The organism is Micromonospora gifhornensis, from assembly GCF_016863515.1.
Taxonomy (GTDB): domain Bacteria; phylum Actinomycetota; class Actinomycetes; order Mycobacteriales; family Micromonosporaceae; genus Micromonospora; species Micromonospora gifhornensis.
In genome coordinates this window covers 57,672-107,470 of record NZ_BOPA01000035.1, presented here as the reverse complement: position 1 = coordinate 107,470, position 49,799 = coordinate 57,672, and the positions used below count along the sequence as shown (strand labels likewise).

37 protein-coding genes and 3 pseudogenes (1 of these 40 only partly in view) are annotated in these 49,799 nt (G+C 69.6%); 15 read left to right on the top strand and 25 right to left on the bottom strand.

Annotated features, from left to right (window positions below):
- Positions 1-3,885, top strand: a 3,885-nt coding sequence (locus tag Vgi01_RS23655) for an FtsK/SpoIIIE domain-containing protein (RefSeq protein ID WP_204292423.1), incomplete at its 5' end; no start/stop codon positions are given.
- Positions 3,886-3,979: 94 nt separating this feature from the next.
- On the opposite strand, the pseudogene Vgi01_RS31625 reads toward Vgi01_RS23655, so the two are convergent.
- From Vgi01_RS31625 to Vgi01_RS23645, 3 genes and pseudogenes are all read right to left on the bottom strand, one after another.
- Positions 3,980-4,185, bottom strand: a pseudogene (locus Vgi01_RS31625) (IS982 family transposase); the annotation flags it as partial.
- Between the two features lie 54 nt (positions 4,186-4,239).
- A complete protein-coding gene (locus Vgi01_RS23650; protein WP_102658387.1) occupies positions 4,240-4,911 on the bottom strand; it encodes a hypothetical protein in 672 nt (223 codons plus the stop codon).
- A complete protein-coding gene (locus tag Vgi01_RS23645) occupies positions 4,908-5,207 on the bottom strand; it encodes a hypothetical protein (protein ID WP_088988841.1) in 300 nt (99 codons plus the stop codon). Before Vgi01_RS23645 ends, Vgi01_RS23650 begins: the two co-directional genes overlap by 4 nt.
- Before the next feature lie 201 nt (positions 5,208-5,408).
- On the opposite strand from Vgi01_RS23645, the gene Vgi01_RS23640 reads away from it, so the two are divergent.
- The 6 genes and pseudogenes from Vgi01_RS23640 to Vgi01_RS31475 all read left to right on the top strand — a co-directional run bounded on the left by Vgi01_RS23640 (position 5,409) and on the right by Vgi01_RS31475 (position 10,110).
- A complete protein-coding gene (locus tag Vgi01_RS23640) occupies positions 5,409-7,268 on the top strand; it encodes a hypothetical protein (RefSeq protein WP_102658388.1) in 1,860 nt (619 codons plus the stop codon).
- On the top strand, positions 7,268-7,798 hold the full coding sequence (locus tag Vgi01_RS23635; RefSeq protein ID WP_102658389.1) for a type VII secretion system-associated protein: 531 nt from the start codon (positions 7,268-7,270) through the stop codon (positions 7,796-7,798). Before Vgi01_RS23640 ends, Vgi01_RS23635 begins: the two co-directional genes overlap by 1 nt.
- A gap of 1 nt (position 7,799) precedes the next feature.
- Complete coding sequence (locus Vgi01_RS23630) at positions 7,800-9,116, top strand: LysM peptidoglycan-binding domain-containing protein (RefSeq protein WP_204292422.1); 1,317 nt, start codon at positions 7,800-7,802, stop codon at positions 9,114-9,116.
- A gap of 31 nt (positions 9,117-9,147) precedes the next feature.
- A pseudogene (locus tag Vgi01_RS31485) lies at positions 9,148-9,500 on the top strand (IS110 family transposase); the annotation flags it as partial.
- Positions 9,501-9,587: 87 nt separating this feature from the next.
- On the top strand, positions 9,588-9,803 hold the full coding sequence (locus tag Vgi01_RS31480; RefSeq protein ID WP_373307024.1) for a hypothetical protein: 216 nt from the start codon (positions 9,588-9,590) through the stop codon (positions 9,801-9,803).
- 94 nt (positions 9,804-9,897) lie between these two features.
- Complete coding sequence (locus Vgi01_RS31475; protein WP_373307023.1) at positions 9,898-10,110, top strand: transposase; 213 nt, start codon at positions 9,898-9,900, stop codon at positions 10,108-10,110.
- 159 nt (positions 10,111-10,269) lie between these two features.
- On the opposite strand, the gene Vgi01_RS23620 is transcribed toward Vgi01_RS31475, so the two are convergent.
- The 8 genes and pseudogenes from Vgi01_RS23620 to Vgi01_RS23590 form a co-directional block, all read right to left on the bottom strand.
- Positions 10,270-11,703, bottom strand: coding sequence for an MFS transporter (locus Vgi01_RS23620; RefSeq protein WP_102658391.1), 1,434 nt, complete (start codon positions 11,701-11,703; stop codon positions 10,270-10,272).
- Positions 11,704-11,795: 92 nt separating this feature from the next.
- Positions 11,796-12,113 carry a hypothetical protein gene (locus Vgi01_RS31185; protein WP_102658392.1) on the bottom strand — a complete coding sequence of 106 codons (318 nt, stop codon included), beginning with the start codon at positions 12,111-12,113 and terminating at the stop codon, positions 11,796-11,798.
- 34 nt (positions 12,114-12,147) lie between these two features.
- Positions 12,148-13,377 carry a glycosyltransferase gene (locus Vgi01_RS23610; RefSeq protein ID WP_102658393.1) on the bottom strand — a complete coding sequence of 410 codons (1,230 nt, stop codon included), beginning with the start codon at positions 13,375-13,377 and terminating at the stop codon, positions 12,148-12,150.
- A 685-nt stretch (positions 13,378-14,062) separates the two neighbouring features.
- Positions 14,063-15,214, bottom strand: coding sequence for an epoxide hydrolase family protein (locus Vgi01_RS23605; protein WP_102658394.1), 1,152 nt, complete (start codon positions 15,212-15,214; stop codon positions 14,063-14,065).
- Positions 15,211-16,572: an FAD-dependent oxidoreductase gene (locus Vgi01_RS31265; protein WP_102658436.1), complete on the bottom strand. Its 1,362-nt coding sequence runs from the start codon at positions 16,570-16,572 to the stop codon at positions 15,211-15,213. Before Vgi01_RS31265 ends, Vgi01_RS23605 begins: the two co-directional genes overlap by 4 nt.
- 357 nt (positions 16,573-16,929) lie before the next feature.
- Positions 16,930-17,958: pseudogene (locus Vgi01_RS31260) on the bottom strand (FAD-dependent oxidoreductase); the annotation flags it as partial.
- Positions 17,955-19,547, bottom strand: coding sequence for a GMC family oxidoreductase (locus tag Vgi01_RS23595; protein WP_204292421.1), 1,593 nt, complete (start codon positions 19,545-19,547; stop codon positions 17,955-17,957). The pseudogene Vgi01_RS31260 and the gene Vgi01_RS23595, both read right to left, overlap by 4 nt.
- The gene (locus Vgi01_RS23590; protein WP_102658396.1) at positions 19,547-20,911 is read right to left on the bottom strand and encodes an aminotransferase family protein; all 1,365 of its coding nucleotides are present in this window, start codon (positions 20,909-20,911) and stop codon (positions 19,547-19,549) included. Before Vgi01_RS23590 ends, Vgi01_RS23595 begins: the two co-directional genes overlap by 1 nt.
- A gap of 307 nt (positions 20,912-21,218) precedes the next feature.
- Here Vgi01_RS23590 and Vgi01_RS23585 point away from each other — a divergent pair, with 307 nt between their 5' ends.
- From Vgi01_RS23585 to Vgi01_RS23575, 3 genes are all read left to right on the top strand, one after another.
- On the top strand, positions 21,219-22,475 hold the full coding sequence (locus tag Vgi01_RS23585) for a glycosyltransferase family 2 protein (RefSeq protein ID WP_204292420.1): 1,257 nt from the start codon (positions 21,219-21,221) through the stop codon (positions 22,473-22,475).
- Positions 22,476-22,517: 42 nt separating this feature from the next.
- Positions 22,518-23,258, top strand: a complete 741-nt coding sequence (locus Vgi01_RS23580; protein WP_204292419.1) for a VOC family protein — start codon at positions 22,518-22,520, stop codon at positions 23,256-23,258.
- 179 nt (positions 23,259-23,437) lie between these two features.
- The gene (locus tag Vgi01_RS23575; RefSeq protein ID WP_204292417.1) at positions 23,438-24,610 is read left to right on the top strand and encodes an acyl-CoA dehydrogenase family protein; all 1,173 of its coding nucleotides are present in this window, start codon (positions 23,438-23,440) and stop codon (positions 24,608-24,610) included.
- 124 nt (positions 24,611-24,734) lie between these two features.
- Here the strand turns inward: Vgi01_RS23575 and Vgi01_RS23570 are convergent, their stop codons facing one another.
- Together Vgi01_RS23570 and Vgi01_RS23565 are read right to left on the bottom strand one after the other, a co-directional pair.
- Positions 24,735-25,673, bottom strand: coding sequence for a cyclase family protein (locus tag Vgi01_RS23570; protein ID WP_102658400.1), 939 nt, complete (start codon positions 25,671-25,673; stop codon positions 24,735-24,737).
- Position 25,674: 1 nt separating this feature from the next.
- Positions 25,675-26,832, bottom strand: coding sequence for an epoxide hydrolase family protein (locus Vgi01_RS23565; protein ID WP_102658401.1), 1,158 nt, complete (start codon positions 26,830-26,832; stop codon positions 25,675-25,677).
- Positions 26,833-27,023: 191 nt separating this feature from the next.
- Here Vgi01_RS23565 and Vgi01_RS23560 point away from each other — a divergent pair, with 191 nt between their 5' ends.
- A complete protein-coding gene (locus Vgi01_RS23560) occupies positions 27,024-27,359 on the top strand; it encodes a YciI family protein (RefSeq protein ID WP_102658402.1) in 336 nt (111 codons plus the stop codon).
- 105 nt (positions 27,360-27,464) lie between these two features.
- Here Vgi01_RS23560 and Vgi01_RS23555 read toward each other — a convergent pair whose 3' ends face one another.
- From Vgi01_RS23555 to Vgi01_RS23540, 4 genes are all read right to left on the bottom strand, one after another.
- The gene (locus Vgi01_RS23555; protein ID WP_102658403.1) at positions 27,465-29,249 is read right to left on the bottom strand and encodes an ABC transporter ATP-binding protein; all 1,785 of its coding nucleotides are present in this window, start codon (positions 29,247-29,249) and stop codon (positions 27,465-27,467) included.
- Positions 29,246-31,123 (bottom strand): ABC transporter ATP-binding protein, encoded by a 1,878-nt coding sequence (locus Vgi01_RS23550; RefSeq protein WP_204292416.1) that lies wholly within the window; start codon positions 31,121-31,123, stop codon positions 29,246-29,248. Before Vgi01_RS23550 ends, Vgi01_RS23555 begins: the two co-directional genes overlap by 4 nt.
- A gap of 509 nt (positions 31,124-31,632) precedes the next feature.
- Positions 31,633-32,922: an RNA polymerase sigma factor gene (locus Vgi01_RS23545; protein ID WP_204292414.1), complete on the bottom strand. Its 1,290-nt coding sequence runs from the start codon at positions 32,920-32,922 to the stop codon at positions 31,633-31,635.
- Between the two features lie 533 nt (positions 32,923-33,455).
- The gene (locus Vgi01_RS23540; RefSeq protein WP_204292412.1) at positions 33,456-34,259 is read right to left on the bottom strand and encodes a metallophosphoesterase; all 804 of its coding nucleotides are present in this window, start codon (positions 34,257-34,259) and stop codon (positions 33,456-33,458) included.
- Positions 34,260-34,740: 481 nt separating this feature from the next.
- Here Vgi01_RS23540 and Vgi01_RS23535 point away from each other — a divergent pair, with 481 nt between their 5' ends.
- Positions 34,741-36,396, top strand: coding sequence for a glycoside hydrolase family 43 protein (locus Vgi01_RS23535; RefSeq protein WP_204292410.1), 1,656 nt, complete (start codon positions 34,741-34,743; stop codon positions 36,394-36,396).
- Positions 36,397-36,579: 183 nt separating this feature from the next.
- Positions 36,580-37,920 (top strand): cytochrome P450, encoded by a 1,341-nt coding sequence (locus Vgi01_RS23530; protein WP_204292409.1) that lies wholly within the window; start codon positions 36,580-36,582, stop codon positions 37,918-37,920.
- 19 nt (positions 37,921-37,939) lie between these two features.
- Here the strand turns inward: Vgi01_RS23530 and Vgi01_RS23525 are convergent, their stop codons facing one another.
- The 7 genes from Vgi01_RS23525 to Vgi01_RS23495 are packed head-to-tail and all read right to left on the bottom strand — an operon-like array spanning position 37,940 to position 45,574.
- Positions 37,940-39,136: an acyltransferase family protein gene (locus Vgi01_RS23525; RefSeq protein WP_204292408.1), complete on the bottom strand. Its 1,197-nt coding sequence runs from the start codon at positions 39,134-39,136 to the stop codon at positions 37,940-37,942.
- Positions 39,133-40,449: a glycosyltransferase gene (locus Vgi01_RS23520; protein ID WP_199180210.1), complete on the bottom strand. Its 1,317-nt coding sequence runs from the start codon at positions 40,447-40,449 to the stop codon at positions 39,133-39,135. The genes Vgi01_RS23525 and Vgi01_RS23520 overlap by 4 nt, the downstream gene beginning before the upstream one ends.
- A gap of 19 nt (positions 40,450-40,468) precedes the next feature.
- Positions 40,469-41,386, bottom strand: coding sequence for a diacylglycerol/lipid kinase family protein (locus Vgi01_RS23515; protein ID WP_204292405.1), 918 nt, complete (start codon positions 41,384-41,386; stop codon positions 40,469-40,471).
- Positions 41,376-42,365 carry an NAD-dependent epimerase/dehydratase family protein gene (locus Vgi01_RS23510; RefSeq protein ID WP_204292403.1) on the bottom strand — a complete coding sequence of 330 codons (990 nt, stop codon included), beginning with the start codon at positions 42,363-42,365 and terminating at the stop codon, positions 41,376-41,378. The genes Vgi01_RS23515 and Vgi01_RS23510 overlap by 11 nt, the downstream gene beginning before the upstream one ends.
- A complete protein-coding gene (locus Vgi01_RS23505; protein ID WP_204292402.1) occupies positions 42,365-43,414 on the bottom strand; it encodes a thiamine-phosphate kinase in 1,050 nt (349 codons plus the stop codon). Before Vgi01_RS23505 ends, Vgi01_RS23510 begins: the two co-directional genes overlap by 1 nt.
- 1 nt (position 43,415) lies before the next feature.
- Entirely contained in the window at positions 43,416-44,402 is a 987-nt protein-coding gene (locus Vgi01_RS23500; protein WP_204292400.1) for a UbiA prenyltransferase family protein, read from the bottom strand.
- A complete protein-coding gene (locus Vgi01_RS23495; protein ID WP_204292399.1) occupies positions 44,399-45,574 on the bottom strand; it encodes an aminotransferase class I/II-fold pyridoxal phosphate-dependent enzyme in 1,176 nt (391 codons plus the stop codon). Before Vgi01_RS23495 ends, Vgi01_RS23500 begins: the two co-directional genes overlap by 4 nt.
- Positions 45,575-46,567: 993 nt before the next feature.
- Between Vgi01_RS23495 and Vgi01_RS23490 the strand changes: the two genes are divergently transcribed.
- Together Vgi01_RS23490 and Vgi01_RS23485 are read left to right on the top strand one after the other, a co-directional pair.
- The gene (locus Vgi01_RS23490; RefSeq protein ID WP_102658416.1) at positions 46,568-46,951 is read left to right on the top strand and encodes a VOC family protein; all 384 of its coding nucleotides are present in this window, start codon (positions 46,568-46,570) and stop codon (positions 46,949-46,951) included.
- Between the two features lie 146 nt (positions 46,952-47,097).
- A complete protein-coding gene (locus Vgi01_RS23485) occupies positions 47,098-48,750 on the top strand; it encodes a DUF6345 domain-containing protein (protein WP_204292398.1) in 1,653 nt (550 codons plus the stop codon).
- 51 nt (positions 48,751-48,801) lie between these two features.
- Here the strand turns inward: Vgi01_RS23485 and Vgi01_RS23480 are convergent, their stop codons facing one another.
- Positions 48,802-49,799 carry the 3' portion of a CHAT domain-containing protein gene (locus Vgi01_RS23480; protein ID WP_239089125.1) on the bottom strand. 1,675 nt of this gene lie beyond the right edge of the window, so the window shows 998 of its 2,673 coding nt (coding positions 1,676-2,673); the start codon falls outside the window, past its right edge; the stop codon is at positions 48,802-48,804.

Sequence of the window (49,799 nt, the reverse complement as noted above, 5' to 3'; positions counted from 1 at the left end):
CCCCCCGGCGGACAACTCGCCGTCGGCTCGTCCCTGCTGGAACTCCGCGTTCCGGTCCGGGCCGAGGCCGCGCTGCAGATCTCCGAGGACCGCACCGGCCTGGACTACAACCGCCCGCCCCGGTTGCTGCCGGAGGCCCGCACCACCCAGTTCACACTGCCGTCGCCGCCGTCGCCACCGGAACGGCGACCGCTCGTGCTGATCACCGTGCTGGCCCCGCTGGTGGTCTCCGGAGCCGCGTACCTCATCACCGGCAACCCGCTGACCCTGCTCTTCGCCATCCTGTCGCCGGTGGCGTTGATCGCCGGTCAGATCAGCTCCCGACGCCTGGGCAAGGCCAGCCACCGCACCCGGCTCGCCGAGTACGAGGCTAAACGGACGCGGATCAGCGCCGAGGCGCAGGCGGCGCTGACCGCCGAGCGGCTGGCCCGACGGGACAACTTCCCCGACCCCGCCGCCGTACGGCTGATCGCCGTCGGGCCGCAGCGTCGCCTGTGGGAACGACGCCGTACCGACCCCGACTTCCTCGAACTGCGGGCTGGCAGCGCCGATCTGCCGTCGGAGGTGGTGCTGCGGGATCCGAGCCAGGACGAGCACCGGCGGGAGGTCCGGTGGAGCGCGCTCGATGTGCCGGCGACCGTTTCGGTGCGCAAGCACGGTGTGGTCGGCATCGCCGGTAGCGGTGCCGCCCGGGTGACGGCCCGGTGGATGGTCGCGCAGGCGGCCACCCTGCACAGCCCGGAAGACCTGCAGATCTACCTGCTGGCCGGGGCGGGAGACGAGGAGGGCTGGTCCTGGGTCGGTTGGCTGCCGCATGTGCTGCCGCGTGACGGCCAGGACACCGTCGCCACCGTCGGTACCGACACCCAGACCGTGGCCCGGCGGGTGGCCGAACTGAGTGCCGTGATCGCGGCTCGCGCCGCCGAGCGGACCGACGGGTCGTTCCGCGACGTCCTCGTGGTGCTCGACGGGGCACGCCGGCTGCGTTCCCTGCCCGGGGTGACGCAGATCCTGCGGGAAGGACCTGCGGTCGGGGTGTACGCGATCTGCGTCGACGCCGAGGAGAAGCTGCTGCCGGAGGAGTGTCAGGCCGTCGTCGCCGAGCAGGCCGACGGGTCGCTGCTGGTGACCCGGACGCTCGCCGCCCCGATCCCCGGGGTGCACCCGGACCTGCTCTCGATGCAGTGGCTGCGGACGGTGGCCCGCGCGCTCGCGCCGCTGCGCGACACCGGCGGTGCGGACGACGGCGCGGCCCTGCCGGACGCGAGTCGGCTGCTCGACGTCCTCGGCATGGAACCGCCGGAGCCGGACGCGGTCGCGGCCAGATGGGCCACCGGGGGTCGCACGACCGAGGCGGTTCTCGGGGTCTCGTTGGACGGGCCGTTCGCGCTGGACCTCAAGCGGGACGGTCCGCACGCGCTGGTGGCCGGCACCACCGGTTCCGGCAAGTCGGAGCTGTTGCAGACCCTGGTCGCCTCGCTCGCCGTCGCCAACCGGCCGGATGCGATGACGTTCGTGTTGGTGGACTACAAGGGTGGCAGCGCGTTCAAGGACTGTGTCCGGCTGCCGCACACCGTCGGCATGGTCACCGACCTCGACACCCACCTGGTGGGCCGGGCGTTGACCTCGCTCACGGCCGAGCTGAAGCGGCGGGAGCACATCCTCGCCGAGGCGGGCGCGAAGGACATCGACGACTACGTCGACCTGCTGCGCCGCGAGCCGACCCGCACCTCGATGCCCCGACTGTTGATCGTGATCGACGAGTTCGCGTCGATGATCCGTGACCTGCCGGACTTCGTGACCGGTCTGGTGAACATCGCGCAGCGGGGCCGGTCACTCGGTATCCATCTGGTGCTGGCCACCCAACGACCGGGCGGGGTGGTGTCACCGGAGATCCGGGCGAACACCAACCTGCGGATCGCGCTGCGGGTGACCGACACCAGCGAGAGCCAGGACGTGCTGAACGCCCCCGACGCCGCCTCGATCCTGAAGTCGACGCCGGGGCGGGCCTTTGTACGCCTCGCCCAGTCGTCGCTGGTGCCGTTCCAGGCCGGGCGGGTCGGCGGCTTCCGCCCGGGAACGCGCACCGAGGCACGGCAGGAGCCCTGGCTCACGCGGGTCTCCTGGAAGGACCTGGGTCGGCCCAGGCCCAGCCGTCCGGGTGTGAAGGCCGCGCCATCGGCCGAACTCACCGACCTCGCCGTGTTGGTGGAGGCCGTCCGGGGTGCCAGTGAGCAACTCGCCATCGAGCCGCCGCACAGCCCGTGGCTGCCAGCGCTACCGGACACGCTGACCGTCGAGGCTCTTCCCGCGCCGCGCGGCAGCGGCTACCACCTGCCCCCGGTGGCGTACGGCCTGGTCGACCTGCCGGCGCAGCAGGAGCAGGTGCCGTTGGAGCTGGACCTGGGGACGCTGGGGCATCTGCACGTCATCGGCTCGTCGCGCAGCGGCCGGTCGCAGGCGTTGCGGACGATCGCCGGCACCGTGGCCCGCGCCCACTCGACCGCCGACGTGCACCTCTACGGTGTCGACTGCGGCAACGGGGCCCTGCTCGCCCTCACCGAGCTGCCGCACTGCGGCGCGGTGGTGCAGCGCACCGAGGCCGAACGCCTCGGTCGCCTCTTCACCCGCCTCGTCGCGGAGCTGGGACGCCGTCAGCAGTTGCTCGCCGCCACCGGCTCCGCCGGGCTTGTCGAGTACCGGGCCGGCGTTGCCGCAGCCGACCGTCCGCCGCACATCCTGGTGCTGCTCGACCGGTTCGAGGTCTTCGACAAGACGTTCGCCGACTACGACAACGGCACCGTCATGGCGGCTCTGCTGACCCTGTTGCGCGAAGGCGCCGGGGCCGGAATCCATGTGGTGATGGCCGGTGACCGGAGCATGTTCACCACTCGGATCTCGTCGACGACGGACGACAAACTGGTGCTGCGACTGGCCGAACGCAGCGACTACAGCATGGTCGGCATCAACTACCGGCAGCTGCCGGACGAGATCGGCACGGGCCGGGCGATCCGGGCGGTCGACAGTGCGGAGGCACAGATCGCGCTGCTCACCCGGGACAGCTCCGGCCAGGGGCAGGCCCGCGCGCTCGCCGCGATCGCCGAGGCCGCGCGGCTGCGCGACGCCGAGATCGGCGACGCTGCCCGCCCGTTCCGGATCGACGTGCTGCCCGACGAGCTGACCCTGGCGCAGGCGAGCGTCCTGCCACGGCCCGACGGCCCGCTCTGGACGATGGTGGGGGTCGGCGGGGACGAGCTGTCGGCCATCGGCCCGGACCTCGAGACCAACCCCTCGTTCATCCTGGCCGGGCCGCCCCGATCCGGGCGGAGCACGGCCCTGCTGACGATGGTCGCCGGTCTGCTGGAGAAGGGGACCCCCGTGGTGATCGCGGCACCCCGCCGGTCGCCGCTGCGGGAACTGGCCGGGGTGCCCGGGGTGCTCGACCTGGTGACGAGCGAGAACTTCACCTCCGCCGGGCTCGCGGCGGCCCTCGACGGACGTACCGGACCCGCCGTGGTCGTGCTGGACGACGCCGAGCAGCTGCTCAAGTGCGACGCCGGCAGTGACCTCGGGGACATCGCCCGGGTCGGCACGGAGAAGGGACTCGCTCTGATCATGGCGGGCTCGATCGACGGCCTCTCCAGCGGCTTCGGCGGCTGGCACGTCGACGCCCGCCGCAACCGGCAGGGCGCGCTGCTCAGCCCGCAGGGCCTCGGCGACGGCGAGCTGATCGGCGTGAAGCTGTCCCGCAGCCAGCTCGGCGGCGGGCGGCCGGGCCGGGTGCACGCCCACTTCGGCGACGGCAAGCTGCACCTGCTGCAGGTGCCCCGCACCGAACCGGACGTGCTGCGGAAGCTGCTGACCGGGACCGGCGACGCCCGCTAGGCACCACCGCGACGACGGAGTCCGGCTCCCCTTCGGGGCCGGACTCGACAGCGCTCAGACCCCACCGGGTACGAAACGACGTTGGGGGACACCCCCATGGAAACGCCCCGGATAGGTGTCGGGGCACGAACCGCAGCCAGCGGGCCTCGGACCGTACCCCCAGCAACACCTGCGCCACGCCCCAGCGTCAACAGCTCGGCATCGGTCAACTTCGGCGGCCGTCCGACGCGGGCAGGCCGCCCGAGCCAGTCATCGATCTTCACGTACAGTGCGGTGAAGGGTGTTGAGGTCTGTCGTCACAAACGAATCATCAACACCCTTCACTGCACCCGCAGCCCCGCCCTGAGTTAGGACTTACTCGTCTAGCTGCCGACCTCCCCCGGGGGAGGCCGCCGGCGGCGTGAGCGCGGAAGCCTCCCCCTCATACGAGAAGGTCAATGTCGCGGTGATCGTGGCGAAGAGCTCGAAGATCTCCTCCGCCTCCGCGAGATTCGGGCTCGAACCGGTGACCACCAGCGCGTTCGTTGCCCCCGGCAGCGGTACGACCGTGTGCATCACGGCGCAGCGCATGGTGACGCCGTCCTGGCTGACGTTCTGGATGCCGTGCACCCGACCGACGGTGCCGATCGCGGGGATCTGGGCGGTGCTCACCCGACGCCAGGTGCCGTCGGCGTGGGCGGGCTGCGCCACCGCGGTCAACGCCCCGATGATGTCCCCGGTCGCGGGCGGGGTGACCACGGAGACGAGCACCGTGGCGATGAGCGCGCCGTCCTCGTACACCTGGAACGTGCCGGCGGCGTGCACCGCGCCGGCGTTGCGGGCCTGCCGCACCGACCGGCGCAGCTGCTCGGCGTACTGTCCCGCCTGCTCCTCGGTGAACCCACCATCGCGGGCCCGGGTCCACACGTCGTCGGCGACGCGGTTCTCGCTCGCCTCGTCGGCGACCGAGAAGTCGACCCAGTCGTGCGGCGTACGCAGCTCGAATCCGGTCGGGACAGCTACCGCCGTGCCTCCTGCGCTGGTCAACTCGTCGCTCCGTCCGACTCGAGTGAGGCCGCCGTCTGGTCGTCGGTCTCCCGGAACGCGTCGGCCACCGCCTTCGCGGCGTCGCGGACCCCTTCGAGGTCCTTGGCCACGACGTACCGGCCGTCGCCCCAGCGCTTCTCGAACTCGCGGGCGGCCCCTTCCAACTCACGCTGCCCCAGCGTGTCGACGACCGGCCCCATCGACCTGATCGGTGAGCTGTCCATCAGCTCCTTGGTGCGCTGCAACAGGTCGTGCACCCGCATCAGCTCCGTGCCGGGTACGTCGATCACGCTCATCGCGCCACCCCGGCGTCGAGCCTGCTCTGCTTGCCCATCCCCGCTCTCCTCCCCGATCCGGTCAATGACTCCGCGCCGTACACGGACGACCGGTCGGATCGGTTCAGTCCGGCTGAACCGTTTCCACGATCGCTACGTGTGCGAGTCGGCTCACGGCATTGGCCGGAGCGGGGTGCGGTCGGTGCGATGGGGAGGTTGGTCATGACGCGTCCGGGAGACGCCGAGTGGTCGGTGTTGCAGGTGGACTCCGACCCGGTACCCGGTGATCCGGAGTCCTTCGACGAGATCACGCGGGCCTACCAGGAGCTGTCCACCACCACGCGGGAGGCGCACGACCTGCTCGCCTCCGGTGGCCAGGTCCAGCTTGGTCAGGGCAAGGCGATGGAGGCGTTCCGTGACCTGATCGGCAAGCTGCCCGGGCGGCTGGATCGGATGGCGAACTCCTACGCCGCGGCGGCCGACGCGTACGTGCGGTACCTGCCGTCGCTGGAGGAGGCGCAGGCGATGTCGCTGCGGGCCCTCGATCAGGCCCGACAAGCGTCCGGCGACCAGGCCGCCGCGCAGGCAGCGGTCGTCTCGGCTCAGGCGGCGATCACCGCGTTGGGCGGCGATCCGGCGGCGGACCAGGCCGCCAAGGACAAGGCCAGTGACGACGACGCCGCCGCACAGAACCGCGCGGCCGACGCCCAGCAGGCGCTCGACCAGGCGAAGGCGCTGCTGGGCCAGGCGACGGCGTTACGTGATCAGGCTGCCCGGACGGCGGCGCAGACGTTGCGGGGGTTGGCGAAGGACGCGCCGCAGCGCTCGCTCTGGGAGAAGATCGTCGAGGCGTTCCAGGCGTTCATCGACTTCCTCCGCAGCACCGTCATCCAGTGGATCACCTTGATCCTGGACGCGCTGTCGGTGATCGCCTCGTTCATCTTCCCACCGCTGGGCCAGGCGATCGGCTTCCTCTCCGGTGCGATCGACCTCGCGGCGGCGGCGCTCACCGGTGATCCCGCCGCGATCGGGTTGGCCGCCGGAGGTCTGCTGCTCGGTCTGGTGCCGGGCGGGCGGCTCGTCAGTCGCATCGTCAAGATCGCTGGCAGTGCTGGCAACAAGCTGCCGGGCAGCGTCTCGGAGGGGATCAAGAACAGCATCAAGGGGCTCGGCGGCACGCCGGGCAGTACCCGGAGCGTGGGCAAGGCTCCCACGCCGGGGGCGGGGATCGACACCGCCGTCACCAGTGTCGGCCTCGGCAAGACCATCAAGGGCGTGTTCACGTCGATCGGCAACAAGATCAATGACATGCGCTTCGCGCACGACCTCAGGATCTCCAAGGAGAGGCGCGCCGCCGACCCCAGCCTCCTGGCCGGGATGACCGACAAGGGCCGCCTGAAGACGTTCCGTCCCGCGGACGTCCAGTCCGTGCCCCTGCGCGACAGCGAGGGCAAGCAGATCGGCGTCATCTTCCCCAGCAGGTCGACCGACGCCGAGAACTTCACCGACTGGGGAGCGCAGAAGGCCAACCTCGCCACCGGTAAGAACCTGGGCGGTTCGATGGACATCGGGGGTGCGAAGGCCATCCGACAGCTGCCCGGCAGTGAGCCCACCCTCGCCGGCAACCAGTTCCTGCCGGCTCCGTGGAGCAACCTGAGGAGCGACCCGATGTTCATCTTCGCCCACGGCAGCCCGGACACCGCCGCGGTGACCCTGTCCAGCGGCAAGGTGGTGCACGTCACCGGCGCCAGCATGGCCAAGATCCTCAGCAACGACCCGAACTTCAGGGCGCTCGCCGAGGCCAACCCGAAGGCCGCGATCGCCATGATCTCCTGCAACTTCGCCAACATCAAGGGTGAAGCCGGGCAGCAGTTCGCGGACGTCATGCGCGACCTCGGTAACCGGCGGCAGATCTTCGCAGCGAACAACACCGTGCACGTGACCCGGGGCATTGATGAAATCGGCCTGCTCACCAATCCCGGCGAGACCATCGCGACCCTGGCCGTGGAGAGCACGGACGACCCGAAGGACGGCAAGGGCGAATTCCGAAAGATCACACCGACGCCGAGGGGAAGGTCCTGATGAACGAGCACGACGAGACCGACGTGCAGCGCAACTGGATGCTGCTGCTGGACAGCGACGACGAGCAGCCGACCGAGGCTCCTCCGGTGGAGACGATCGTCGGCGGCTGGCTGGTCGAGGACGACGGGACCATCGGACGGTTCGAGGCGAACCCGCTGTACCAGCCGCGCAACGCCGACTCACCCACCAGCGCCGTGGACGCGGCGGCGAAGCTGGTCGCCACCGACCGGGCCGACGTCGGCCTGGTGCTGCGGACGCTGCGGGACAGCCTGGTGGCGGTGGCGCTCGACGAGGCGGGCGAGGCGGCCGTGACGTCCGCCCCGGACGGGGTGGCCTGCGTGGTGGTCGCCTCCGGCGCCCTCGACCAGGCGCGCGTCGACGCGCCACAGTGGCGGCAGGTCGGTCTGACCGAGCTGCTGGGGCTGCTTCCGGACGGGCTCGACGTGCTGGTCAACCCGGGCGGGCCACGGGCCATGCGCCTGCAGGCGAGCGCCCTGCGCGACTCGGTCGACGCCGACGGAGCCGAGTGAGATGTCCCTGACCAGGGCGTACGCCGGACTGGTGCTGGCGGTGGTGACCGCGTTCCTGCTGGCGACCCCGACCGGGGCGGACGCCGTAGAACCGTCGGTGCCGTACTGGGTGGTACCCGGGCAACCGGGCGCGGAGAGCGAGTTGACGCTGCCCGGGGTCGCCGACCGGGTGCTCGGCGACAGCCGGCGCTGGCCGGAGATCTTCGAGCTGAACCAGGGGCGTACCCAGCCGGACGGCGGCACACTGACGGATCCGGCGCAGCCGATCCGCGCCGGCTGGGTCTTCGTCCTCCCCGAGGGCGCGACCTCCGGTGAGATCCGCGTCGGTCCGCCGCCGTCGGCCACGCCGGACCTGGGCCAGCAACCGGAAGCTCCGCCGGTCGACCAACCGGAGCAAGGACCGGCAGCGGCGCCCCCGGCTCCTCCGGACGGCGGCGGTGGAACCTTCGGGCTCCGACCGGTCGCGGTGACGCTGCTGGGCATCGGCGCGGTGGTGCTGGCGGTCGTCGTACCGGTGCTGATTCGGTTGGTTCGACGCCGCCGCGCGGCCGAGCCGCCGCGACCCGCGCCGGGCTCACGGCAGGCGTTGGACCGCGCCCTGCGGCAGATCGCCGCACCGGCGTCCCAGCCCCCGGTGTACGCGGCGATGGTCGGTGCGGACCGGGTGTCGCTCCGGCTGGCGCCGGCGTTGCCGGACCCGCCGCCCCCGTGGCGGGCACGGCAGCAGGGTGCGATCTGGGAAGCGCCGAGTTGGGACCTCGACCAGCAGGTGACCGCTGATGGCGGCGGGCTGCCGATGCTCGCCACCGTCGGCACCGTCGGCGGTGAGCTGACAGTCGTCAACCTGGGACGAGCGCCCGGAATCGTCGCGCTCACCGGGGAGCCGACAGCCGCGTACCGCCTGGCGGGCGCGTTCCTCGACGAGATCAGCCGCTACGCCGCGACGTCGGTGACGATCAGCGTCGTCGGCCCACCACCTCCGCCCTGGCCGGTCCCGGAACGGGTTCGGGTCGTCGTCGACCTGCGTTCCGTCCTGATGTTGCCCGGCGACGACGCCCAGGACGCACACGGGTCCTCGGCGCTTCGCGACCACCTGGTGGTGGTCACCGCCCCGCTTCCGCCCGAGGAGTTGGAACGCCTCGGCGCGCTGGCGGCGGCCTCCGACGGCACGGCGGCCGTGGTGGTCGTCGGCGACGCGCCGAACACCGTCTGGCGGTTCGACATCGACGCCAACGGGGCCCTCGACGTCGGGGTGCTCGGCCTGCACCTCGACCGTCCCAAGCCGCACGGTCGGCTCATCCCGGTCCTCGGCCGCTGATCCTCCTGCCCGAACCTCGCAAACGATTGGTGTGCCGAGACGGCTGCACGACGCGGCGTTGCCGAACACTGAGGTCAGGCTGCGGCAACTGTTCGACAAGCTCGGCCGCCATGGCCGGATCCTGGTGGTGGTCGACCAGCCCGCCTCGATCGGCGCCCTGCCGATCGCGGTCGCCCGAGCGGCCGGGCATCAGGTTGCCTACCTGCCCGGACTTGCCATGCGCCGCATCGCCGACCTGCACCCCGGCACGGCGAAGACCGACGCCCGCGACGCCTACGTCATCGCTGACGCCGCCCGACCCTGCCCCACACGCTGCGGCGCGTCGACGTCAGGGACGAAACCTTCGCAGAGCTGGAAGTCCTGGTTGGCTTCGATGACGACCTCGCCGGCGAAGCCACCCGCATCTCGAACCAGATCCGTGGGCCGCTCACCCAGATCCACCCCGCCCTCGAACGGGTCCTTGGCCCGAAGATGCAGCACAAGGCCGTCCTGGAACTGCTGTCCCGCTGCGGCGGACCAGCAGGGCTACGCAAGGCCGGCCACCGCAAGCTGCTGTCCATCGCCGGCCCTCACGCCCCTCGCCTGGGCGAACGACTCATCGCCCAGATCATGACCGCCCTCGACGAGCAGACCGTCACCCTCCCCGGCGGCCACCGCCGCGGAGACGATCCTGCCCCGCCTTGTTGACAGCCTCCGCGACGTCCTGCGACAACGCGACCACGTCGCCGGCGAGGTCGAGAGGATCCTCGATGCACACCCTCTCGCCGAGGTCCTGACCTCGATGCCCGGCATCGACGTCAGGACCGCCGCCCGGATCCTGCTCGAAGTCGGCGACGGCACCGCCTTTCCCACCCCCGGACACCTCGCCGCCTACGCCGGCCTCGCACCCGTCACCCGACGATCCGGCACCAGCATCCGCGGTGAACACCCACCCGAGGCGGCAACAAGCAGCTCAAACGGGCATTCTTCCTCGCCGCGTTCGCCGCTCCCGTAGCCGCCGCCTGCGAGCAGGCGGAATTGGAGCACCCCGGAGGGTTCACCTCGGCGTTCGAGTTCCGCGGTGGTGGGCTTCTCTGCCTAAACCTGGATGGTCGATCGCTGGACGAGTCTCGGGCCGGTCTTGCGTGGGGCCGGCCTTGAGCCGGCCCCACGGTCAGCCGGCCTGCGCGACCGCCTTGCGCGGCAGCGTCAGGGCGATGACGAGGCCAACGATCGCGGCGCACACCAGGGCGATGAACGCGGCTTGGAAACCTTTGGTCAGATCGGGCAGCGCGGTTGATCCGCGCGAGACGGTCACCGACACGGTCGTGACGAGCGCGACGCCGATGGCGCCGCCGACCTGGAAGCTCGCGGTGCTCAGCCCGGAGGCGAGGCCCGACTCCGGCTCGGGGACCGCCGTGAGTGCGACGATCGAGGCGGTGGTGTGCGCGACGCCCAGGGAGAGACCGAACAGTCCGAGCGCGACGAACAGATCGCGGAAGTACTGTCCTTCAACGGGTATCCGGGACAGCAGCAGGCAGCACACGCCGAACCCGAGCAGTCCGATCCCGGCGACCACGCGGAATCCGCGCTTGGTGATGAAGGCCTGCCCGATGTAGGCGCCGAATACGGCTGCCACGGGCATGACCGAGGTGGCAAAGCCCGACATGACGGCCGAGTAGCCGAGCACCTGCTGGGTGTAGAGCGAGAAGAGCACGCTCGCGCCCCACACGATCATCGCCACGACGACCATGAGCAAGTTGCCGCTCTTGACCGTGTGCAGCCGCAGGAACCGAAGCGGCACAAGGGGTGCAGCGGATCGGGCCTCGATCACGACGAACGCCCCGAGGAGCAGGATCGCCGCGGCGAACAGGGCGATGATCGGTGCGCTGCCCCAGCCGAGCGCGGGCCCGTTGCTGATCGCATACACCAGGGCGGTTGCGGCGACGGTGATGGTGACGGCGCCGGCGATGTCGAAGTTGCGCACGCGGTTGCGGTCCCAGCTCTCGTCGAGCACGAACGGGCTGATCAGCATGACGAGCGCCACGACCGGCACGTTGACCAGGAAGACCCACTGCCAGCCGAGCCCGGTCGTGATCGTGCCGCCGAGCAGCAGCCCGGCGGTGGCGCCGACGCCGCCGACCGCTGACCACGAGGCGATGGCCCGGTTGCGTTCCTTACCCTCCCGGAAGGTGTTCATCAGGATGGACAGCGCGCTGGGCACGAGCATGGCCGACGACACGCCGTGCAGCGCGCGGGCCACGATGATGACCTCGCCGCTCCAGGCGATGCCGGAGACCAGCGAGGTGATCAGGAACAGGGCCATGCCCCACATGAACACGCGGCGCCGGCCGAGCAGGTCGGCCGCGCGCCCGCCGAGCAGGAGCAGGCCGCCGAAGGTGATGGCGTTGGCCGTGAGGATCCATTGCGCCGCCGAGGGGTCCAGCCCGAGGTCGTTCTGGATGGACGGCAGGGCCAGAATCACGATCTCCGAGTCGAGGATCATCATGAAGCTGGCGAAGCACAGCAGGACCAGCGCCGCGAAGCGACGGCGCGTGCTGGATGTGGTGCCCGTGAGGGGTGTGGCGTCGGAGAGCGTAGGCCGCATCCGGTTGCTCCTCTTGATTTTTCGGGCAGGCCACGGCAGCCCACCCACCGGACGGCGATGATCGGCGGGCAGGCTTTCCGGGGTGTGCCGAGTCAGAGGTACATGGGGTTGGGCGGCAGGCCGCAGAGCATCCGGCCGTACCGCTCCAGGTTGGCGTTGAGGTGCATCAGGGCGTGCAGGTTGAGTGCCTGGATGTCCCGTTCGATGCGCTGAATCGGCACATCCCCGTAGAGTGACGAGCCGCTGCTGGCGGTGTTGAGCATGTCGACCGCCTCCTTGATGGCGTCAGAAGCGTAGGGAGCACCTTGCCTCGATCGGCCCGTCGAGCTGGGCCTGGGCGGCCGTGACGAGGTTCTCCAGACCGTCGATGATGGTCTCGTGACCGCCACAAGGCCGCCTCCAGCTGCCATCCGCCGGCGCAGTGGTAGTAAGGGGAGTGCGGGTCTACGGCACGAGGCAGCGCACGTCGCGTCCGATGCGGCGTGCCTCGATCATGAACTGGTCCTCCCAGCGGCGCCAGAACTTCGCGAGCCGGGACGTGAGGATGACGACGTCGGCGGACTGGTCGGCCAGCGGCGTGCGTAGGCCCAGGCTGTGATGGGTGACGTGCCGCCCGGTGGCTGCCACGCGTTCGATCAGCTCCCGGTCGAAGTCCATCACGGTGGCCGCGTGCATCGACTCGGGCAACGCGCCACCAGCGCCGATCACGACCACGCGGTCGGTCGCGGAGACGCCCCGCAACGCCAGCTCGACCTCTGCCGAAACGTCCAGATCGCGCACCTCGTCGGTGTACCGGATAAGGTCGTTGTTGTCCTCCTCCCACGCCCAGAACATGTTCTCGTGGACCACCCCCGTCCAGCCGATCTCGTTGACCGGCTCCGGATTGTTGGTCACGAAGCGCAGCATGTTGGCCTGGAACTCCTCGTACTGCTCATCGAACACCCGGTCCTGGTGCTCCTCGATCACCCACGCCGCGCGGCTGAAGTGCAGCGGTAGGCCACTACGGTGCAGGCGGTATCCGAGATCGAGGTCCTCCACGGCCCAGCCGCGGTGCCCCTCGTCGAAGCCGCCCACCGCCCAGAAGTCGTCGGTGTGCACGGAGCAGTTGATGGTCCAGAAGACGAGCCACGGCACGCTACGTTTGGTCAGGTCGTCGTTGCACCTGAGCAGCGCCAACTCGCGACTGTCGAGGAACTCGTGGGCCCGGCCGTAGACCTCCACCATCTCCTCGGGTGTGAACCGCTTGAGGAGATCGGGCACCTGCAGCATCGGGTCCCCTGGGTTGTAGCCGTAGGCGTATCCGGCCAGGGCATGCCGCGGCGAACCATTGCTGTGGGCCAGATAGTGCTGTAGCACGAAGTCGGGCCCGGCGATCGCGCCGGTGTCCAAGAAGACCAGGATCGGTGCGGTGGCCAGCCTCGCACCGTTGTTGCGCGCGAGCGCGACGCGGTTGCCGAGATCCTCCTGGTAGGTGTATTTCAGGTTCAGTCGATCGGAGAACGACTTGGCGACGGTCGCCGAGTCGTCGGACGAGCCGTCGTCGGACACCACGACCTCAAACTCCGGCGTGCCGGGCACCTGCCGGGTGAGATGGTGCAAGGTGTTGTGCAGCCTGTCGCGACGGTTGTATGTCGGGATCACTATCGAAATTTTTGGGTTACCGGTTGCCGACATGGGAGCCTCCGATTATCGGTATTGGGCGCATCGATCCCGTGACGGTGTTGTTCGTGCGCGCGAATAGTGCAAAGGCTGGCGGGATCAGCTGGCGGAGGCCGTGATGAAGCTTCCGCGCAGGGACGCTCTCGCCGTCGCGGACCAGCGGTGGAACATTGGTTCGCGCTCGGGTGCCCATCGGTGTCCTTCCTTTGATGACCAGGCACCGTCCATAGCGTCATGGACCCGTTGCGGGAGCTGCCAGCGGGAGCGTCGATCTACTTTAGAAGCATATTCATGTGCTTCAACGGGTCTACTCCGATAATGCGCTCTGTTCATCCTGCTGCGCTTCTCTGGGTTGTTCTGCGTGCCTTGCCGTCGCCGCTCTGGTGCTACGGCTTGCGGCATCGTGAAGGGACAATCATGCGCAAACAGTGGGACCTGCCTGCTGCCGGCTCGGCCGCGATCGCCGTCATCACACTGGACGTCCGCATTGGGCTGATTGCACCGCACGCGGACGACATCGCAGCCTGGATCGCCGACGTCGAGGGGTGCTGCGCCGAATGCTGCCGAGCGGCGATCGGGTTTGCCAGCTCGACATCGGGCCGCCGGTCGCCCGTTCCCGTTGCGCCACATCGGATGTGGGCGTGGCCGCGGCTACCACAGGGTGGGCGGCCCAGTCAGGGCCGCCCGACTTCCGTTGCCGTCACCGCACGATACGGCCGAAGGCTCGCACGTCGTCGACGAACAGGTCCGGCTCCTCCATCGCGGCGAAGTGACCACCCCGATCGGGCTCGCTCCACCGCACGATGTCGGCCAGATAGTGGTGCGCCAGCCCGCGCAACGGCTGGAAGGGATCGTGCGGGTACACCGTGACGCCGGCCGGGACCCGTATCGGTTCCGGCCGCCAGCCGGAGGCCATCGCGCGCATGCCCTCCGCCCCCTCGTAGTAGAGCGCGGCCGACGTGCCAGCGGTGGCAGTGAACCAGTAGATACTCACGATGGTCAGCAACCGGTCCCTCGACACGGCGTCGTCGGGCACCTTCGCCGCGTCGGTCCACTCCCGGAACCGCTCCACGATCCAGGCCAACTGGCCCACCGGCGAGTCCGTCAACGCGTACGCCAAGGTCTGCGGCCGGGTCGACTGGAGCTTCATGTATCCGGACAGCTCCGCGTCGAAGCGACCCATGAGTGCCAGACGCGCCTGGTCGAGCTCGCTGAGCCCGGCCAGCTCCTCCGGGTCGCCGGACGGAAAGGTCATCAGCATGTTGACGTGCAACCCGATGACATGATCTGGTGCCACGGCGGCGACCTGCTGCGAGATGACCGCGCCGGCGTCGCCGCCCTGGACCACGTACCGGTCGTAGCCCAGCTGGTTCATCAGCTCGGCCCAGACCGGCGCGATGGTGCCCGCGTGCCACCCCGGGCGGGCCGGGCCGGAGAAGCCGAACCCTGGCGGACTGGCAATGACGAGGTGGAACGCGTCGGCCCGGTCGCCGCCGTGCGCGGCAGGGTCGGTCAGCGGACCGATGACGTCGAGGAACTCGGCCACCGAGCCCGGCCAGCCGTGGGTGATCAGCATCGGCACCGCGTCCGGCTCCGGGGAACGTACGTGCAGGAAGTGAACGGTGACACCGTTGATCTCGGCGAGGAACTGGGGGTACTGGTTCAGCTCGGCCTCGGCGGCCCGCCAGTCGTACTGGGTACGCCAGTACTCAACGAGCTCACGCAGGTACCACACCGGTACGCCGCGGCTCCAGTCATCGTCTCCCAGTGGTGCGGGCCAGCGGACGTCGGCCAGCCGACGATGGAGATCGTCGATGGCGGCCTGCGGAATCTCGATGCGGAACGGTTTCATGACGCGGCCCTCTCTACCTCGTTGGTGGGATCGAATGCGGTGAGAGACCCGGCCGCCGGCCCGGTTGTGCGGTCGCGTGACAGCCGCAGCACGCGCCGGACGAGGCCGGGGCGCATCAGCGAACTCAGCGGGTCGATCAGGCCGGCCACACGCATGAACGCCGCGGTGATCGACGGGTCCTTGGTTGCCGCGTACTGCACCCGCGCCATGTACGCGTTGCCTATGCGCACCATCGCCGACCGTTTGCCGGGTACACCTGGGAAGTCGAGGTCGCCGCTTGTGGAGATCTGCCACGGCGTGTCCACGACGCGACCGATGTCGCGCAGGAACCCGCGCGGCTCGGGCGGCGCGCCGCGGAGCAGCCACTTGCGCAGCGTCATCGCCTCGATGGCGGCGACCGTCATGCCCTGGCCGTAGACCGGGTTGAAGCTGCAAACCGCGTCGCCGAGCACGAGTAGGCGCTCCGGGAAGCGGGACAGCCGCTCGTACCGGCGCCGCAGGCTCGCCGGGAAGGTGAACGTCACGGGTTCGGTCAGCGGCTCGGCGTCGCGTAGCCCGTCGTACACGTCCGGCACCGGCAGCGAACGGGCGAAGGCCAGGAAGCCGTCGGGGTCCGACGGCGGGTGGTCGCCAAGAATCCCGGTCAGCGACACGATGCACTCATGCTCGCCGACCTGCCCGAAGAACGCCCCGCGCGGGTGCGCTGGCGACGCGACCGGGTTGATGGACTGGGTCCCGTCGAACATCTCCGGTCGCTTGCGGTACAGCCGGGTGGTGTACGCCAAGCCGATCTTCATACGTTCCTCGACCGGCCGTTGGTAGCCCAACTGCTCCAGCCACACCGGCAGGCGGGAGCCGCGCCCGGTGGCATCGATGACGAGGTCCGCGTCGAGAACGCTCTCCGTCCCCGTCACCACGTCGCGCAGCGCCACCGCGGTGACGCGCCGGTTGTCGGCGGTGGCCCGCAGGCCGGTCAACTCGGTGCCCTGCCGGTACGTCACGTTGGGCAGCGCAGCGACCCGGGAACGCAGATACTCCTCGAGAACCGGCCGCTGAGCGGTGATCGACAGCAGGCCGCTACGGGCCGGTTGAACGCGCCGACCGTCGAAGAACCAGCGCATCTCACCGAGATCACCCACCGGCACGCCACGGCTCTGCAGGTCGGTCCGCAGGCCCGGGAAGAGCTCGGTCAGGATCAGGTATCCGCGTCCGTGCAGTCCGTGCGCGTGGGCGGTGTGCGGTGTGCCGCGCCGGGGAACGTCGATGCCGAGCACCTCGTCGCGATCGACGACGACCACCTCGCGATAGTGGTCGGACAGAACACGCGCCGCGAGGGTCCCGGCCACGCTGCCGCCCACGACGACAGCGCGTTGCCCGACGACGACATCCGGCCTCCCCGCCGGTACCGTCTCGGCGTCGACCTTGCGGGCGGAGCGCAGAACGCGGGCGATGAAGCCGGGCTTCATCAGCGCGCTCGGCGGGTCGACCAGGCCGGCCACCCGGAAGAACGCGCGGGTGAAGGCGCCGTCGCGCTGGGCCGCGGTGTGCAGCCGGGCGAGGAACGCGCCGCCCACCTTGACCTTGGCCGTACGCTTCCCCTCGATCGCGGGCAATGCCAGGTCACCGCCGACGGAGGTCTCCCACGGCACGTCAACGATGCGACCCACGGCCCGGAAGAACTCCCGCGGACGGGCGGGACCGCGGCTCAGGTGCTTGGCCAGCGCGTCCGCCTCCATCGCGGCCACCGTCATCCCCTGGCCGTACACCGGGTTGAACGCGCACACGCCGTCGCCGACGACCAGCAGACCGTCCGGGAAGCGGGTCAGCTTCTCGTACCGGCGTCGGACGCTGGCCGGCACGCGGAACATCGCGGGCTCGGTGAGCGGCTCCGCGGTGCGAATCGCCTCGTAGATCTCCGGTGCGTCAAGCGATCGGGCGAACTCCAGGAACCCCTCGCGGTCCATCGGCGGGTGGTCGCCGAGCAGCCCGGTAAGGGACAGCAGGGCCACGTTGTCGGGGAACTTGCCGAAAAAGGCTCCACGCATGTTGCCCGGGTGCGGCACCGAGTTGATCGCCAGATCGGTGCCGAACGGGTCTGTGCGCAACCGGAAGTACTGCGACACATAGGCCAGGTCGATTCGCACCTTGTCCTCTGCCGGCCGCTGGTAGCCGAACTGCTCCAGCCACGCCGGGGTGCGGCTGCCGCGGCCGGTCGCGTCGACCACCAGGTCGGCATCGATCGTCTCGGGCGTCGCCCCTGGTTCGTCTCCGACGACCCGCACGCCGATGACCCGGCTGTGGTCGGCCGTCGTCGCCAGACCTTGCACAACGGTGCGCTCCCGCATGACCACTTCAGGCATGTCGACCACCCGCCGGCGCACATAGGCCTCCAGCGTCGGCCGGTTGGCCGAGACGCTACTCAGGCCCGAGTGCGACTGTTGCAGCGCGCGACCGCGGAAGTACCAGCGCAGATCCCCCGACAGGTCGCCGCTGAGCACGCCGTCGGCGGTCAGGTCGGCCTGCATACCGGGGAAGAGCCGCTCCATCACCTCCTGTCCTCGGGCCAGCAGAGCGTGCGCGTGGTGCCCTTGCGGCACACCCGCACGCGGGCCGGTCACGCCGACGACGGTGTTGCGCTCGACGACCACGACCTGGGCATACCGGTCCGCCAGCACCCGGGCCGTCACAAGGCCCGCCATTCCGGCACCGAGCACGACCGCCCGGCTGCCGAGTCTCTCACTCATCGATGCACCTCCATCAAGCCTTCGCGGGTGTGGGCCGCCTCGGTGCGGCCACGGATCAGGTCCGCCGCCCGCTCCGCGACCGCTACGGTCGGGGCGTTGGTGTTGCCCCTCGGCACAAGCGGCAGCACGGACGCGTCCACCACGCGCAGGCCGTCCACCCCGTGCACCCTCAGATCCGGGTCCAGCACGGGACCGATCGCGCAGGTGCCGGCCGGGTGGAAGACCGACTGGGTGTGTGCCCGCAGGAATGCATGCAGGTCCGCCTCGTCGGTCGAAGCCGGATATGCGTACGGGCGCACGGTGTACGGCGCCAGCGATGGCTGCCCGGCCAGCTCCATGGCGATTCGCAGGCCGGCTGTCATCGTCCGCAGGTCCGCAGGGTCCTCGTAGTACTGGTGCCGGATGCGCGGCTTGGCTGTCGGGTCGTCGGAGGCGAGGCTGACCTCGCCGCGGCTGGCCGGCCGCAACACGCAGGGCCCGAAGGAAATGCCGTGCTCGGCCGACTCGCCGAGGGCGCACTCGACAAACATCACCGGCAGCACGTGGTACTGCACGTCGGGGGCCGCCAGGTCGCTCTGGGTACGCACGAAGCCACCGGCTTCCGGCACGTTGGACGACAGCGGTCCGCTGCCGTCAGCCTCGAACTGGCGAACGTTCCTTTCCTCACCGGCGGACAGCAGGCTGACCGGCTCGTCGTGTGTGAAGACCAGGTATACGGCGGGATGGTCCTGCAGGTTGCGGCCGACCTCGGGCAGGTCGACGAGGACCGGCACGCCCACCGCCGCGAGGCGTTCGGCCGGACCGATTCCGGACAGCATGAGCAGCTGCGGGGAGTTGTACGCCCCGGCGGCCACGATGATCTCGCGCTGCGCCCGGATGTCGACCACCTCGTCGTACCGCTGGACCCGTACCCCGCAAGCCCGCCCGCCCTCGACGAGAACGCGGTGTGCGTGGGTGCGGGTGCGCACGGTCAGGTTGGGTCGAGCAGCCGACGGATGCAGGTATGCCGCCGCGGCGCTGCACCGCCGCCCGTTGCGCTGGTTCACCTGATAGAAGCCGAAACCGTCCTGGCTCGGGCCGTTGAAGTCGTCGTTGGCCGGAAACCCGGCCTCCACCGCGGCACGCACGAACGCGGCCGCCATCGGGTTGCGCGAACGGCTCTCGGCGACCGGCAGCGGGCCGCCGGTCCCGTGGTAAGCCGAGGCGCCTCGCTCGTTGTCCTCGCAGCCGACGAAGTACGGCAGCATGGTCTCGTAGGTCCAGCCGGGCTGACCCCACTCGTCGAAGTCGCGGGCGTTGCCCCGGATGTGCACCATGCCGTTCAGCGCGCTGGTACCGCCGAGCACACGTCCCCGCGGCAGATAGAGCCGGCGCCCGCCCAGCCGTGGCTCCTCGTTGCTGTTGTAGTCCCAGTCGTACTGTGAGCGCAGCAGCTTGCCGCCCGCCGCCGGGATGCGGATGTTGTCCGAGTCGTCAGCAGGTCCGGCCTCGAGCAGGCACACCGTCACGTCAGGGTCCTCGCTCAGCCGCGCCGCGAGCACGCAGCCGGCGGTGCCGGCGCCGACAATGACGTAGTCGTAGGACTCCATCACGAGTGACTGGCGGGTCGGCGGCGCAGCACGTCGGCCAGCGCCTGCGCGGCGCGGTCGACCTCGGGCCGGGAGATGACCAGCGGCGGGGCCATGACGAGGGTGTTGCCGTACTCCCGGGCCGCCACGCGGTGCTCGTCGCGCAGGGCGACGGTGACCCAGTCGGCCATCAACGGCTCCCGCGTGTCCCGGTCGGCCACCAGTTCCACGCCGGCGGTGGCGCCGGCTACCCGCACCTCGCCGACGTTGGGCAGGTCGGCAAGGGGGGCCAATGCCTCGCGCAGCCACGTGCCGACCGTGCGGGACCGATCCACCAGGCCCTCCTGCTCAAGCAGATCGAGGTTGGCGTGCGCGACCGCGCAGGCGGCGGCGTGGCCGGAGTAGGTGTGACCGTGGAACAGATACGTGTCGCCGCCGGCGATCGTCTCGGCGATCGCGTCGCTCATGAGCACCGCCCCCAGCGGGGCGTAGCCGCTGGTGAGGCCCTTCGCCACGGTCACCAGGTCGGCCTGCATGCCGCGCTCGGCCGAGTCGTACCAGGCGCCGGTCCGGCCGAAACCGGTGACGATCTCGTCGGCGATGAGCAGGATCCCGTGGCGCGACAGCAGCTCGCGGACCCGCGGCCAGTAGTCCGCGGGCGGTATGAGAACCCCCGCGCCGCCCATGACCGGCTCGCCGATCATCGCCGCCACGTTGCTGGGGCCGATCCGCTCGATGGTGGTAGCCAACTCCTCGATGAGGAAGTCGGTGAGGTCCCGGCCGGGACACGTGTCCGGCGCGCGGTAGCTGTGCGGGGGCGAGACCCGCGCCACGTTCGGGAACTCCGGCCCGATGCCCTCGTGAATGCCGGGGAACCCGGTCGCGGCGCCGCTGGCATAGGTGCAGCCGTGATAGGCGAAGTTCCGCGAGATGAACCAGACGCGCTCTGGCTCGCCGCGGTGGTGGTGATAGAGCCGGGCGAACTTGAAGGCCGTCTCCACGCTCTCAGAGCCGCCGTTGGTGAAGAACACCCGGTCCAGCCCGTCGGGGGCCAGGTCGACCAGCCGCTGCGCGAGCGTGATGGACTGGTCGTTGGCGAAGATGTCGAACCCGGTGTAGTACGCCAGCTTGCGCATCTGACGGGCCGCCGCGTCAGCCAGTTCCGGCCGACCGTGCCCGACCTGCGCGACCCAGTTGCCGGCACCCATGACGTCCAGCAGTTCCACACCGGACGCGTCCCACACCGTGCACCCGTCACCGCGGACGATCGTGATGCGCTTCGACCGGCCGCCGTGGTGGTGCGGATGCACCAGCACCCGCCGATCGATCTCGGCGAGCTGCGCCGCGGTCAGCATCGTGCGCGGCATCTCGTTGACGACAGACATGGCACTCTTCCCCTTACCGATATGTGCTGGCTTGCAGTGCGACAGGCGGCCCCGTGGGCGGGTCATCAGGCCGACTCGGGGCGTCCGGTTGTCGTGTCCAGACCGAGCCACAATCACGTCGTTGATGTGGAAGGGTTGATCGTCCGAAGCGTCATCAGCAACGGGATGACAGCGATTTCTCCCTGTCCGGAGTCGGGCGACGCCTTGCAAGCGTCACCCAGCCGTCATCGGTGGGCATCCTCGTGAATGCGTCGCGAGCGGCACTCTGGGAGATGAACACGGACGTTCTCGTCGGCACACTGGCAGAGTGGACGCTACTAGGACAGCAGGCTCGGTTCCCCGGGTGACGGTGGTCATCCCGACCTACAACCGGCGCGACTTGTTGCGTGAAACGCTGCGAAACCTCACCCGGCAGCGAATGCCGGCCGACGAATTCGAAGTCATCGTCGCTGACGACGGTTCGTCGGACGGTAGCCGCGCGGTGGTCGAAGAGGCGTCGCAGCAGCTGCGAATCAAATACCACTTCCAGCCCGACGAGGGCAACCGGGTGTGCCTGGCCCGCAACGCCGGCGCCCGGCTGGCCGCCGCGCCGCTGCTGGTTTTCCTCGACAGCGGTGTATACGTCGGGCCGGACTTCCTGACCGAGCACGTCGCGGCCCACGCCAAAGGCGAACGGCTGGTCGTGGTGGGCTATACCTGGGGCTACGACTTTGAAAAGGAACCTCCCCCCGGTCTGGCCGAGGCAGTGACCGAGTCGCTGCCAGAGGACGTCGTCGCTCGGTTCCACAACTCGCCGGCCTTCTTCGATGCCCGGCACGCGGCGTTCGTCAAGACCGACTTCGACCTCAGTCGGATGGTCGCACCGTGGGTCCTGCTCTGGGGGCTCAACTTCTCCATATCCGCCGAGGACTACTGGCGGGTGGACGGCTTCGACGAGGGCATCGTCCTCTGGGGTCTGGATGACCTGGAACTGGGCTTCCGATTGTTCAAGGCCGGCCTCGAATTCCGGCTCAGCCGCACCGCCTGGGCGGTGCACGCACCGCACGATCGGGCACCCCTGGCCGATGCGCTGGCCGGCACCATGGTGAACATGCGCCGGATGATGTCCAGGTTCCCGGAGCCGATGACCGAGCTGGCCTGGAACCTGCTGAACAACGACGATGACCTGCTGGAGGTGGATGAGAACTACCGGTTCCTGATCGGCTGTATCGATCAGGCCCGGTCCGTCGACGTGGCGGCGGAGGTCGCCGACCTGCTGCCGCAGCTACCACCCGGCCGTCTCGCGGTGTTTGGCGCGGGCCGCCGCCTGCCGGCGGAACTGGCCGGCGCGGTGACCCTGGACTTCGACGCCGACGCCGTGGCCGAGCTCGGTGCCACGTACCACGCCATCGGCATCCGCACTCCGCTGCCCGACCACGCCGTGGATGTCGTGGTCCTGACGTCGCGCCTGGCCGGACTCTGGCCGCGCTGGTCGACCGAGATCCTGGCGGAGGCTGCCCGGGTCGGCGGATCGGTACAACTTACGCCCGCGTTGATCCAAAAGACGGCCGCCATTTCTCGATAGGTTGAAGACTAGAAGTCATCGATCGATACGTGGAGGTCCTGAATGTCAACGCCACGACTCGGCAGCATTCTGCTCGGCTCGGCCGACCCGGAACGGCTGCGCACCTGGTACATCGAGGCGTTCGAAGCGCTTCAGCAACCGTCCGGCTTCCTCGACTTCGACGGGTTCGACGTGCTCGTGGACAGTCGCGACGACGTCGCGACGACGACGGTGGAACCCGGGCGCGTCATCCTCAACTTCGAGGTCACGGATGCCCGCAAGGTGGCCGCACACCTCGACGCTATGGGCGTGTCCTGGGTCGCGCCGCTGGAGGAGCGTAAGGACGGCCTGTTCGGCACACTGCTGGACCCGGACGGCAACTACGTGCAGATCATCGAGCTCAACGCGGAGTACCTCGCCGCCGCCCGCGGTGGCTCCGGGATGCTCGCGGGTGCGGTGGCGTTCAACGGGTTCTCGGTGGACGACATCCCCCGCGCGCAGGAGTTCTACCGCGACACGCTCGGGATCCCGGTGACCGAGCAGCACGGCATGCTGCACCTGCATGTCGGCGGCAACCGGGAAATCCTGGTATACCCCAAGCCGAACCACGAGCCAGCCACGTACACGATGCTCAACTTCCCGGTCGATGACATCGACGCGGCGGTGGCGTGGCTGCGCGAGCGCGGCGTGGAGATGGAGAAGTTCGACGGCGTGGACGACGACGGTGTGTTCCGCAAGGGCGGGCCGCTGATCGCCTGGTTCCGTGACCCGGCCGGCAACATCATGTCGGTCATCAAAGAGTGAAACCCGCCCGTGGGTGAGTGACGCAGCAAGGTGCGGCTGAGCCGCGCGGAGGAAGGTGAAGCAGCGCTCCGGCCGGCGCGAGAATTCGGATACCGGCCGGTTCGCGTCTCCGGACGGCGTACTCCCCGAAAGGGACTCTTACACGACATTCCCTCAACCGAGGCCTCGAGGAGGACGCGATGGAGACCACCGAGCTACCGACGCAGATCGAACTGGTTCATCGGGCGTCGCAACTGGCGCCTGTAATGACCGAGCACGCCGGCTGGAACGAGGAGAATCGCCGGGTCCATGACACGGTCGTCGAGGCGCTGACCGACGCCGGGATGTTCCGGCTCCGGGTGCCGGCGGCCAACGGCGGCTACGAGAGTGACGCGACCACCATGGTCGCGGTGGCCACCGAGCTGGCGAAGGCCGACGCCTCCGCGGCCTGGACCGTCGCGGTCAACTGGATCACCACGTGGATGGCCGCGCTGTTCCCGCCGGAGGTGCGCGACGAGGTCTTTGCCGACGCGAGCCTGCGCATGTGCGGCACCCTGAGCCCGTCGGCGACGGCCGCACCCGTCGACGGCGGTTTCCTCGTGAACGGGAAGTGGGGCTTCGTCAGCGGCGCCCCGCACAGCCAGTGGCAGGTCCTGGTGGCCATGGCCCCGGGCCCTGGGGGCGACCCGTGGCCGGTGATGGCCCTCGCCCCGCTGTCGGACCTGCTGGTCGTGGATGACTGGCACACCTCGGGCCTGCGCGGATCGGGCAGCGTCACCACGGTGGCGGACAACGTGTTCGTCCCGGCCGCGAGGGTTGTGCCGCTGGTATCCGCGCTTCCCGACGGCTACGCGTCAGGCCGCACCGGCATCTACGGCGCTCCGCTCGTGGCGACCGCGGCTGCCTCAGTGACCGGCCTCGCCGTCGGAATGGCCCGGGCGGCCATCGACCAGTTCCGCCAGCGGATGCAGGAGCGGGGCATCACGTACACCTCGTACGCCTCCCAGGCGGCCGCGCCGGTGACCCACCTCAAGCTCGCCGACGCCGTGGTGCGTGCCGACGAGGCCGAGTTCCACGCGCAGCGGCTGGCCCGGCAAACGGACACCAAGAACGCCGCTGCGGACCCCTGGACGATCGAGGACCGTGCCCGTGCCCGGGTCGACATGGGACGTGCCTGCCGCCTGGCCCAAGAGTCCGTGAACATCCTGCGCCGAGCCAGCGGCGGCTCCTCCATCTATACGAACGTGCCGATCCAGCAGATCGCCCGTGACATCGATGCGATGAACATGCACGCCCTGATGCAGCCCGAGACCAACCTCGAGCTGTACGGCCGCGTGCTGAGCGGGCTCGAACCGGACACCCTGTATCTGTAGGCGGAATGGGATTCGGGCTCCTCGGCTGACGGTCGAGGAGCCCGAATCTATGCACCCGAGGCGGCACTGGGGACAGCATTGAGCCGCTCCGCGGAGAAACACACGGAGCGGCCCGATCGAGCGGTTACTTGATCGCCAGCGGGTTGATCGGCGACGCCACCGCCCGGCTCACCTTCAGCGGAGGTGCCGCGAAGAAAAACTCCCAGACACCGTCGTCCTCGCAGTCGGCCGCGAGTTCCTCGAAGTCCAAGATCTCCCCGAGCGTCATGCCCATGTCCCGGATGAGAACCATGTGGACGGTCAACAGCGCGTCAGGGTTCTCGCCCGGAAGCACCTCGATGGCCCAGTTGTCCGAGCAGACCGCGGCGACGTCGCGGTCGCGCAGCCAGGCGCAGCACGCCTGGCCGAGGCCGGGCTCACCGGCCATGAACGCGTTCCGGTCGCCGTCGCGCAGGAACTTGCGGCGCCAGCCGGTGCGGAACAACAGGATGTCGCCCGGGCCGACCTCGACACCGCCCTGCCGCGCGGCCGCCTCGTCGAGATCCTCGGGAGTGATGACGGTGCCGCTTTCCAGCCAGTCGACGCCCTTCAGCGCCGCGATGTCCAGCAGCACGCCACGGCCGGCAATTCCCGCGCTCTGCTGGTCGATTGCGCAGTGCGCGGCGCCTCTGACTGTCACACCGCCGGCCGGGAAGCCGTTGTACATCCGGTCGTCGTAATACACGTGCGACAGCGCGTCCCACTGCGATGAACCCTGCAACGCCATGAAGATGTAGTCGTCGGCGAACCGGAACCCGCCCGGGAACACCTGCTCGGCGCCGGTCTCCGACATCAGGTGGACGGGATTGATCCGTCCTCCACCCGGCTGCGGGCCGTTCCCGTCGAGCGGGATGCCAAGGTCGAACACCTTGCCCCGCCGGATTAGGCCGGCCGCTGCCACCAGCCGCTCCGGCGTGATCAGGTTGGTGGTGCCGCGCTGGTCGTCCGGGCCCCAGCGGCCCCAGTTGCTCAGCCGCGCGCCGAGCGCCCGGAAGTCCTCTACCGCAGCCGGCTGCTGGCTCATGTCATTCCTTGATCAGTCGGCGGAACGCCCGGACGTCCTCGATGAACAGGTCCGGCTCCTCCAGCGCGGCGAAGTTGCCGCCCCGGTCGAACTCGTTCCAGTGCACGATCGACGGGAAGTCCCGATCGGCGAAGCGCCGGATCGGCACGAACGGTGCGTGCGGGAACACCGCCACACCGAGCGGTGCCTTGATCGCCGGGTACCGGCCCGTGGACACGTTGATCGGCAGGTTCTCGGCGATCTCGTAGTAGAACTGGGCGGAGGAGCCAGCCGTACCGGTGAACCAGTAGATGCTTGCGATGGCCAGGAGGCGGTCGCGGTTCACCGCGTCCTCGGGAACGCTCGCCGAGTCCGTCCAGTCCTTGTACTTTTCCACGATCCAGGCAAGCTGCCCGACCGGCGAGTCGGCCAGCGCGTACGCCACCGTGTGCGGCCGGGTCGCCTGGAGCTTCATCGATCCGGCGAGCTCCCGGACGAACCGGGCCGACCGCGCCAGCCGGGCCCGGTCCTCGTCGTCGAGGGTGTCGAGCTCTCCCGGATCGCCGCTGGGCGGGGTAGGCAGCGTGTTGAGGTGCACCCCGGCCACGTGCTCCTCGTCCACGCCGGCGAGAGTGAGCGACACACCGGTGCCGAAGTCGGCGGCCTGAGCCAGGTAGCGGTCGTATCCGAGCCGGCGCATCAGCTCCGCCCACGCCTGGGCTGTGCGCAGGTTGTTCCAGCCGACGTTCGGGTTGGGCCCGGAGAAGCCGAACCCAGGCAACGAGGGAATCACGAGGTGGAACGCGTCCGCCGGGTCGCCGCCGTGGGCCCGGGGATCGGTCAGCGGTCCGATGACGTCCAGGAACTCCACGACCGAGCCGGGCCAACCGTGCGTCATGATCATCGGCATCGCGCCCGGCTCAGGCGAACGCACGTGCATGAAGTAGATGGTCGTACCGTCGAAGTCAGCGGTGTACTGGGGGTACCCGTTCAAGGAGGCCTCGACGGCACGCCAGTCGAAGTCGGTGCGCCAGTAATCGACCAGGTTCTTGAGGTAGCTCGTCGGCACGCCACGCTCCCAGCCGACGTCTGGCAGCTTCTCCGGCCAACGGGCCTCAGCCAACCGGCGACTGAGATCGTTCAGCTGCACCTCGGGTATCTGTACGCGAAATGGCTGCATACAGTAATGATCGGCGCGCCACCCAGCAAGGTGCATCTCTTCCCTTGCCGTTGCCCGCGTCGGCGCACCGACCCAGCTCAGCGCGAGCGGACATTCCCTTGACCAACTCACGACGAAAACTCGCCGCTGCTGTCCATCGGCGACCTCGCCGGCCGTCGTACCGTAAGAGATGGATGCCGGGAGGAGAACCGATGAAATATCTCATGCTGGTCTGTGTCGACGAGTCGCTGGTCCTGCCGCCGGATGATGCGGCGGTATTCGATTGTCCCGGCGAGTGGGCGGAGGAGGCCGGACGCAACGTCTGGCTGTCCGGCAGTCAGTTGCAGGGGGTCAGCGATGCCACCACGGTACGGGTCCGCGACAGCGAGGTGCTGATAGCGGACGGCCCGTTCACCGAGACCAAGGAGCAGATCGCCGGCTTCGACATCATCGAGTGTGCCGACCTCGACGAGGCGATCGAGGTGGCGTCCAAGCACCCGGTCGCCCGGCACGGCGTGCTGGAGCTGCGGCCCTTCCGGCAGGGGTGAGCGGGGCCCTCAACCGCGCCGCGGTTGAGGGCCCCGCTCAGGCAGCGCCCCAACTCGTCACGGGTCGGTTGCGCTCATGCTCGACACGTCCCCGCCTTCCCGCGCCTACCGGTAGGCCTGGGCCTGAAGGCTGAACAGATCGGCGTAAAGCTCGCCGCGTCGCATCAGCTCATCGTGACTGCCGGCCTCGACCACCCGGCCGTCGCGCAACACGATGATCAGATCCGCCATGCGCACCGTCGAGAAACGGTGCGAAACGAACAGGGTGATGGCCCCGGTACTGGCCCGCAGCTGCGCGGCCTGCCGGGCGTACGACTCGAACAACCGATCCTCGGCCAGCGGATCCAGGGCCGACGTGGGCTCGTCGAGCACCAGCAACAACGGCTCCTCGCGCATAAGCGCCCGGCCCAGCGCGAGCTTCTGCCACTGACCACCGGAGAGCTCGGCACCCTCGGTGTAGCTCTTGCCAAGCTGGGTGCGCAGTCCGTGCTCCAGCCGCTCCAGGACGTCGCTGCCCTGCGCCCGATCCAACGCGTCGATGACCGCGCCGTCGTCTCCCATCCGGCTCACGTCGCCGAGACCGACCACCTGGCCCGCGAGCAGTTCGAAGCGGACGAAGTCCTGGAAGGCCGCCGACAGATACCTGCGCCATGACTCGGCCGGAATCCGACGCAGGTCCGTGCCATCGACCAGAATCTGCCCGCTGGTCGGCCGGTACAGGCCGCAGAGCAGCTTGACCAGGGTGGTCTTGCCGGCGCCGTTCTCGCCGACGATGGCCACGCTGGCCCCGGCCGGCAGGCTCAACGACACGCCGCTCAGCACCGCTTCGCTGGTGCCCGGATAGGTGAAGTCCACGTCCCGGAGCTCGATCCCGGTGGTCAGCCGAGCCGGCGGCTCCTGGTCGACCGGCACCGGGTGGTCGACCGCGACCAGCTTCCGCACGGAATCCAGGCGGCGCAGCATGCTGCCCATCCGTTGAAGGTTGGCGAGCAGCGTGACCGCCACGGTGACCTGCTGGTTGACCTGGGTGGCGAGGACAATGACGAGAACCACGTCGCCGATCGTGCTGCGGCCGGTGATGGCCTCCCGCACGACCAGCAACACCGCGCCGACATAGGCCAGGCCGAACATCACCTGCCCGAGGGTCCGGACCGCGGAGGCCGCCCCGTACGAACGGACCAGCCCTCGGCTCGCCCGCTCCCATTCCCGCTGGTGCCGCCGGCGCAGCTCGTCGCGGAGCCGGAAGACCCGCAACTCGCCGGCGAACCGGGCCGAGGTGGACAGCCGGAACAGGTTGAGGGCGATCCGAGTCGGCTCGGCGGTTTCGGTCTTGGCCCGGTCGATCCGCGACTCGGCCCAACGCCCGCAGATCAGCGGCGGCACCGCCGCGAGCGGAAGTAGCAGCAGAATCGGGTTCAGGCCGGCCAGCAGGATCGCGGTGAATATCATCGCCAGGCTCAGGCCCAGCATCCCGAACAGCGACTCCAGTGCACCGATCAGCCCACGGCTCTCCCGGTGCAGCACCGTCAGTTCGTCGGCGTACTCGGCGCGTTCCTGGTGTTCGATCCCCTCGGAGCCGTTGGTGAGCAGGATCAGATCCCGCACCACTTCGAGCTCGGCCAGTTCGGCCAGTTCCTGGTAGAAGATGTACGAGAAGTGCGCAAAGGTAAGGCTCACGATGGCCAGGACCGCCACCGCGACGCCGTACCAGACGGCCGCGCCGGCCTGTCCGGAGATGACCGCGTCGGTCATCATTCCCAGCACCAGAGCCAGCAGCGGGCCGCTCACGGTACCGGCCACCATCAGGCCCGTCGCCGCGATGGTCTTGCGGCGGTCCGCCCGCCAGGCCATCGCCAGCAGCCGCCAGAACCCGCTCAACGTCGTTCTCATGCCACCCTCGTCGTCTCGTCGGTGAACCGGTCGGCCTGCAACCGGAACAGTCGTGCGTACTCGCCGTCCTGGGCCATCAGCTCGTCGTGGCTGCCCTGCTCAGCCACTCGGCCGCCGTCGAGCACCACGATTCGATCGGCCTGCCGCACGGTGGAGAACCGGTGCGAGATCAACAACGTTGTGGCACCCTCCGTGAGCTGGGTGAACTCCCGGAAGAAGCCGGCCTCGGCGCGGACGTCCAGGCTGGCTGTGGGCTCGTCGAGTACCAGGATCGAGGCGCCGTGGCGCAGGCCGAACAGCGCCCGAGCCAACGCGATCCGCTGCCACTGCCCCCCAGACAGGTCGGCGCCGTCCACGAGGTGCCGGGCCAACAAGGTCTCCATGCCGCGCGGCAGCGTGTCGAGCATCTCGTGTAGGTTCACCGCCTCGACCGCGGACCGGATCCCGGCCCGGTCGTCCAGGTGCTCCACCGCACCGAAGCCGACGTTGTCGGCGGCCGACACCTCGAACCGGGCGAACTCCTGGAAGGTGACCCCGAGCCGGGCCCGCCACTCGTGCAGCTCGTATGAGCGGATGTCGACGCCGTCCAGCCGGATCGTGCCCGAGGTCGGCTCGTACAACCGGGCGAGCAGCTTGACCAGGGTGGTCTTGCCGGCGCCGTTCACACCGACCAGGGCCGTGCACTGACCGATCGGGATGGTGAGGTCCAGGTCCTCAAAAATCATCCGGTCGTCGCCCGGATAGTGGAAGCTCACCCGGTCGAAGTGGATCGTCCCGGTCGGCGGGGCGGGCGGCGCTGCGACGTCCCCCACAGCCTGCCCGGCGTACCGGGCGACTCCTTCGCGGAAGAGCTTGACCTTCTGGTAGGCGTGCATGCCGAGAGCGGTCTGAAGGTCCGACTCCGGCCAGTACTCGCCCAGCCGCAGCGCGCCGAGTGCCGCCTGCATGACCATCGCGAACCCGGTCAGGGTCAGCCCGGCCGTCACATCCGTCCCGGCCCGGCCCGCGAAGGCGAACACCGCGCCGGCAATGACCAGGCCAACAATCGTGACCCGGACGAACTGCCACAGATAGATCCGTCGGCGCGCCTCCCACACCAGCGCCAGCCATTCGAGGAAGCTGTGGCGCCAGAAATCCACGAAGAAGTTGTGCAGCCCGAAGACGCGCATCTCCTTGGCCGAACCCGCCGCCGTGGCCACCTCACGCAGGTAGTCGTTCCTCAGCTCCTGCGGGTCGAGCAGGAACCGCTCCTCGGCAAACTTCCGCAGGCCACCGCGCTGTCCGTAACGCTGTAGCACCACGGCAGCGGCCAGCGCCGCCGCAGCGGGCCACGACAGCACCACGCCGACCACCACGGCATACCCGACCAACTGTGTGTAGCGCCCGATCAGGGCGAGCAGGCCGGCCACGGCCTCGCCAGGGCTGAACAGCCAGTTCTCCAGCTCCCGGGCGGCCACCCGAAGGTGCTCCACCAGGCTCGGGTCCTCCAAAGGGCCGACCCCCGCAGTCCTGGTCGCGATCGACATCAGCTCGCCGCTGACCAAGCCGTCGATGCGCCGCGCCACGAGCTTGCCGAGCAGTTCCTGCACCGGCGCAACGATCTGCTGTCCGACGAACGCCGCCGCGGCCAGTAGGAAGGCGGTCACCAGGTCGTCCCACTCCGGCGATCCCAGGCCGGCGATGACCGCGGCCGGCACCTTGCCGAGCAGGATCGAGGAGGCCACCACGAACGCAGGCGGCAACAGCCCAACGACCAGGTTGACCAGCACCATGGTCACGATCATCGGGGCGCCGGCGCGACCGGCCAGCCGGGCGATCTCCAGCCGGTCCCGGGTCAGCCGGACCAGGGTTTGCAGGCGGGTCTCCGGCGTCATCGCACCCCTCCTGCGACGAGGGCGCAGCTGAGCAGGGTCCTGCGGTCGCAGTTCGCAATGATGATGCTGCACGTGTGTATGTGATGACCTGTCACCGGTCCTCCAGTTCGGAGATCGTGGGTATTCAGGAGAACGACGAACACGGAGCCCGCAAATGGACAACTGCATCCGCCCATCCCGGAGCGGACTCCGAGGCGGGCCTCCCCGTCGAAGCGCGGGAACAGGTCCGGATGGTCGAAGGGGTGGAGGCCGAGCAGGCTCAGCCGGTCGCTGATCACGGAAACGATGTTCTTCCCGATAGCGCGAACGGCGGGAACGGGGCGCATCCACGCCGAGCGCGGTATGCCCGTGACACGTCGCTGCCTCATCATGTGCCGGGCCGTACCGACGGTCCATCGTCAAACTGCGCAGACGGCGGCTGCCTCCTCACCCGCCAACGCCATCAACCATGGGGCGCGATGCGCGCCACCCGGTGCCGAACGGCGGGGCCATCGGCGGCATGCCGGCGCTCAGGGGCCCGGCGTCCACGCCCCCGTCCCGGCGCCGGTCATCTCGTCCATCCGACGGCTCAGGTAACGGCGCTCAGCCACATTGCCGGTGAGCCCGAGCGCACGCTGGTAGCTCGCGGCGGCGTCTCCCCGGCGGCCGAGGCGGCGCAGTAGGTCGGCGCGCAGCGCCGGCAACAAGTGATAGTCGCGCAGCTGGCCGGAGGCGTCCAGGTCATCGACCAGCCGCAGGGCCGCCTCCGGGCCATCGACCATGGCGACCGCGACCGCCCGGTTCAGCTCCACCACCGGTGAGGGGGTCAGCTCTGCGAGGCGTCCGTACAGGGCGACTATCCGCGCCCAGTCGGTGTCCGCGGCACAGGACGCCTCGGCGTGACAGGCCGCGATGGCGGCCTGGACCTGGTATGGGCCGATCCGCTGGCTGCCCAGCCCATCTAGTAGGCCGATCGCCTCGTCGATCTCCACCCGGTCCCAGAGCGAACGGTCCTGGTCCTCCAGGGTGATCAGGTCACCGTTGGCGTCAACCCGCGCCCGGCGCCGGGAGTGCTGCAAGAGCATGAGCGCGAGCAGCCCGGCCGCCTCGGGCTCGCCGGGCAACAACCCCACCAGCGCCCGGGTCAGCCGGATCGCGTCCATGCACAACCCGTCACGGGCCAGCTCCGCGCCGCCGGACGACGCGTAACCCTCGTTGAACAACAGGTAGAGCACCGCCAGCACCCCGGACGTACGCTCCGGCAGCAGGTTCGGCGGTGGCACCCGGAAGGGTATCGCCGCGTTGGCAATCTTCCGCTTCGCACGGACTAGGCGCTTGGCCATGGTCGGCACGGGCAGCAGGAACGCGCGGGCGATCTCCGCGGTCGTCAGGCCCGCCAAAGTACGCAGGGTGAGCGCCACCCTGGCCTCCAGTGGCAGCGCCGGATGGCAGCAGGTGAACATGAGGCGAAGACGGTCGTCCTGGATCTCTGCCCCCGCGTCGTCGGGGTCGTCTGAGTCGGTGTCAACGGCCAGGGCGGCGAGCTCCCGCAGTTTGCTGCTCTCCGTGGTGGCGCGCCGCAGTCGGTCGTAGGCCCGGTTGCGGGCCACCGTCATGAGCCAGGCGCCAGGACGGCGCGGCACCCCGGACTCGGGCCAGGTACGCAACGCCTCCACAAAGGCGTCCTGGGTGCAGTCCTCAGCCAGGTCCCAGTCACCGGTCAGCCGGATCAGCGCCGCGACGACTCGTCCCGACTCCTCCCGGAACGCACGGACGATTACCTCCTGGTCCTGCGGGCCCAAGTCGGTCGGCCGCCCCATGAAGTTCCTTCCTCCCGAACTCCCGCCATAATCATAACCGGCACGGATCCGGACAAGGCCGGTACTCCGCACCGCAGGCACCACCGGCGGGCGGGTTACCGGGAGGCCGTGGACCCGTTGTCGGTCCGCGCGGGCGAGGTCACCGAGAGCGTCGAGGGCGGGCGGATCTGGCCGATGGTGAGGACCTGATGGTCGTCGAGGAGCTGAAGCAGGAGACGGTCCCGGTTGGTGATCTGGGGATAGATGGCCAGGAGGCGATCGCGGCATGAATGGCTCACCCCCGTGGAGAGAGAGTCCCGTAGGGAGTCTGGATAGGCCGATCTCGCGCATGACCTTGTCGTGGGGCCGGTTTGGGCAGGCCAGGAACCTGACAGGCCAGGTGCAGGGGACTCGTCTGGGTCCTCGCGTCGTGGACACCCCCCAACGAGCCCCCGATGCCGCACCCAACCGAGGCTCCCAACGCACAGCGTTGATGGTCGATGCGGGCGTCAGCCATCGCGGTGATGGCAGGCGACCATGCCCCCGCGTGGCGTTCAGCGCAGCCGGGTGACGATGATGCGGCCGCCCTCGTAGACGCCGCCGTCGACGGCCGACACCCGGCCGTCGGCGTATCGCAGTGGCCCCGTGATGTCCTCGGGAGCTATCCCGAAGTGCTTCGTCAGGGTGCTGTGGCCGTGCACAATCTCCGTGCCGCCCAGGCGGTCGAGCATGGTGAACACCGCAGCCTCGACCTCCGCCGGGTTGGCGCCGCGGAACGCGCCCCGATCACTCATCTGAAACGCAAGCTCCAGCCACACGTTGGTGTCTCGCGTCTGCAGGGCGGTTCGCACGCTGGTATTGACAGCCGCCACATCGGATCCGCGCTCCAGGTAGCGCACGGAATCGGAGTGCACGAGCAGGATGCCGTCGACGACCGCGACGGCCGGCAGAGCGGACATCCAGGCGAGGTGCTCGTCTGTCAACCGGCGCAGATCCTCGCCGCAGCCGCCGAACCTGGCCCAGCCACTGCGAAAACCGCCCGGCTCGTCCAGCCCGACGACCAGCGTGGTGCCGAAGTGATGGGCGGCGAGCAGCTGCACCTCGTGGTTGCCCAGCAGACAACGTACCTCGCCGCCCGCGGCGGCTGCTTCCGCAGCAAGGGTCCAGATGTCCTCGATGACACCGATCCCATCGGGGCCGCGGTCGACGTAATCACCGAGCAGCCACAGCCGAGCGCGACCACCACACCAACCGCCGGTCGAATCGACAAGGCCTGCCTCGACGAGGGCGCGACCAAACTCCGTCCGGTGGCCATGAATGTCCGCAGCGGCGTAGAGCGGCGCGGTAGGGTCCGTCACCGCGCCGACTCTACCGTGGCCGGTACCGCAGCGAATGCGGCGATCGAGCCCGAGCGCTTCACCAGACCGAGCAGGGCGGTTGCGGTCCGGGTCGACGGAGGCGAATGTCGTATTCGCTGAGCCCGTCGAGCTTCCACAGCGGCGCGTCACGACCTAACTGCGCAGGTACGCCTTCACGGCGGGCCGGTCGGATGTCGGCGCTCTGCGCACGATGCAAGGAGCTCATGCTCGACAGGACCCGCCCTGACCGGCTTCGTGCTTAGATCCGGTCAGTGCCCAGCATCGACCGCTTCACCAGGCCAGTAGGAAGGTGAATGCGGGCAAACTACCGGAACAACTTCCGGAAGCGCGGTGTCAGGAAAACGCATTCAGTACGGACGGTCGACATTGTCACCGCGGCGTTCTCGTGGCTATTCTGTGCCGACACGGCGATCGATATCCGCCGAAAGTTCCGATGAAGCTACCGCTACGGAGAAGCGACATGACGACCGCAACAACGAGCCCGGCGTCGGCCGGGCCCCACGGCGGCGAGGTGCTCGGCCGGCTAATCCGCAACCCGGTTCTACCCGGCTTCCATCCCGACCCGTCGATCTTGCGCGTCGGCACCGATTACTACATCGCCACGTCGACCTTCGAGTGGTACCCCGGGGTGCGGCTGCATCACTCGACCGACCTGGTGCACTGGCGCCCACTCGGCGGCATCCTCACCGAACGGCGGCTTCTCGACCTCACCGGAACCGGCGACTCCAACGGCATATGGGCACCCGACCTTTCCTACGTCGATGGCGAGTTCTATCTCGTCTACGCCGACGTGGCGAGCTTCGCCAGCGGATACTGGGACCCGCAGAACTATCTGGTGACCGCGCGTGACCTGGACGGGCCATGGTCGGACCCGGTGGTACTGCACGGGCGCGGGTTCGACGCCTCGCTGTTCCACGACGAGGACGGCACGACCTGGATGCTGTCGATGACCGCCGACTGGCGGCCGGGCCGTGATCGGTTCGCGGGCATTCAGATCCAACAGTACGACCGTGCGGCCCGTCGCCTCGTCGGCACCGAGCGGATCATTTTCCCCGGCACCGCCGTCGGCGTCACCGAGGCGCCGCACGTGTACCAGAAGGACGGCTGGTACTACCTGGTGACCGCGGAGGGCGGCACGTCGTGGACGCACCAGGTGACGATGGCCCGCTCCCGCAACCTGTTCGGGCCGTACGAGGTCGATCCGGCCGGCCCGATGCTCACGTCGCACGGCCGCCCGGAGTTGGAACTCCAGAAGGCCGGCCACGGCAGCCTGGTGTCCACCCCGGATGGACGCTGGTACATGGCGCACCTGGCGGCCCGGCCGTACACCCCACTCGGTCGGTGCGTGCTCGGCCGGGAGACCGCGATCCAGGCGGTGCACTGGCCGGAGGGGGAGTGGCCGCGCATCGAGGGCGGCATACCGGCGATGGTCGTGCCGGTGCCGGGCGAAGCCGAGCCGCAGGAGGCCCCGACGGAGGAGTGGGACGACTTCACCGAGCCGGCACTCGGCCCGGAATGGTCGACACTGCGTCGTCCCGCCACCCCGGACTGGGTGGATCTCACCTCGCGACCCTCGTTCCTGCGCGTATTCGGGGGACAGTCGCCGGTCAGTCGGCGGCGTCCGAGCCTGGTCGCGCGCCGGGTGACCGCCATGCAGTGCGAGCTGACCGCACACATGCACTTCACGCCCGCCAACTACCGCCAGCTCGCCGGCGTCACCGCCTACTACAACACCCGCAACTGGCACTACGCCTACGTGACCGCCGACGACGACGGGCAACCGGTGCTTGAGGTGCTGTCGTGCGACAGCGGCCGACGTGTCACGCACGACGCCTGCCGCGTCGAACTACCGGAGACCGGCGAAATCACGCTACGGGTCACCTTCGACGGTCCGCGGGTCACATTCGCCTACCAGTTCGCCGGGACGGAGCGCTGGGTCGACCTGCCGGCAGAGTTGGACGCCACCATCCTGTCCGACGAATACGCGGCGACCATCGTGGACGGCGAGCCCGAGGGTTGGGGCTTCACCGGCGCATTCGTCGGCCTGTGGGTTCAGGACCTGGGTGCTGAGGGCGGGTACGCGGACTTCGACTGGGCGTCGTACCGCCCCGGGTGAGAGGCGACACACGCGGGAGGCAGTGCGCGCCTTCTCGCGCGGCCGAGCGTGCGCGCCGTCCCGGCGCCACGCCCGGCCGCGCCATGCGGTGCGTCCCGCCGCGTGCCCACAGGGGCTTATGCGGTGGCCCGGCGCGTGGAAAGCTAGTCGACGTACGTCGATTCGCTGAACGGGGGGATCACCGTGACGACGCAGGTATCCAAGGCCGCCACCGTACCGGGTCCGACCGGCCATCCGCTCCTCGGCATGTTGCCGGCGCTCCGCGACGACCTGTTGGGATCGATACTGAACGGCTTCCACGAGCACGGCGACGTGGTGGCCTACCACGTGGGACTGCCACGGGGCCCTCGCGCGGTGAGCGCGGACGTGGTCAACGTGCACCATCCCGACGGCATCCACCAGGTGCTGACCACCCCGCAGGTCTTCAGTCGCCGCGCGAGCGCGTACGAGATCCTTCGGGAATTCATCGGTGAGGGCCTGCTGACCAGCGAGGGAGACCGGTGGCTGCGGCAGCGGCGGACGTTGCAACCGCTGTTCACGCCGCACCGGGTGGGCCGCTACGTCGAGCTGATGGCCGACGAGGCGGCGCGGGTCGTCGACGACATGGCCCTCACCACGGGATCCGTCGTCGACCTGTACCAGCTCACGCAGCGCTACGCCATGCGGGTGGTCGGCCGGGCGCTGTTCGGTGACGACATCGACGACGTCGTTCCCCGTCTGCAGGAGCTCATGCCGATCCTGGGCGACCTCGCTCTCGCGCGCGCCCTGCAGGTGGTCAAGCTGCCGCTGAGCTGGCCCACGCCGCGGTCACGCCGGATCGCGGGGGTCCGCGCCACCCAGTACGAGATCGTCGACCGCATCATCGCCGAGCGCCAGAGCCGAACGGGCGGCGACGAGCACGAGGACATGCTCGGCCGGCTTTTCGCCGCCCGCGATCCGGAGACCGGGCAGGCGCTGTCCGTGGCGGACATCCGGGATCAGGTCCTGGTGTTCCTGCTCGCCGGGCACGAGACCACCTCGGCCGGGCTGGCCTTCACCATGCATCTGCTGGGCCGCCATCCTGAGGTGCAGGAACGGGTCGCGGCCGAGAGCGGCACCGGCAACAGCGAGTTGGTGCGCGCCGCGGTCATGGAAGGCATGCGGCTGTACCCGCCCGTCTACAGCATGGAGCGGATGTCCGAGTCCGATATCACCATCTCGGGCTACCGAATCCCGGCCAACACCAAGGTGATCGTCGCTCCGTGGGTCACGCACCGGCATCCGCAGTTCTGGCCCGACCCGGAGCGCTTCGACCCTGGCCGGTTTCTCGGTCGCCAGGAGCGCCCGCGTTACGCGTACTTTCCCTTCGGTGGCGGGCCGCGTAGCTGCATCGGGGAACACTTCGCGCTGCTGGAGATGACCGTACTGCTGAGCGCGTTGCTCGCCCGCTACCGCATCGACACCCGCACCGAGCGGCTGGCCGTCGTACCGAGGGTCACCTTGCGGCCGGCCGGCGAGGTTCGGGCCACGCTGACCGTCCGGTGAGCTGGGCCGCCGTCGGCCGCTAGGTGGTGTGGCCCCGATCGTCCGTCGTGACCGGCAGCGGCTCGACGGCAGCCGGAACGGCAACCGCTGGAGCGGAGTGCGGGCCGGCGGCGCGCCGTCGGGATCTGGACCCGGCGAACCGGCGCATCATCGGCCGTTCCACGCCGGAGTGCAGCACCCATGCCAGGCCGATCGTGACCAGGTAGGCACCGACCATGACGGCCAGCGCCGCGGTGACGCCGAAGCCGTCCGGGGAGATGTTGCTGGCGCCGTACAACACCAGGATGTGAATGAGGTAGAAGGCGAAGGACGTGTCGCCCAGCCAGCCGGCGACCCGCCCGCGCAGCGGTGAGCGGTGCCCCTCGACGTCCGCCCGCGCCGCGGCGGCCACCAGCAACGACAGCGGGATGACCATCGCCGCGACCACCGAGTAGAGCAGCGGTACGACCTGGGAGATGCCGTAGAAGGCCAGCGTGATCAGGGCGGCGGCGGGCAGGCCCAGCGTGAACCACCTGCCCCGCATGACGAGCAGGGCGATGACGATCCCGAGGACGAAGTCCAGCATCCGGATCAACGGGAACTGCTGTACGAACCAGAACTGCGGAAACGCGGCGTCCGCGTAGGTGTACGTCGGCTCGGCCGGAAGGAACGCCGTGGAGAAGGCGGGTGCGGCCAGCATCGCGGCGACGATGCCACCGGCGATCGACCAGAGCCAGGCAGCGGAGAGCCGCCGGAACCCTGCGAGCAGCCACGGGAACGACGCGTAGAAGAAGATCTCGCAGCTCAGCGACCAGCTCGGTGGATTGATTCCGTTGAAGATGAACTCGTTCGGGACCCAGCTCTGCACCAGCGTGAGATTCGCCAGCGTCGGCCACAGCGGCGCGCCCCCGCGGGCCAGGATCATGAGCACGATGACCGCGGCGCAGACGACCAGGTGGTTCGGCAGGATCCGGGCGGCCCGGCGACGCCAGAACCGGCGTTTCGGCTCGTGGTCGGCGGCCGACCAGGTCAGCACGAAACCGCTGAGGATGAAGAAGAAGCCGAGGGCCGCAGATCCGGTACGGCTGACGGCGGCGTACCACCAGTCGTCGATCCGCTCGTCGGCGAAGAAGCCGAACAACGTCGTGTGGGAGACGAAGACCGTGACGGCCGCGACCCCCCTCAACCCGTTGAGCGTCGGCAACTGCCGGGCCATGCGTCCCGCCTGCGCTGTCATCGGCGGCCACCCTCCGTGGTCTCGGACAACTCCTGTCGACGTACCGGCCGGCGCGTCCGGAACGCCTGCTCCGTGATGTCGGCGGCGCGCCGTACCCCGTCCGACTCCGCGATCCGGCGCTGGTAGTGCTGCGCCTTCGTCCGGTAGGCGGGGTCACCGCTCACCTTGTCGACGGCTGCCCGCAGCCGCGCCGCAGTCACCCGGTGCACCGGGATGAATTCGCCCACGCCGAGGTACCTGAGTCGGGCCGCCACGCCCGGCTGGTCGTTGCCCACCGGCAACGCGACCATCGGTACGCCATGAGCCAGCGACTCCAGAGCGGTGTTGATTCCGGCGTGCGTGATGACGAGAGACGCCCGCGCCAGCAGGTCGAGCTGTGGCGCGTACCGGACCACGATCGGGTTGCCGGCGAGGCCGGTCGGGGGCTCGATGTCGGTGCTACCCAGCGAGATGACCAGCTGCGCGTCGCGTCCGGCACACGCCTCGGCGATCGCCGGGAAGATGCCGGGGAGGCGGTTCTGGAGGGTGCCCATCGACGCGTAGATCAACGGGCGGTCGTCGAGCTTGTCCCACGGAAACGAGACCGGCTCGGTGCTGTCCTCGTCGTGGAAAGGCCCGGTGTAGTGGAACCAGTCCGGCAGCCGGGTGCGCGGGAAGTCGAAGAAGGGCGGCTGCTGGGTGATCTGGGCGAGGTCCGAACCGTCGTTCACGCCCTTGACCGGCGGCAGGCCCCAGGCGACGCGACGTTCGTTGATCCGGTGCAGCACCGGCCGGATGACCCAGGCGATGACCTGGTCGCCCAGCATGTTGCGCACCCGCGCGAGCGGCGAAGGGTGGTACGGCCACGCCGTCATGAACGGCGGTACCCCCGGCTCGGTGTTCAGGGCCAGCGCGTTGCACACGTTCACCACCGGAATGTCGAGGTGCTCGGCGACCGAGTTGCCTGCCCCGTAGACCTGGTCCACCAGCAGTGCGTCCATGCCGTGCTTCTCCACCAGGACCGGCAGGTCCCGCAGGAGGACCTCGACCTCGCGCACATACCCGCGGACGATGAAGCGGATCGCGGCCAGGCCGGTCAGCCGGCCCTGCTCCGCGGAGAAGCGGGCCAGCGAGCCGACCGGAAACTCGCGCTCGCCGAACGGGGCGAAGGGGAACATGGCCGTGAACGACTTCGTGCCGGCGTCCGGCAGGGAGACCAGGGTGACCCGGTGACCGCGGCGAAGCAGTTCTCGGCCCAGCGTGGCCATGGGGCTGAGCTGACCGGTGTAGTCGGGCACCACCAGTCCGATGTGGAACGTCTTCGAGGCAGGCACGTGTCGCTCCTTACGGGATTCAGACCACCGTCTTGAGGCAGGACGGATGCACCGAGAACTCGGCCGGGGTGAATCCGACCAACTCGCCGTCGACCTCCACGGGCAACGGGCTGTCTGCGTCGATGCGCACGCGGCGAACCTCCTGACGGTGGATCGCCGGGTGCCCCGCGGCGGCACCGCGGAACACCTGCCACATGAGCCCGACGACGCCCAGGCGGCCGACGCCGGCCACCCGCACCGCGTCCAGACGACCCGCCTGCGGCGGCTGCGCGTGACCGAACGTCAGCCCGCCGGCGAAGTACGGCACCTTGAGCACGGCGAGATTGGTGATGACCTGGTCGGACGGTTCGCCGTCGAGTTCCAGCCGCACGGCGACGGGCCGCCAGCCGGTGAGCGTCCGGACGCTGGACGCCGTCTCGGCGAGTTGGAGGCTGAGCCGCTTGAGCACCCGGTTGACCGGGGTCTTCTCGGTGAACCGCTGACCGATCACGCTGATCAGCCCGACCGTGCAGCTGACGAGGAAATACCTGTGGTCCCGGGTGCCGTCGGGCCGGGTGAAGGTCACCGTACCCACGTCGGTTTCCCGGTCCTGGGTGCGGTCGAGCAGGCCACCGAGGTTGCTGACGGGCCGCTGGCCGCGAGCGAAGTCGTTGCAGGTGCCGGCCGGCACGTACGCCAGCCGCACCTTCTCCCCACCCGCCGTCAGGATCCCGTTGGCGACCTCGGAGAGCGTGCCGTCGCCGCCAACCGCCACCACCGTGGCGTACCCGTCCTCGACTGCCTGCCGCCCGAGGGCGACGCCGTGTCCGGGGTGGCGGGTGAACCAGCACTGCGCTTCGGGGAGTTCCGCGGCGAGCCGCCGCGCGATCGTGCGCCTGCGCCGGACACCCGACGCGGGGTTGACGATGCAGACGACCCGGTCGTGCTCACCGGCCATGCGAATGCTCCATCTCCAGCTCCGCCAGGCTGCGGCTCAGTGCCTCCGCGAAGCCGAACCGGGGGGAGTAGCCGATCGACCGGATCCGACCGACGTCGTACCGCATCCCCCCGGCGACGGACCGCACCGCGTAGCGGGTGATCAGCGGCCGCCCGGAGCCGGTGCCGATGCCGGCCAGCCCGGCCAGTTCGGACAGCGCTCCGGCGGCCAGTGCCGCGCCGAACGGGATGGAGAAGGTCGGCGGCCGTGCCCCGATCCGCTCGGCCACCGCGGCGAACAACTGCCCCAGGGTCAGACCGTAGGAGTCACCCACGATGAACCGGCCACCCGCGCCGCCGGGGGTGGTGCCGGCCAGCACGATCGCGTCGGCCAGGTTCACGCTGTAGGTCAGCTCGATCGGGGGTGCGCCGCGATCGAACTGAACGAGCTTGTCGTCGCGCAGACCACGCACCAACTCGGGCAGGAGATTGCGGTCGCCGGGGCCGAACACCCAGGTCGGGTACACCACCGTGACGTCCAGACCGTTGCCGTGGTACGACCACGCCAGGTCCTCCCCGGCCGCCTTCGACCGTGGGTACGGATATCGCGGTACCCGCCGCGCCGACGCCTCGTCGATGACCTTCGCCGCATCGAAACCGAAGACGTCGACGGTGCTCAGGTAGACGAATCGGGAGACACCGCAGCGCCGCGCCTCGTCCAACATCGCGCGGGTGCCGTCCTGGTTCACCCGCCAGATACGACGGCCGGGCCGCCAGTCGGTCAGATCGGCGCCCGCGTGCACCACGAGTTCCACACCTGTGCAGGAGCCGCGCAGCGACTCCGGATCGGTCAGGTCACCGACGTGCGCCTCGTACGTCGCGTCCGGTACGGGCGCCCGCACCAGCCCCCGTACCGACCAGCCCTTGTCCCGAAGCGCGGCGGCGACCGCCCGGCCGACACAGCCGGTGACCCCCGTGACCAGCGCGACTCCCGACCCCATCAGACGCCTTCCGCCAGCAGGGCACGCAGGTCGGCCAGTAACGACCCGGCCGGGTCGAGTGCCCGCATGCGCAGCAGCAGGTCCCGCAGTTGCCGGCGATCGCCCGACTCGTCGACCAGCAGCAGCTCCGCGCCGGCGACGAGCTGCCCCACGTGGATGGGGCGCAGACCGCGCTCCGACAGCGCCTCGGCGCAGCGGTCCGCGTCGGCGGGATCGACCGCGTACAGCAGTTCGAACTCGCCCCACTCCGCAGCAGCCGAACACCACCGCGGCAGGTGCGTCGACTCGGCGATGGCGGAGACGACCGGCGCGTACACCTCGTCGCGCAGCACCACCTCGACCCCCAGACCGTTGAGCTCGGCGAGGCTGACCGCTGCGCTCAACAACCCGTCACTGGTGTCGATGCACGCCCGGCCGTACCGGCGTAGGGGTTCGGCCGCGGCCACCCGCGCCTGCGGCAACCACGGCTCGCCTGCCGCCGTACCGCCCAGGGCCAGGGCACGGAACCCGGCCGCGTTGCCGGCGCCGATCGGGCCGGTCACGTACAGCGCGTCGCCGGGCCGAGCGCCGACCCGGCTCAGCACCGATCCGCGCGGGACGGTTCCGAGGGCGCACGAGGTGAAGCTCTCCTCGTCGGCCCAGTTGGTGTCGCCACCCACGATGTGACAGCCGTACCGTTGCGCGGCGTCGGACGCGCCGCGCCCGAACTCGCGGGCGTCCTCGAGGGTCCACTTGTCGCGGCGCAGCGAGCAGGAAACCAGAACGGCGACCGGGTCGGCGGCCACCGCGGCGAGGTCACTGACGCTGACGGTGGTGGTCAACCACCCCTTCGCGTACGGCGTGCTGACGGTGGCGAGTTCGGCTCCGTTGTTCAACGTGTCGACCGTCATCGCCAGGAGCCCGGCGGCACCCAGATCGAGTAGTTCGGCATCGGCCTCGAAGGCGTTGTTGAGTTGCCGCGGCGACCGGACCATGCACTCGCGTATCGCGGTGATCAGGCTGCCCTCCGCCGCGTCCAGGGAGAGCCGGTTCCAGGCGGTGGAGGTCACGTCACGCCTGCCGGGACGATCGGGTCGCGCGCAGCGTCAGCTCCAGATAGACCATCATCGGAACGGCGACGACGAGGAACAGGGTCGGCCGGTGCAGCGCGCCGAGCGACAGGAAGAACAGGGTGGTCGCCCGGATGAACCAGACCAGCGCCTCGTACGCCCGGGTGTCCGGTGTCCGGATGAGCGTCACGAGGCTCTGCGTGAACCCGAGCGCGGCCGCGACGAGCAGCGCCCAGAAGACGACCTGGGCATAGGCACCCGTACGGTCGGCGTCGGCCACGGCGGCCGCGCCGGCGGCCACGACCGCCACGACCGGGAACACGACGGCGATCCGGGCGGAGGCGCCGGTGCCGATGGCCACCGGCAGCGTGCGGTAACCGGCGACCCGGTCGCCCTCGATGTCCTTGAAGTACCCGACGAGGCAGAAGCCGCTGAACACGACCGCGACGAGCGCCGTCTGGAACCAGGTGACCGCCGGGATGTCGAGCCATCCGGCGTCGGGTCGTACGGCCACCGCGCCGAGCACCGTGAACAGTGCCATGTCGATGCCGTTGACGACGTTGCCCAGCATCGGGATGCGCTTGGTCCAGGAGTAGACCAGATGCCCGCCGATCGCGATGACACTCCACAGCGCCAGCGTCGGTGCGACGACGATGGCGACCACCATCAGGGCGGTGGAGAACGCGAGCGTCAGGCCCAGGCCGACGTGGGGGTTTATCAGCCCGGTGACGAACGGGCGGTCCGGTGCGTTGACCGCATCGGCCTTGCGGTCGAACCAGTCGTTGATGACCACTCCGACGCCGTATCCGAGGGTGCAGAACAGCAGCCCGATCACGATGCTCGCGGCGCTGGCCCCCAGCGGCGGCGCGGTCATGCCGACCAGACCGGCCGACAGCGAGAAGGGCACGAAGTGCAGCCGCCACATCCGCGCCCAGGCCACCGCCTGATCCCGGATCGTGACTGTGGGTTCGAGCTGGCTGACGGTCATCGGTCCTCCAGGGGCATCAGGTCGCGGACTTCGGCGAACGCGGCGACGACGCGCTTGAGCTGCTCAGGGGTGTGCGTGGTGGAGAAGCTCGCCCGCAGCCGGGGCGACGCCGCCGGTGGGACCACCGCGTTGACGTACACGCCGCGGTCCAACAGGCTGCGCCACGCGCGCAGGGTGTGTGGCACGCCGTCGAGCCGTACCGACACGATCGGCGTCTCGCTCGGGATCGGGTCGTAACCCAGGGCGGCGAGTTCGCGACGTACGTAGGACGCGTTCTCCACCGCCTGCCGGCACAGCCACGGCTGCGCCCGCAGGATGCGCAACGCGGCGTACGCGGCGGCCAGGTTGGCCGGTGTGGCGGAGGCGCTGAAGATGAGGCTGCGCGCGTGGTGGCGCAGGTACTCGATGACATCCGACGGACCGAGCACCGCGCCGCCGATCGACGCCAGCGACTTGCTGAAGGTGACCGTGATGAGGTCGACCTCGTCGGTGACGCCGAAATGTGCGCTGGTACCCCGCCCCTCGGCCAGCACACCGATGCCGTGCGCGTCGTCGACGAGCAGGCGTGCGCCGTACCGCCGGCACAGCCGTACCACCTCGTCCAGCGGGCACAGGTCGCCGGCCATCGAGTAGACCCCGTCCACGATGACCAGCCGGCCGGCGTCCGAGGGCACGGAGGCCAACTGCCGTTCCAGGTCATCCATGTCGTTGTGGGCGAACCGCCGCGTCCGGGCCCGGCTCATGCCGCAGCCGTCGTAGACCGAGGCGTGCGCCTCGCGGTCGAGGATGACCACGTCGTGGCGCGACACCAGCGACGCGATCACGCCGACATTTGCCTGATAACCGGTCGGAAAAACAAGTGCGGCCGGCATGCCGAGGAAATCGGCCAGCTCGTGCTCCAACTCCTCGTGCAGTGGCGTATTGCCGTTGAGGAGTCGCGATCCCGTGCGCGACGACCCGTACTCCTCGATCGCGGCCTGCGCCGCCGCTTTGACCCGCGGGTCGGAGGTCAGCCCGAGGTAGTTGTTCGAGCCGCACATCAGAATCTCGCCGTCCACGGTCTGCGCGACCGTCGCGTCCTGCCCCCCGAAAGGGGTGAAGTACGGGTAAAGGCCGGCCTCGCGCGCCTCCCGGCTCTCGGTGTATGACCGGCAGCGGCCAAAGATGTCCACTGTCACCACGTTCGCGTTTCCCTCTCATCTGGGTGCCCGTGTGCAACAGGCCTTTCGCGGGCCTGCTGCTCCAGTTGTCGGTGAATCGCTTCAGTGCGCGCGGCGGCCGGCGACCCAGCAGGTCGCAGGCCGAGCTGGCGCGGTAGGTTGCTGCTCGACTCGGTGCATGGCCGGCTCTGACACGATCGGCGTGTCGGGCCGTGTGTTGACGAGGTCGCTGGCCCGGCGACGGCCGGAAGCGCTGTCAAGGTGCCTGGTCGACCGTCCCGCCCGATCAGCGAGGGTGCCCGGCGTGAGCGTGGATCCGGATCCGGTGCCGGGCGCGATGCCAGCGGTCCTGCCGGCGGCTCGGTGTGACCGGACCGAATGGGAGATGCGGGCCGCCGCAGGTCGGTCGGCGCGCATCAGTCGACATCAGGAAAACAGGGTCGCGAAGAGCGGCCAGACTCTAACCGTATTGTTTCGCCGGCTCCTCAAGAGACCCTGATCAGAACCAAATGATGTGGCGCTATAGCAGCGCGAGTAAGGTCAGGCTCCGGTGGTAACGCATAGAACAATACCTCCCCCGTTCCGCTGTCAACATTTACCAGCGGCGATCGACTGATCGATTTCTCTGGAGCATGCTACGCCCGGTCCGCAGTGCTAGTCCAGACCGCTCCGGCCGTAGGATTCCGCCGACTGCTGCGCTCGTGCCGCTTGCGCTCGGCGGCAGGCAAATCCGGGATCAGGGGCCATTCTGGGCAATTCGACAAGATCAAATAGCCGGCGGCCGTGAAAGCGGCCGGGGCGCCCTGGAGTCGTGGTGGACCACATTGTCGCCGCTGATTGGATGAATCTGCTGGTGGTGCTTCGTTACGTTCTGGTTAACGGCAGCGAGACCGGGGCAGGCCGGTGGGGACACCGTGCGGGACGGCCGTGGCCGCGCGCGTCGTCCCAGCAGGTGGTCATGGCGAGGGGCATGAATCTTGAGGTAGACGTGGATAATGGTCGATCGTGGCACATCGCAGCAGACTCTCGACGATCCTGATCGACGCACCCCGCGATGCGGCACCAGCAGCTGCCGCCTTCTGGTCGAAAGCCCTTGGCGTGCCGGCACATCCAGTTCCCGAGGAGGAGCAGTTCACCGCTCTGCACAGGGCGTTGCCGGGACTGATCCTGGCGGTGCAGGCCGTGGACGACCAGGCTCGGTACCACCTCGACATCGAGACCGACGACGTCGAGGCCGAGACGCGTCGACTGATCTCCCTCGGTGCCGTCGAGGTCGGCCGCTGGTTGGAGTGCGTGACATTGCGGGCTCCGGGCGGTCACCTCGTGTGCGTCATCCCGTGCCACAGCGATCCGGAGACCTTCGAGTCTCGATCCCAGGCGTGGGAGTAGGCGCGCGGACCACGGTGCCGCTCGCCGATCGTCGTACTGAAGGATCAGCAGTCAGGTAGCTGACATGCCAACCCTGTATCGGGTGGCGACCTCCGTCGTCTTCGTTGTGGCGCGGTTCGCGCGCCCTCGTCGTACGGGAGGTTTCCATGTCATATCTACGTTCTCGCGGCAGGTGGTGGCGGCTCGGCTTCGGTCTGGCCGTCGCCGGCACGACCGGAGCCGCAACCCTGGCCGCGTCCGGCGCGCCGGTCTCCGCCGCCGCGACCACCGAACTGCTGACCTACCAGGTCCGCGCCACGGGCATCAGTGAAGCCCAGGCCGCCGAGTTGGGTGAGGCGTTCGGCATCAAGCGCGTGTCCCGCTCCGAGGATGGCAGCGTGCGGTTCGCGGACGAGAAGGGTTTCCTCGACATCCCGTCGATCTCGGTCGGCGACACAGGTAAGGACGAGGACGGCAACCCGACGGTCGGCAGTGTGCTGGACGAGGCAGCGTTGGCTCGGCTGCGCCCGATCGACGCCGAGAAGGCGCTGGGCCTGACCCGCGAGGCGCTGGCCCGTGTCGGCCTCTACCCGGATCAGGCCCGGCCCACCGTCGGTCACACCAGCCTGGAGATGGTCGACGCCAAGGGTAAGCCGACGGTTTCGGCGGCGCTGGACACCACCGTGTCGTTCTCGTTCAGCCTGGACGGGCTGCCGTACGAGGGGCCGGGCGCGAAGATCCGGGTCGGTTTCGGCTCCGACGGCGAGGTCACCCAGTTGTCGTACAGCACGCGTGTGCTGGAGAAGGGTGAGCCGGTGCGGGTCCTCGACCCCGAGGCCGGTCGGGAGCGGTGCGCCAAGGCCATGCAGGGTGCGGTACGGATCCGGCAGGCCGACTACGCCTACCCGGCACCTGCCCTGGACGCGAAGGTGGACCGCATCGAGCCGAGCTTCCGCTGCGCGGGGGTGAACGCCGACGGTTCGGCGGCGCAGATCATCTTCGTTCCGGCGGCAGTGGACGCCGAGTTGCCCGAGATCGATCCGGTACCGGTGCCGCCGCGGCGGCCGACGACGGCGACGGCGTTCGCGGCACCGGGCGTGCAGTCCTTGGGTGTCGTCGACGTGGGCAGCGAGGGCACCGGCCCGTGCTCCGGTCTGCCGTGGACCGGCACCAACCTCGCCTCGTTCAACGGCCAGTTCACCTCCCGCGGCATTCCTGTCGAGTTCAGCTGGCTGAACGGCAGCGCCTGGGAGCGGGACTTCAAGGACCCGAAGTTCGGCGGCACCGACAGCAACTGGACCGACCACGTCGACATGACCTACTGGCAGGGTCACGGAGCGCCCACCGGGTTCAGCTTCTCCGGGTGCAGCAGCAGGGACGACACGTTCCTGGCGAACACCGAGGCCCGCTGGGGCAACGGCGACGTCGAGTGGATGAGCCTGTTCACCTGCCTGGTGCTCGCCAACGATTCCGGCGGGCAGCGGTGGTGGCAGCGCTGGGGTGGCGCCTTCGACGGCCTGCACCAGATCAACAGCTTCCACACCGTGTCGTACCACAGTGCCAGCCACGGCGGAACGTTCGCCAACTACATGCTGCGATCGCCGTTCCTCTGGTGGAACAACCCGATGCCGGTGCGCAAGGCGTGGGCGCAGGCCTCCATCGACGACCAGCCTGCGTCGGTGGTGTGGGCGACGATGGGTCCGGTCGGGCCGGGCGGTCTGGTCAACTTCGACGACTACTTCTGGGGCAAGGGCAGTGTCGGCCCGGACGTGCCCGCCTCGTCGTTGACCGGCTGGTGGTACATCTCCGGCACCTCCTGAGTCGCTGACCCGCCGGGGGCCTGGGCGATGCCCGGCCCCCGGCGCGGTCGTTCAGGCCGCGCCGTAGGCGGTCAGACCGCACCAGGTGACGAAATCGGCGGGGGAGGCGGGCGGCTCGGCGGCCCGCGCGGCCCACAACGCGCCCGCCAGCGACTCACCGCGGGTGACCCGGTCGTGCAGCCGCGGCATCAACGCCAGCGACGCGCCGTCCGGCAGCGGTACGCCGGACGCGATCACCCCGGCCGTACCGCCGGCCATCAGCGCGCTGACGAAACCCAGCACCTCGTCACCCTCGTGGTCGCGCTCGACTCCGGAGTCACAGGCGGCCAGCACCACCCGGTGCGGGGCGACGGCACGGCTGTGCAACTCGTACACGGTGAGCGGACCGTCGCTGAGTTCGAGCGCCGAGAACAGGGGGCTGTCCGAACGCAGGTGGCCGTGGCAGGCCAGGTGCGCCAGGTCGGCCTGTCGGAGCGCGGCGACGACGGCCTCGACTGTGCTCTGCGGTGGCAGCAGTGTCGCCGCCCGGGGGTGGCAGGCTTCGAGGGCCTGCACCTCGGCCACGGCGCCGTCCAGGTTGGGCCCGGCCACCAGCGCGACCTGCTGTCCTGCCCGCCGGGACTCGGCTGCCCGCCGGCTCCGCGCCCACATGGTGGCCGACGGTGCGCCGCACACCGGTCCGGGGTGCAGCGGGGACCAGGGCACCCGCAGCAGCTTCGCCGGTGGCACCACGACCAGCGGTGCCCCCGGCGGCACCCCGAGCGGGGCGACGAGCAGCTCGGCGAGGGTCTCCAGCGAGGTCCGGGCGGCCGAGAGGGCCTGTTCGGTGTAGCGGCCGCCGCGCAGCAGCCGCCGCAGCGCGAAGTGCAACGCGACAGTCTCCCGTTCCACCGCGGACAGCGCGCCGAGCTGGATCCGACGGGTCCGGTGCGGCCCGACGAGGACCGCGACGATTGTGTCGTCCACCGTCGCGTACTCAGCGAGCCAGCCGCCGTCGAGCAGGTCACGGAGCTGACCCGCGGTCACGATCTCGGCCGACCGCGTCGTCG

Bases quoted from the DNA above. Each gene is read 5' to 3' on its own strand.
- Vgi01_RS23645 (WP_088988841.1), bottom strand. From the start codon at position 5,207: ATGAGCGTGATCGACGTACCCGGCACGGAGCTGATGCGGGTGCACGAC.
- Vgi01_RS23640 (WP_102658388.1), top strand. From the start codon at position 5,409: ATGACGCGTCCGGGAGACGCCGAGTGGTCGGTGTTGCAGGTGGACTCC.
- Vgi01_RS23635 (WP_102658389.1), top strand. From the start codon at position 7,268: ATGAACGAGCACGACGAGACCGACGTGCAGCGCAACTGGATGCTGCTG.
- Vgi01_RS23630 (WP_204292422.1), top strand. From the start codon at position 7,800: ATGTCCCTGACCAGGGCGTACGCCGGACTGGTGCTGGCGGTGGTGACC.
- Vgi01_RS31480 (WP_373307024.1), top strand. From the start codon at position 9,588: ATGCAGCACAAGGCCGTCCTGGAACTGCTGTCCCGCTGCGGCGGACCA.
- Vgi01_RS31475 (WP_373307023.1), top strand. From the start codon at position 9,898: ATGCCCGGCATCGACGTCAGGACCGCCGCCCGGATCCTGCTCGAAGTC.
- Vgi01_RS23620 (WP_102658391.1), bottom strand. From the start codon at position 11,703: ATGCGGCCTACGCTCTCCGACGCCACACCCCTCACGGGCACCACATCC.
- Vgi01_RS31185 (WP_102658392.1), bottom strand. From the start codon at position 12,113: ATGGCAGCTGGAGGCGGCCTTGTGGCGGTCACGAGACCATCATCGACG.
- Vgi01_RS23610 (WP_102658393.1), bottom strand. From the start codon at position 13,377: ATGTCGGCAACCGGTAACCCAAAAATTTCGATAGTGATCCCGACATAC.
- Vgi01_RS23605 (WP_102658394.1), bottom strand. From the start codon at position 15,214: ATGAAACCGTTCCGCATCGAGATTCCGCAGGCCGCCATCGACGATCTC.
- Vgi01_RS23595 (WP_204292421.1), bottom strand. From the start codon at position 19,547: ATGGAGTCCTACGACTACGTCATTGTCGGCGCCGGCACCGCCGGCTGC.
- Vgi01_RS23590 (WP_102658396.1), bottom strand. From the start codon at position 20,911: ATGTCTGTCGTCAACGAGATGCCGCGCACGATGCTGACCGCGGCGCAG.
- Vgi01_RS23580 (WP_204292419.1), top strand. From the start codon at position 22,518: ATGTCAACGCCACGACTCGGCAGCATTCTGCTCGGCTCGGCCGACCCG.
- Vgi01_RS23575 (WP_204292417.1), top strand. From the start codon at position 23,438: ATGGAGACCACCGAGCTACCGACGCAGATCGAACTGGTTCATCGGGCG.
- Vgi01_RS23570 (WP_102658400.1), bottom strand. From the start codon at position 25,673: ATGAGCCAGCAGCCGGCTGCGGTAGAGGACTTCCGGGCGCTCGGCGCG.
- Vgi01_RS23565 (WP_102658401.1), bottom strand. From the start codon at position 26,832: ATGCAGCCATTTCGCGTACAGATACCCGAGGTGCAGCTGAACGATCTC.
- Vgi01_RS23560 (WP_102658402.1), top strand. From the start codon at position 27,024: ATGAAATATCTCATGCTGGTCTGTGTCGACGAGTCGCTGGTCCTGCCG.
- Vgi01_RS23555 (WP_102658403.1), bottom strand. From the start codon at position 29,249: ATGAGAACGACGTTGAGCGGGTTCTGGCGGCTGCTGGCGATGGCCTGG.
- Vgi01_RS23550 (WP_204292416.1), bottom strand. From the start codon at position 31,123: ATGACGCCGGAGACCCGCCTGCAAACCCTGGTCCGGCTGACCCGGGAC.
- Vgi01_RS23545 (WP_204292414.1), bottom strand. From the start codon at position 32,922: ATGGGGCGGCCGACCGACTTGGGCCCGCAGGACCAGGAGGTAATCGTC.
- Vgi01_RS23535 (WP_204292410.1), top strand. From the start codon at position 34,741: ATGACGACCGCAACAACGAGCCCGGCGTCGGCCGGGCCCCACGGCGGC.
- Vgi01_RS23525 (WP_204292408.1), bottom strand. From the start codon at position 39,136: ATGACAGCGCAGGCGGGACGCATGGCCCGGCAGTTGCCGACGCTCAAC.
- Vgi01_RS23515 (WP_204292405.1), bottom strand. From the start codon at position 41,386: ATGGCCGGTGAGCACGACCGGGTCGTCTGCATCGTCAACCCCGCGTCG.
- Vgi01_RS23510 (WP_204292403.1), bottom strand. From the start codon at position 42,365: ATGGGGTCGGGAGTCGCGCTGGTCACGGGGGTCACCGGCTGTGTCGGC.
- Vgi01_RS23500 (WP_204292400.1), bottom strand. From the start codon at position 44,402: ATGACCGTCAGCCAGCTCGAACCCACAGTCACGATCCGGGATCAGGCG.
- Vgi01_RS23485 (WP_204292398.1), top strand. From the start codon at position 47,098: ATGTCATATCTACGTTCTCGCGGCAGGTGGTGGCGGCTCGGCTTCGGT.